General features: G+C 66.2%; 45 protein-coding genes (2 of these 45 cut by a window edge). 19 read left to right on the top strand and 26 right to left on the bottom strand.

All coding sequences use genetic code 11. From position 1 onward, the window contains the following. On the top strand, window positions 1-17,315 hold the 3' portion of the coding sequence (locus tag KB874_RS23155; RefSeq protein WP_283054479.1) for a tandem-95 repeat protein. 12,886 nt of this gene lie to the left of the window's left edge; only the last 17,315 of its 30,201 coding nucleotides appear in the window; the start codon falls outside the window, past its left edge; the stop codon is at window positions 17,313-17,315. Here the strand turns inward: KB874_RS23155 and KB874_RS11195 are convergent, their stop codons facing one another. Then, the gene (locus KB874_RS11195; protein WP_212536668.1) at window positions 17,316-18,026 is read right to left on the bottom strand and encodes a DUF6445 family protein; all 711 of its coding nucleotides are present in this window, start codon (window positions 18,024-18,026) and stop codon (window positions 17,316-17,318) included. Window positions 18,027-18,121: 95 nt separating this feature from the next. On the opposite strand from KB874_RS11195, the gene KB874_RS11190 reads away from it, so the two are divergent. After that, complete coding sequence (locus tag KB874_RS11190) at window positions 18,122-19,606, top strand: tryptophan halogenase family protein (protein ID WP_212536667.1); 1,485 nt, start codon at window positions 18,122-18,124, stop codon at window positions 19,604-19,606. Here KB874_RS11190 and KB874_RS11185 read toward each other — a convergent pair. The 9 genes from KB874_RS11185 to KB874_RS11145 all read right to left on the bottom strand — a co-directional run bounded on the left by KB874_RS11185 (window position 19,597) and on the right by KB874_RS11145 (window position 28,971). Continuing rightward, the gene (locus KB874_RS11185; protein ID WP_212536666.1) at window positions 19,597-20,169 is read right to left on the bottom strand and encodes a toxin-activating lysine-acyltransferase; all 573 of its coding nucleotides are present in this window, start codon (window positions 20,167-20,169) and stop codon (window positions 19,597-19,599) included. The genes KB874_RS11190 and KB874_RS11185 overlap by 10 nt on opposite strands. A 136-nt stretch (window positions 20,170-20,305) precedes the next feature. Further along, complete coding sequence (locus KB874_RS11180; RefSeq protein ID WP_212536665.1) at window positions 20,306-20,674, bottom strand: DUF5368 domain-containing protein; 369 nt, start codon at window positions 20,672-20,674, stop codon at window positions 20,306-20,308. 12 nt (window positions 20,675-20,686) lie between these two features. Further along, window positions 20,687-22,009, bottom strand: a complete 1,323-nt coding sequence (locus tag KB874_RS11175; RefSeq protein ID WP_212536664.1) for an NAD(P)/FAD-dependent oxidoreductase — start codon at window positions 22,007-22,009, stop codon at window positions 20,687-20,689. 76 nt (window positions 22,010-22,085) lie between these two features. Then, window positions 22,086-22,520 (bottom strand): DsrE family protein, encoded by a 435-nt coding sequence (locus KB874_RS11170; protein ID WP_212536663.1) that lies wholly within the window; start codon window positions 22,518-22,520, stop codon window positions 22,086-22,088. Window positions 22,521-22,629: 109 nt separating this feature from the next. Then, window positions 22,630-22,767 carry a cytochrome bd-I oxidase subunit CydX gene (gene cydX / locus KB874_RS11165; RefSeq protein WP_212536662.1) on the bottom strand — a complete coding sequence of 46 codons (138 nt, stop codon included), beginning with the start codon at window positions 22,765-22,767 and terminating at the stop codon, window positions 22,630-22,632. 15 nt (window positions 22,768-22,782) lie between these two features. Continuing rightward, the gene (gene cydB / locus KB874_RS11160; RefSeq protein ID WP_212536661.1) at window positions 22,783-23,946 is read right to left on the bottom strand and encodes a cytochrome d ubiquinol oxidase subunit II; all 1,164 of its coding nucleotides are present in this window, start codon (window positions 23,944-23,946) and stop codon (window positions 22,783-22,785) included. Between the two features lie 5 nt (window positions 23,947-23,951). Next, window positions 23,952-25,559, bottom strand: a complete 1,608-nt coding sequence (locus tag KB874_RS11155) for a cytochrome ubiquinol oxidase subunit I (protein WP_212536660.1) — start codon at window positions 25,557-25,559, stop codon at window positions 23,952-23,954. Window positions 25,560-25,660: 101 nt separating this feature from the next. Next, window positions 25,661-27,340: an amino acid ABC transporter ATP-binding/permease protein gene (locus tag KB874_RS11150; RefSeq protein WP_212536659.1), complete on the bottom strand. Its 1,680-nt coding sequence runs from the start codon at window positions 27,338-27,340 to the stop codon at window positions 25,661-25,663. Further along, window positions 27,337-28,971 (bottom strand): ABC transporter ATP-binding protein/permease, encoded by a 1,635-nt coding sequence (locus KB874_RS11145; RefSeq protein ID WP_212536658.1) that lies wholly within the window; start codon window positions 28,969-28,971, stop codon window positions 27,337-27,339. The genes KB874_RS11150 and KB874_RS11145 overlap by 4 nt, the downstream gene beginning before the upstream one ends. Window positions 28,972-29,091: 120 nt before the next feature. On the opposite strand from KB874_RS11145, the gene KB874_RS11140 reads away from it, so the two are divergent. Beyond that, entirely contained in the window at window positions 29,092-29,568 is a 477-nt protein-coding gene (locus KB874_RS11140) for an RrF2 family transcriptional regulator (RefSeq protein ID WP_212536657.1), read from the top strand. 62 nt (window positions 29,569-29,630) lie between these two features. Here KB874_RS11140 and lpdA read toward each other — a convergent pair whose 3' ends face one another. The 9 genes from lpdA to sucC form a co-directional block, all read right to left on the bottom strand. Continuing rightward, complete coding sequence (gene lpdA, locus KB874_RS11135) at window positions 29,631-31,025, bottom strand: dihydrolipoyl dehydrogenase (protein WP_212536656.1); 1,395 nt, start codon at window positions 31,023-31,025, stop codon at window positions 29,631-29,633. Between the two features lie 92 nt (window positions 31,026-31,117). Continuing rightward, entirely contained in the window at window positions 31,118-31,507 is a 390-nt protein-coding gene (locus tag KB874_RS11130) for an MAPEG family protein (protein ID WP_212536655.1), read from the bottom strand. 1 nt (window position 31,508) lies between these two features. After that, entirely contained in the window at window positions 31,509-31,874 is a 366-nt protein-coding gene (locus KB874_RS11125; protein WP_212536654.1) for a hypothetical protein, read from the bottom strand. A gap of 72 nt (window positions 31,875-31,946) precedes the next feature. Next, window positions 31,947-33,452 (bottom strand): 2-oxoglutarate dehydrogenase complex dihydrolipoyllysine-residue succinyltransferase, encoded by a 1,506-nt coding sequence (gene odhB / locus KB874_RS11120; RefSeq protein ID WP_212536653.1) that lies wholly within the window; start codon window positions 33,450-33,452, stop codon window positions 31,947-31,949. A gap of 48 nt (window positions 33,453-33,500) precedes the next feature. Further along, window positions 33,501-36,464, bottom strand: coding sequence for a 2-oxoglutarate dehydrogenase E1 component (locus KB874_RS11115; protein ID WP_212536652.1), 2,964 nt, complete (start codon window positions 36,462-36,464; stop codon window positions 33,501-33,503). 98 nt (window positions 36,465-36,562) lie between these two features. Continuing rightward, window positions 36,563-36,979 carry a hypothetical protein gene (locus tag KB874_RS11110; RefSeq protein WP_212536651.1) on the bottom strand — a complete coding sequence of 139 codons (417 nt, stop codon included), beginning with the start codon at window positions 36,977-36,979 and terminating at the stop codon, window positions 36,563-36,565. Between the two features lie 3 nt (window positions 36,980-36,982). Continuing rightward, window positions 36,983-37,870 carry a succinate--CoA ligase subunit alpha gene (sucD, locus tag KB874_RS11105; RefSeq protein ID WP_212536650.1) on the bottom strand — a complete coding sequence of 296 codons (888 nt, stop codon included), beginning with the start codon at window positions 37,868-37,870 and terminating at the stop codon, window positions 36,983-36,985. Window positions 37,871-37,882: 12 nt separating this feature from the next. Continuing rightward, on the bottom strand, window positions 37,883-38,443 hold the full coding sequence (locus KB874_RS11100) for a hypothetical protein (protein ID WP_212536649.1): 561 nt from the start codon (window positions 38,441-38,443) through the stop codon (window positions 37,883-37,885). Window positions 38,444-38,446: 3 nt separating this feature from the next. Continuing rightward, a complete protein-coding gene (sucC, locus tag KB874_RS11095; RefSeq protein ID WP_212536648.1) occupies window positions 38,447-39,640 on the bottom strand; it encodes an ADP-forming succinate--CoA ligase subunit beta in 1,194 nt (397 codons plus the stop codon). Window positions 39,641-39,854: 214 nt separating this feature from the next. On the opposite strand from sucC, the gene KB874_RS11090 reads away from it, so the two are divergent. Continuing rightward, window positions 39,855-40,826, top strand: a complete 972-nt coding sequence (locus KB874_RS11090) for a glycosyltransferase family 2 protein (protein ID WP_212536647.1) — start codon at window positions 39,855-39,857, stop codon at window positions 40,824-40,826. Window positions 40,827-40,829: 3 nt separating this feature from the next. Here the strand turns inward: KB874_RS11090 and KB874_RS11085 are convergent, their stop codons facing one another. Together KB874_RS11085 and mdh are read right to left on the bottom strand one after the other, a co-directional pair. Continuing rightward, window positions 40,830-41,642 (bottom strand): glycosyltransferase family protein, encoded by an 813-nt coding sequence (locus KB874_RS11085; protein ID WP_212536646.1) that lies wholly within the window; start codon window positions 41,640-41,642, stop codon window positions 40,830-40,832. A gap of 23 nt (window positions 41,643-41,665) precedes the next feature. Further along, the gene (gene mdh, locus KB874_RS11080) at window positions 41,666-42,628 is read right to left on the bottom strand and encodes a malate dehydrogenase (RefSeq protein WP_212536645.1); all 963 of its coding nucleotides are present in this window, start codon (window positions 42,626-42,628) and stop codon (window positions 41,666-41,668) included. A 166-nt stretch (window positions 42,629-42,794) separates the two neighbouring features. Between mdh and KB874_RS11075 the strand changes: the two genes are divergently transcribed. Next, window positions 42,795-43,547 (top strand): sulfite exporter TauE/SafE family protein, encoded by a 753-nt coding sequence (locus KB874_RS11075; RefSeq protein ID WP_346346538.1) that lies wholly within the window; start codon window positions 42,795-42,797, stop codon window positions 43,545-43,547. Window positions 43,548-43,568: 21 nt separating this feature from the next. Here KB874_RS11075 and KB874_RS11070 read toward each other — a convergent pair whose 3' ends face one another. Continuing rightward, window positions 43,569-43,883 (bottom strand): hypothetical protein, encoded by a 315-nt coding sequence (locus KB874_RS11070; RefSeq protein ID WP_428849242.1) that lies wholly within the window; start codon window positions 43,881-43,883, stop codon window positions 43,569-43,571. Between the two features lie 287 nt (window positions 43,884-44,170). Between KB874_RS11070 and KB874_RS11065 the strand changes: the two genes are divergently transcribed. The 13 genes from KB874_RS11065 to KB874_RS11005 all read left to right on the top strand — a co-directional run bounded on the left by KB874_RS11065 (window position 44,171) and on the right by KB874_RS11005 (window position 52,678). Next, window positions 44,171-45,022 carry an HpcH/HpaI aldolase/citrate lyase family protein gene (locus KB874_RS11065; RefSeq protein WP_212536644.1) on the top strand — a complete coding sequence of 284 codons (852 nt, stop codon included), beginning with the start codon at window positions 44,171-44,173 and terminating at the stop codon, window positions 45,020-45,022. A 4-nt stretch (window positions 45,023-45,026) separates the two neighbouring features. Continuing rightward, window positions 45,027-45,575, top strand: a complete 549-nt coding sequence (locus KB874_RS11060) for an NnrU family protein (RefSeq protein ID WP_212536643.1) — start codon at window positions 45,027-45,029, stop codon at window positions 45,573-45,575. Between the two features lie 4 nt (window positions 45,576-45,579). Beyond that, complete coding sequence (locus KB874_RS11055) at window positions 45,580-45,783, top strand: DUF1737 domain-containing protein (RefSeq protein ID WP_212536642.1); 204 nt, start codon at window positions 45,580-45,582, stop codon at window positions 45,781-45,783. 41 nt (window positions 45,784-45,824) lie between these two features. Next, window positions 45,825-46,850, top strand: coding sequence for a MaoC family dehydratase (locus KB874_RS11050; protein ID WP_212536641.1), 1,026 nt, complete (start codon window positions 45,825-45,827; stop codon window positions 46,848-46,850). A gap of 157 nt (window positions 46,851-47,007) precedes the next feature. Further along, entirely contained in the window at window positions 47,008-47,151 is a 144-nt protein-coding gene (locus KB874_RS11045; protein WP_212536640.1) for a hypothetical protein, read from the top strand. A gap of 174 nt (window positions 47,152-47,325) precedes the next feature. After that, on the top strand, window positions 47,326-47,715 hold the full coding sequence (gene sdhC / locus KB874_RS11040; protein WP_212536639.1) for a succinate dehydrogenase, cytochrome b556 subunit: 390 nt from the start codon (window positions 47,326-47,328) through the stop codon (window positions 47,713-47,715). Between the two features lie 10 nt (window positions 47,716-47,725). After that, window positions 47,726-48,097, top strand: a complete 372-nt coding sequence (gene sdhD / locus KB874_RS11035) for a succinate dehydrogenase, hydrophobic membrane anchor protein (protein ID WP_212536638.1) — start codon at window positions 47,726-47,728, stop codon at window positions 48,095-48,097. 66 nt (window positions 48,098-48,163) lie between these two features. Next, window positions 48,164-49,966, top strand: coding sequence for a succinate dehydrogenase flavoprotein subunit (gene sdhA / locus KB874_RS11030; protein WP_212536637.1), 1,803 nt, complete (start codon window positions 48,164-48,166; stop codon window positions 49,964-49,966). Next, the gene (locus KB874_RS11025; RefSeq protein WP_212536636.1) at window positions 49,966-50,274 is read left to right on the top strand and encodes a hypothetical protein; all 309 of its coding nucleotides are present in this window, start codon (window positions 49,966-49,968) and stop codon (window positions 50,272-50,274) included. Before sdhA ends, KB874_RS11025 begins: the two co-directional genes overlap by 1 nt. A 10-nt stretch (window positions 50,275-50,284) precedes the next feature. Then, window positions 50,285-51,064 carry a succinate dehydrogenase iron-sulfur subunit gene (locus KB874_RS11020; RefSeq protein WP_212536635.1) on the top strand — a complete coding sequence of 260 codons (780 nt, stop codon included), beginning with the start codon at window positions 50,285-50,287 and terminating at the stop codon, window positions 51,062-51,064. Between the two features lie 120 nt (window positions 51,065-51,184). Continuing rightward, window positions 51,185-51,385 carry a hypothetical protein gene (locus KB874_RS11015; RefSeq protein ID WP_212536634.1) on the top strand — a complete coding sequence of 67 codons (201 nt, stop codon included), beginning with the start codon at window positions 51,185-51,187 and terminating at the stop codon, window positions 51,383-51,385. 80 nt (window positions 51,386-51,465) lie between these two features. Further along, window positions 51,466-51,636 carry a hypothetical protein gene (locus KB874_RS11010; RefSeq protein ID WP_212536633.1) on the top strand — a complete coding sequence of 57 codons (171 nt, stop codon included), beginning with the start codon at window positions 51,466-51,468 and terminating at the stop codon, window positions 51,634-51,636. 190 nt (window positions 51,637-51,826) lie between these two features. Then, entirely contained in the window at window positions 51,827-52,678 is an 852-nt protein-coding gene (locus tag KB874_RS11005; RefSeq protein WP_212536632.1) for an urea carboxylase-associated family protein, read from the top strand. A 14-nt stretch (window positions 52,679-52,692) separates the two neighbouring features. Here the strand turns inward: KB874_RS11005 and KB874_RS11000 are convergent, their stop codons facing one another. The 4 genes from KB874_RS11000 to KB874_RS10985 all read right to left on the bottom strand — a co-directional run bounded on the left by KB874_RS11000 (window position 52,693) and on the right by KB874_RS10985 (window position 57,248). After that, the gene (locus KB874_RS11000; RefSeq protein ID WP_212536631.1) at window positions 52,693-54,021 is read right to left on the bottom strand and encodes a serine hydroxymethyltransferase; all 1,329 of its coding nucleotides are present in this window, start codon (window positions 54,019-54,021) and stop codon (window positions 52,693-52,695) included. Window positions 54,022-54,080: 59 nt separating this feature from the next. Then, window positions 54,081-54,785: a purine-nucleoside phosphorylase gene (deoD, locus tag KB874_RS10995; protein WP_212536630.1), complete on the bottom strand. Its 705-nt coding sequence runs from the start codon at window positions 54,783-54,785 to the stop codon at window positions 54,081-54,083. Between the two features lie 16 nt (window positions 54,786-54,801). After that, entirely contained in the window at window positions 54,802-55,110 is a 309-nt protein-coding gene (locus tag KB874_RS10990) for an H-NS histone family protein (RefSeq protein ID WP_212536629.1), read from the bottom strand. Window positions 55,111-55,280: 170 nt separating this feature from the next. After that, a complete protein-coding gene (locus KB874_RS10985; protein ID WP_212536628.1) occupies window positions 55,281-57,248 on the bottom strand; it encodes a protein meaA in 1,968 nt (655 codons plus the stop codon). Window positions 57,249-57,442: 194 nt separating this feature from the next. Here KB874_RS10985 and KB874_RS10980 point away from each other — a divergent pair, with 194 nt between their 5' ends. Continuing rightward, window positions 57,443-57,671 carry the beginning of a 1-acyl-sn-glycerol-3-phosphate acyltransferase gene (locus KB874_RS10980; RefSeq protein ID WP_212536627.1) on the top strand. It continues 1,118 nt past the right edge of the window, so the window shows 229 of its 1,347 coding nt (coding positions 1-229); the start codon lies at window positions 57,443-57,445; the stop codon falls past the right edge of the window.

The raw sequence follows: 57,671 nt of genomic DNA, 5'->3' as shown, positions 1-57,671 counted from the left end.
CGGGCATCGGCGGCGAGGGTGGCCCGGCGGGTGGGTCCGTGGACGAGGTGCGATTCCTCGGTGACGGCACCACGCTGACGCTGGACGACCTGATCGCCATGGCCATGCCGCTGCCGCGCGCCGCGCTGATCGGTGACGCGGTCGCCGACACGCTGACCGGCAGCGCGAATGACGACTGGCTGCTGGGCCTTGGTGGGGATGACCTGCTGGAAGGGCTGGGCGGCAATGACACGCTCGAAGGCGGCTGGGGCGACGACACGCTGATCGCGGGCTCCGGGCGCGACAGCCTCGACGGCCAGCAGGGCGACGACCTGTATCAAGTGACCGGTGCGTTCGACCGCGTCTGGATCGCCGAACAAAGCTATGTCGATCCCGCCGAGTTCGACGTGCTGGACCTGCTGTCGCTGAACGCGGCGGATGTGATCGTTGACTACGATTACTACTACTATCCTCAGATCTCGCTGGCCGCCGGTGGCGAGGGGCGCATCGTCTTCGACTACTACTCCGTGGCCGAGGTTCAACTGGCCGATGCCACCTGGAGTTTCGACGACCTTCTGACGATGGCCGACACGACCGGGCGTCGCGGGCTGGATGTCTATGCAAGCTCGGGCCAGGTGACGGTCGACGGCTCGGCGCTGGATGACTATGTCGGCGGCCGCGCGGGCGACCAGCTGCTGCGCGGCTTCGCCGGGTCGGACGCGCTGTATGGATCTTCGGGCAACGACACGCTGGATGGCGGCGCGGGCCATGATGAGCTGGAAGGCGGGTCGGGCGACGACCTTTACCTGTTCTCGACCGGGTTCGGCCATGACCGTGTGATCCTCGACTATGACGAGGCCGCGCTGGACGTGATCGAGTTCGACGCCACCATCCTGCCCGCCGATGTCACGGTCTACGACAGTTTCGGCGAATACCTGCTGGTGGCCGATGGCGGGGCCAGTTCGATCCGGCTGGTCGACTACGGCAGTAACGCGCCGATCTCGGAAATCCGGTTCTCGGACGGCACAGTCTGGACCCAGGCGACGCTTGCCGCAGATGCCATCGTGTTGTCAGGCCTGATGCTGGGGTCCCCCGGTGCCGACAGCCTGACCGGCGGCGCGACCTTTGACATGCTGGAAGGCGGGTTGCTGGACGACACGCTGGCGGGCGGCGCCGGCAATGACACGATCGAGGGCGGCAGCGGGTTCGACCTGATCACCGGCGGCACCGGAAACGACGACCTCAGCGACGAGGATGGCGGGGCGGACTATTTCTTCTCGGCCGGGTTCGGTCAGGACTATGTCAGCCACCGGCTGGACCCCGCGTCGCCTTCTGCCATCGTCTTCGATGCAAGCATCGCGCCGGGCGATCTGGTGGTCGAACGGTCCGGCCCGACGGGTCCGATCACGCTGCGCATCCCGGGCACCAACGACCGCCTGACGATCAACGCCTCGTCCAGCGGCCTTTACGGCATCGACGAAGTGCGCTTCGACGATGGCACGGTCTGGACCTTTGCCGATGTCGAGGCGGCGGCGGTGCCGGTCTCGACCACCTATCTCGAGGGTGACAACCCGCCGATCCCCGAGGGCGGGGATTTCGACGATTCCATCACTGGCAACGACCGGGACAACCTGCTGGTGGGCAACGGCGGCGACGACACGCTGACCGGTGGCGACGGCGACGACACGCTGTCGGGCGGTGCGGGCAACGACAGCCAAGTGGGGGGCTACGGCGACGACACATATCTGTTCGGCGCGGGGTTCGGCCAGGATTTCATCGATTACAGCGGATGGTCCTCGGACAATGACGTGATCGCCTTCGGGCCGGGCGTCGATCCGGCAACGATCCTGGTCGAGATCGCGGCGGATGGTTCGAACGACCTGATCCTGCACATGATCGGTACCGAGAACCGCCTGCGCATCGAGGACGGTCTGACGCTGGGCTATATCGACCGCGTCGAGTTCGACGATGGCACGGTCTGGACGCGCGACGACCTGCTGGCGCGCGCCCTGCCGGGACTGGGCGAGACGGTCAGCAGTTCGGACAGCGACGACACGGTGACGGGCACCGCGCAGGATGACCGGCTGGACGGCATGGGCGGGGCGGACTCCATCGAGGGCCTCGCCGGGCGCGACACGCTGATTGGCGGCGCGGGCGACGACACGCTGGTGGGTGGCGCGGGCGACGACGTCCTGACGGACGATGGCGGAGACGATCTCTATCGCTTCGACCTGGGCGACGGATTCGACCGGATCACCGATCTGGACGGCACCGACCGGCTGGAACTGGGCGCGGGCATCGCGCCTTCCGACGTGACCGTGACCCAGCAGAACGGCGCCGACCTGATGATGCGGATCGACGGCGGCGACCGGATCGTGCTGGCAGGGGCGCTGTCGACCCCCGAAAATGCGGTCGAGACGGTGGTTTTCGCCGATGGCACGACTTGGACCCATGCCGACATGTTGGCCTTTGCCACCGCTGGAACGGATGCGGCGCAACATATCATCGGGACGTCGCTTGCCGACACGGTGGACGGCTCCGGCGGCGACGACACGGTCGAGGGCCGCGCCGGCGACGACAGCCTGCTGGGCGGTGCGGGATCGGATAGTCTGCTGGGCGGTGATGGCGCCGACACGCTTTCGGGCGGCATGGGCGGCGACGCGCTTCAGGGTGGTGCGGGGGATGATGTTTATCGCTTCGCCGCAGGTGGCGGATCGGACACGATCACCGACAGCGCCGGCACCGACGCGATCGAGATGGCCGCGGGCCTGACGCCCGGCAACATCGCGGTCAACATCGCGGGCGGCGTGGACCTGATCCTGCGCGTCACCGGAACCGAGGACCGGCTTACGCTGGCGGGTTCGGTCGGCAGCGCTTCGGCGGTCGTCGAGGAGGTGCGCTTTGCCGATGGCACAATCTGGACCCATGCCGACATGCTGGCGCTGGCCGCGGCGCAGGCGGGCGATGACCAGGGTCTGACCGGCACGACTGCCGCCGACAGCATTGATGGCGGAATCGGTGACGACACCATCGACGGTGGCGATGGCGACGACACGCTTTTGGGCGGTACAGGAGAGGACAGCCTGACCGGCGGCACCGGCAACGACGACCTCATCGGCGGGCGGGGCGACGACACGCTGGCGGATAGCTCGGGTGACGAGGTTTATCGCTTTGGCCTGGGCGACGGGCAGGACACGATCACCGACACGGATGGCACCGACGCGATCCAACTGGGCGCGGGCATCTACGAGGCCGACGTCTCGATCACGCAGCCGAACGGCTCGGACCTGCTGATCCGCATCACCGGCACCGAGGATCGCATCCTTCTGTCCGGCGCGCTGGATACGCCTGCCAACGCCATCGAGGAGTTGCGCTTTGACGACGGCACGGTCTGGACCTTTGCCCAGATGCTGGCGCTGTCGCAGACGGCAACGGACGGGCGCGACGTGCTGTATGGCACGACGGCGGACGATACCCTGAATGGCGGCGATGGTGACGACGCGCTGGACGGGCGCGCGGGCGACGACGACCTGCGCGGTGGCACCGGGGCGGATTCCCTTTCGGGTGGCGACGGGGCCGACACGCTGAGCGGCGGCACCGGGCCCGACACGCTGGCGGGCGGCGCGGGCGACGACACCTATCGCTACAATCCGGGTGACGGGCAGACCACCATCGACGACAACGCCGGGCTGGACCGGATCGAATTCGGGGCGGGCATCGCGGCGGCCGATATCTCGGTCGCCAAGACGGCGACGGGTCTGGTGCTGCGTCTTGCCGGGTCCGAGGACCGGATCACGCTGGAAAACGCGCTGGCCGCGGGCGTGATCGAGACGGTCGTCTTTTCTGACGGCACGCAATGGGACGCGGCGGAGTTGTTGCGCCGCTCGACCGCCGGCACGGCGGGCGACGATTCCTATCTCGGCTCGGCCGGGCCGGACACGCTGGTGGGGCTGGGTGGCGATGACACGCTGTCGGGTCTGGCGGGCGACGACCTGCTGCAAGGCGGCGCCGGAGATGACAGCCTGGATGGCGGCACAGGGGCTGACACGCTGGCGGGCGGTACGGGCCGTGATACGCTGACCGGGGGCCTTGGTGACGACACCTACCTGTTCACGGCGGGCGACGGCGAGGACACGATTTCTGACGCGGGCGACAGCACGGGCGATGCGCTGCGCATCGAAGGCTATGCGCTGGCCGACCTGCGTTTCTCGAAAACCGGGCCGGATGGTGGCGATCTGACGATCCGCTTTGCCGGCAGCACCGACCGGATCGTGGTTTCGGGTGCCTTTGCCGCGGGCGGTGCGGGCGCGGTCGAGACGGTGGTCCTGACCGACGATCTGACGACCCTGACGCTGGCCGAGATCGAGGCGCGGGTGCAGCCCGATTTCGGAACGGACGGCGACGCGATCTATGGCGACGACACCGACAACACGCTGACCGGCACGGCGCTGGGCGACTATATCGAGGGCGGCGCGGGCGCCGACACGATCGACGGCGGCGACGGCGACGATATCTTCGGCGACATTGTCTCGGATACATCGGTGGATGAACTGACCGGCGGCGCCGGGCGGGACGCCTATCGCTACCTGCCGAGCTTTGCCATCGACGCCTCCATCGCCGAGGACGTGATTACCGATTTCACGCCGGGCGACGCGGGCGACATCATCCGCCTGACCTCGAGCACGCCCAACCCCTTCGCCAACGGGCGTCTGCAGATCATCCAGGACGGCGCGGATACGACGATCCAGCTGACGGCCGACGACGGCTCGACCCGGTCCGTGCTGCGTCTGACGGGCGTGGATTCGACACAATTGACGCCGGCGAACTTCGGAGGCGTGGAACTGGAGCGCGATATCTCGGGCATCAGCGACGGCGAGGACGGCACCGAGATCGGCGGCGGCCCGCTGGGTGACCTGGTGTTCGGCAATGGCGGTGCGGATACGCTGAACGGCTTTGGCGGCAATGACACGCTGGCCGGGGGCGCGGATGGCGACGTGCTGTCGGGCGGCTTCGGCAACGACTGGCTGGCGGGCGAGGCCGGACATGACGAGGTCAGTGGCGGCGCGGGGGACGACACGCTGTCGGGCGGTTCGGGCGACGACACGTTGATCGGCGGCGACGACGACGCGGAATTCGCCGGGAACGACGTGTTCCACGGCGGCGCGGGCGACGACGACCTGTCGGGTGGGGCCGAGAACGACATCTACATCTTTGGCGCGGATGACGGCCACGACACGCTGCGCGACGAGGGCGGCACCGACGTGATCGAGTTCGACGCAAGCGTGGCCCCGGCGGATATCGCTGTGATCGCGCTGGGTGACCACCTCGAACTGCGCGTGATTGGGGGCAGCACCCGCATCCGCATCGAGAACGCGCTGACCGATCCCGTCGGCACCGATATCGAAAGTGTCATCTTCGACAACGGCACGATCTGGACGCGCGCCGACCTGCTGTCTCGGGCGATGGAGGCCACGGCGGGCGACGACGACCTGCGCGTGCTCAGCGGCGCCACGCTGGACGGGCTTGGCGGCAATGACACGCTGACAGGCAGCGACGGAGACGACACTCTGACCGGCGGCGCGGGCGACGACCTGCTGCGCGGCGGGGTGGCGAACGACACCTACGTCTTCGGCACGGGCGACGGGCAGGACGTGATCGACGATCCGTTCGGCGACAACGTGATCCAGCTGGGCGCCGGCATTGCCACAGCCGACGTGCAGGTGGTGCGCGGCAAGGAAACCGTGGTGCTGGAGATCATCGGCACGGGTGATCGGATCGATCTTGGCCAGATGGCCGACCCGGCGATGACAATCCGCGAGGTTCGCTTCGACGGCGGCGACGTCTGGACGGCGCAGATGCTGGTCGACATGGCGTTGGGGGCGACGGCTGGCGATGACGTGATCTTCGGCTCGGACACGGGCGAGACGCTGACCGGCCTTGCGGGCGATGACCGGCTTGTGGCCAAGGGCGGCGCCGACGACCTGTCGGGAGGCGCGGGCGTCGACCTGCTCGAGGGCGGGACGGGCGACGACACCTATCGCTTTGGCCTGGGCGACGATCAGGACCGGATCGTGGATGCCGGCGGCACCGATGTGCTGATCCTTGGCACGGGCATCACCGAGGCCGACGTGCGCGTCGCGCAGAGCAGCGACGGCTCGGCCATCATCCTCGCCATCGGCACGGATGGCGACCGCATTCGCATCGACGACGCGATGGGCGCGGGCAAGGTGGAAACCGTCCGGTTCGAGGACGGCACGGAATGGACCGTGGCCGACATGATCGCCCGCGTGGCGACGCCGCTGGACGACTTCCTGTTCGGGGATGAGGCCGATAACACGCTGGCCGGTGGTCTTGGCGACGACCGGATCAGCGGCGGCGCCGGCAACGACACCTACCGCTTCGCCGCAGGCGACGGGCGCGACATCATCCGCGACGCGGCGACCTCTGCCGCCGATACGCTTGTGATCTCGGGTTATGCGCCGGGCGACGTGCGCTTCGTGCGTCTTGGCACCGACAGCGCCGATATCGCGATCCAGTTCCCCGGCACCGATGACCAGATCCTCGTGGCCGACGGGCTGACCGTGGGCGCCGGGATCGAGAGCGTCGTGCTGGAGGATGACGGCACAACCTATACCATCGCGCAGATCGTGGCGCTGCTGGTCGACCGGCAGGCGAGCGACGGCGACGACACGATCTTCGGGAGTACGGGCGCGGATTCCCTCGCCGGTGGCAGGGGCAACGACCTGATCGTCGGGCTGTCGGGCAACGACACCTACAGCTACGCCAGCGGCGACGGGGACGACCGGATCGACGCGCTGACCGGCGGGGTGAACCAACTTCACCTAACCGACTACAACGCCGCCAACCTGACCAGCGCCCTGCGCGCGGGGCCCGACAGCACCGACCTCGTCCTGACCTTCGACACGGCGGGCGACCGGATTGTCCTTGTCGGTGCGCTGGGCACCGCGAATGCCGCCAACGCTTTGACCATCCATTTCGCCGACGGCACGATCTGGGGCCGCGCCGAGATGCGGGCGCAGTCCGTCATCGACGTGCAGGGGGATGGGGACGATTCCATCTGGGGCTTCGACGGCGCAGACCTGATCGACCTGGGTCTTGGCGACGATTTCGCCGCCGGGCGCGAAGGTGCGGATACCTATGTCTATAGCCTCGGCGACGGCAACGACCGGATCGAGGACAGCGACCTGAACGGGGCCGAGTTCGACCGGCTGGAACTGGTGGGCTTCGACGCGGACGAGGTGACGGTCAGCCGCCTGTTCCGGGGCAGCGACAGCGTGCTGATCCGCTTTGCCGGAAACGACACCGACAGCCTGACGGTCTTCGACGCGCTGGCCGACGATGCCCGCAGCATCGAGGAATACCAATTCGATGACGGCACGATCTGGACCCGCGCGACTCTGCTGACGCTGCTCGACAACGCGGCACCCGTCGCCAATGACGATGGCTTCTTTGCCGTTACCACGGGTGAGGAACTGGTCATCCGGCTGTCGGACATACTCGGCAACGATTTCGACGCCGATGATGACCCGATCCGCATCGTTTCCGTCGATGCCAGCCCGAACGGCACCGCCGCGTTGGACGTGGACGGCAACCTGCGTTTCAATTCCGTAGCGGGATTTACCGGGGCCACGACCGTCGCCTACCGCATCACCGACGACCGCAACGCCTTTGCCGAGGCGGTGATCAACGTCAACGTCCGGCCCATCGCCGAGGCGCTGGACGACACCGGTTTCGTCGTGAATGAGGACGATTTCCTGAACATTCGGGTGGAACGCCTGCTGTCCAACGACATCGACGGCGACCGGATGATCGTGGGGCAGGTGCTCGATCCGGTGAATGGCACGGTGTCGCTGTCGAGCGACGGCAATATCGGTTTCACGCCCACCGCCAACTACCATGGCCCGGCGCAGTTCACTTATGTCGCCAACACGCCCGAAGGCGGGCGGGCCGAGGCCACGGTGTTCATCACCGTCAACCCGGTCAACGACGATCCCGACGCGCGCAATGACAGCGGCTTCAGCGTGGACGAGGGATCGTCCCTCGTCATAACCGCGGCGACGCTGCTGGCCAACGACATCGACATTGACGGCGACGTGCTGTCGCTTGGATCGGTCACGTCCTCCGCCAACCTGATCGTGTCGATCAACGCGCAGGGCAATGTCGTCGTGACGCCGGTCGACGATTTCTTTGGCGCGGGCTCCTTTACCTACACCGCGACCGATCCCGGCGGTCTGACCGACACGGCGACGGTCAGCGTCACCGTGATCCCGGGCAACCAGCCCCCGGTGGCCAATGACGACCGGTTCGAGACGACCGAGGCGGGTGACCCGATCCTCGAGGACAACCCGATCATCCTCAGCCTCGCGCGGCTGACGGCCAACGACGTCGACCAGGACGGCGATCCGCTGACCCTGACCGGAGTCAGCGCGGCCTTCGGCGGGCAGGCGACGCTGCTGGACAACCAGACCGTCCTGTTCGAGCCCAACGCCAATTTCAACGGCGAGGCGCGCTTTACCTACACCATCGACGATGGCGAGGGCGGGCAGGACGGCGCCGTGGCGACAATCGTCTACCAGGCGGTGAATGACCGCCCGGTGGCGCGCAACGACAGCTACACCTCCAGTGCGCTTTACATGCTGATCGGCACCGAGGACGTGCCGCTGAGCATCCCGATCCTTGAACTGCTGAAGAACGACTACGACGTCGAGGGCTTTGCCGTCACCTTCGAGAACGCGACCGGCGCGGTGAATGGCGACCTCGTGGTGGATGGCGACAATATCATCTTCACCCCGGACGAGAATTACTGGGGCGAGGCGACATTCGGCTATTCCATCACCGACCCCGAGGGGCTGGTCGATGGCGGCCTTGTCACGCTGTATTTCGAGGCGGTGGGTGATGCCCCGCCGGAACCGGAATCCGACCAGATCCTGATCCCCGAGGACATTCCGACCACGATCCGGCTGGACACGCTGCTGGCCAACGATTTCGACGTCGATGGCGATACGCTGGAAATCATCGGCTGGCGGCCGCTGAACGGCATTGGCGACATCCTGAAATTCGGCGCGGCGGCGGCAGGCGACCTGAACGGCACCATCGAGACCGATGCCGACGGAAACTGGCTGTTCACGCCCTTCATCGACGCGGAACGCTCGGGCGGCTTCGTCTACATCGTCACCGACAATGCCCAGGGGACCTCCGAGGGTTTCGTCGATATCGAGATCATTCCCTCGAACGACGACCCCACGGTCGAGGAAGACCCCGGTTTCGTCACGCCTTTGGACATTCCGCTGGTCATCCGTGCGGCGGACCTGCTGTTCAACGACTGGGACATCGAGCAGGCCGACCACGACAAGGACGGCACGCGCGACGACGATCTCGACGACCCCGACCGCGACCGCCCGACCTTTGTCGGTGTCGATTTCGTGCTGGACCCAGTGGAACTGGCGCAGGGACGCCGGGTTCAGGTGGGCGAGGTCGAACTGGTCGATTTCCGCGGCGAGACCTTTGTCGTCGTGCATTTCGATGCCGGATTTACCGGGCCGGTGACCATCGAGTACCGGATCGCGGACGAATTCGGGCTCGAGGATACCGGCTTTGCCTATGCCAACGTGGCCGACTTCTATGGCGGCACTTTGTCGGGCTCGCCGTTGGTCGACTATATCGAGGGGAACACGCTCTCCGAGGTGATCCGCGGCTATCGGCGCGACGACTATGTCGTGGCGCTGGCGGGCAACGATACGATCGAAACCGGCGAGGGCAACGACCTGATCTTCGCCGGCAATGGCGACGACCTGATCGACGCGGGCGACGGCGCGGACGACATCCGCGGCGGGCTGGGCTATGACACGGTCGTTTTCACCGGGTCCAACGTGGGCGTCCGCGCCGACCTGGAATCGCTGGTGGGGCAGGGCGGTTATGCCCAAGGCGATCTCTATGTCAGCATCGAGGCCTTCGAGGGCAGCAGCTACAACGACACGCTGGGCGGCACCTGGAGCGCGAACACCCTGCGCGGCATGGACGGCAACGACCTGCTGGAAGGGCGCGGCGGGCGCGACTCTCTGTTTGGCGGACTGGGCGACGACACGCTGGACGGCGGCGCGGCAGTCGACCGGCTGAACGGCGGCGGGGGCAGCGACACCGTCACCTATTTCTTTTCGAACGGGGCGGTTCAGGTCTCTCTCGTCGGCAAGACGGCGACCGGCGGCTGGGCCGGGGGCGACCGGCTTGAAGGGGTCGAGAACCTCGCCGGGTCGGAATTCTCCGACAACCTCGCGGGCGACACCAATGCCAACTACCTCTATGGCGACCGGGGTAACGACACGCTGTCGGGATTTGCAGGCGACGACACGCTGAGCGGCGGGCGTGGGGCCGACCGGCTGTTTGGCGGCCAGGGCATCGACACCGCCGACTATACGCTGTCCTTCACCGGCATCGTGATCGACCTCGCCGCCGGCACCGCCTCGGGCGGCGACGCCAATGGCGACATCCTGGGCAGCATCGAGATCATCAACGCCAGCTATCACGACGATGAGTTGCGCGGCGACGACAAGGACAACACGTTCCGCGGCAGCCGGGGCGCCGACATTCTCGACGGGCGCGACGGCTTCGACACGGCCGATTACACCCGCGCCGAAGAGGCGGTGCGCGTCGACCTGTCCATCGGGCAGGGCCTGGCGGGCGAGGCGCTGGGCGACACGCTGTTCTCGATCGAACAGCTTGTCGGCTCGGTTCATGACGACACCTTTGTGGGCAGCGCCGGGACGGACGTGTTTGACGGACGGTACGGCAACGACCTGTTGCAGGGTGGGGCAGGCTCTGACGACTACCTGTTCGGGTTGGACAGCGCGCAGGACACGATCGCGGAACAGGGTGTTGCGGGCGACACAGACCGGCTGGTGCTGGGCGCCGATTTCGCGCCCAAGGACGTCTCGGTCATCCGCACCGGCGACGATCTGCTGGTCGAGTTCGAGCGCGACGACGGCTTCCTGATCGACACCGTCACCGTCACCGGGCATTTCCTTGGAGAGGAAACCGGCATCGAGCAGATCGTCTTTGCCGACGGCACGATCTGGGATCGCACCACGATCGAGGACCGCCTGCGCGAGGGCCGGTTCAACGCGGCCGACGACATCTTCCGCTTCGGCATCGAAGACGAGGTTGCGCTGATCGACCCGGCCAGCCTGATCGCCAACGACGCCGAGGCCGGGATCGAGGACCTGGTCCTTGTCTCGGTGCAAAAGCCGCAATTCGGCACGGTCAGCATCAACGCCGACGGGATGATCGAATTCCTCGGCGCGCAGGACCACAATGGCGACGCCTTCTTTGCCTACACGGTGCGCGACCCCTCGGGCCGCGAGTCGACCGCGCGGGTTGAGGTGAACATCGCCGCCGTGAACGACGCACCCGTCGCAAATGATGACCCGCTGGTCTACGGGGTCGAGGACGTGCCGCTGCGCATCCGCATCGAGAACCTGCTGGCCAACGATTACGACGTTGACGGCGATGCCGAGCAGGAGGGCCTGCGCATCGTCCGGCTGGAGCCGCTGACCGATGCCGACGGCGATTTCCTGCGCCCCTACAAGAACAACGACTATGACGGTGAGGCCACCGACGCGACGTGGAAGATCGACGGCCAGTATATCGAGTTGCTCAGCCGTCCCGATCACTTCGGCTTTGCCGGCTTCCGCTATGTGCTGGCCGACAATGACGGGGCCGAGGACACGGCAGACGTGGAAATCTACTTTGCCCCGGTGAACGACGCCCCGCGCATCCGCGACAGTGCGGAGTCGGCCAAGCTGGAAGAGACCACGGTCTTCACCGTCGATCAGCTCATGTCCAAGGTCTACGACATCGAGCGCGACAGCTTCACCTTCGTCGGCCTGCATATCGGCGCGGACGGCAATGCCTCGACCAACGGGGTCGAGGTGTTCGACGATACGACCGGCGAGATCGCCTTTACCCCCGAGGCGCTGGGCCCGGCCTCGATCGCCTTCGACGTGATCGACGCGCGCGGCGCCGAGGCGGTGCTGGAGTTCAACATCCTCGTCCGTCCGCAGAACCTGCCGCCGGATGCCCGCGACGATTACGGCCTGCGCGCACTGGAGGACGAGGTCATCGTCATCGACCCGGCGGTGCTGCTGGCCAACGACACCGACCCGGACAACGACACGCTGGTCTTCGTCGACGTCTACCGTTTTGCCGTGAACGGCAAGGTTCTGGTGAACGCCGACGGCATGATCGAGTTCGCCACGCGGGCCAATTACAACGGCCCGGCCAGCTTTGAATACACGGTCAGCGACGGGCGCGGCGGGTTCGACAGCGCCACGGCGCATATCACGATCCTGCCGTTCAACAACGGGCCGGAGCTGCGCAACGACATCGTCACGGGGCTGGAAGACGGTCCGCAATACGTCATCCCGGCCGAAGCCTTCGGCAATGACCGCGACCTGGACGGCGACGTGCTGTTCTTCCAGGACACGCAACTGCTCGGCAATTTCGCCTATCGCTTCCTGTCGCCCGACTACACGGTGGATGCGAACTCGGCCAACAACACCGATCTGCCCGACTGGTTGAGTTTCGATGATGCGACCCTGACCTTCACCGGCACCTTCCCCGAGGGGAGCGACCCGGTCGAGGTGGCGGTCTTCGTCACCGATCCGTCGAACGGGGCGGTGCATGCCTTCCGCTTTGCCTTTGACGAGGGCGACACGGACGCGCTGGCCGCGGGCCTCAGCGTCGAGGGCAGCGTGCTGGACGGGTTCGAGATCCGCGAGGCGTTCGACTGGTCGGTCGAGGGCGCGAACGATGTCGCCACCTTCGACATCTCGGCGGGCAGCTTCTCGGCCTCGGTCATCGGCGGGCGGCCCCTGCCCGAGTGGCTGGAATACGACGCGGCCACGCGCAGCCTGTCGCTGACCGGCTTCGATCCCGACGAGGGCGAGGGGCTGGCGCGGGTGCAGATCGTCTTCACCCCTGATCCGCTGCCCGACCTGGCCGAGAACGAGTATTACTCGACCGAGCGCGGCTTCACGCTGGAATTCGTGATCGACCCGACGGCGCCCGACCTGGCCGCGATCAACGCGATCCTTGCAAACGACCCGGCGCTGGAGGCATCGGGCCTGTTCGGCGTCGACCTGTCCGGCGCGGCGGGCCTCAGCGCCGCCCGCGAAAGCGGCGCGCCGCTGGACAGCTGGCTGTCCTTCGATGCCGAAACGCTGGGCTTCTCCGGCATGCCGCCCTCGCGCTATGTCGGCGCGGTGCCGGTGCGGATCGACGTGACCGGCGCGGGTGCGCTGCCCGACATGGCGATCATCACCGAGGCGGTGGTGGACCGGACCTTCACCGTCGATCCCGACGACAGCGACGGCATCCGCGTCACCGACGCGCCCGAGCGCATCACCCTGACCACGCCGGAGGATTACAACGGCTCGGTCGCCTTCTTCTACGACGCCAATGACGAGAAGGGTGGAGAGAGCGCGGAACCGGCGATCATCGTCTTCAACGTCACGCCCACGCGCGAGTTGCCTCTGGCGAACGGCGACCGCGTGGACCTGTTCGAGAACGGCACCGTCACCTTTGCCGTGACCGATCTGCTGGTGAACGACCGCGACGACGACGGCGATGCGCTGCGCATCACCGGTTTCGGCACCACGGCGAATGGCATCGTCACCGTCACGCCCGGAACGCTGTCGGTCGACATGACCACGGCCCTCGCGCCGCTGCCGGGCGGCACGTGGTCGGCCACGCTTGAGGATGGCTCGGCCCTGCCGGGCTGGATCGGCATCGACGCGGCCACCGGCCAGCTGACGGCAACCGTGCCGCTGGATGTGCTGGCCGACTACCGCATCCGCGTGACCAATTCGGACGGGAGCGATACGAACAGCATCGTCTCGCAGATCCGCATGGACGGCAACGCGGGCGCGACCGTCACCTATACGCCGACGCCGGGCTTTGCCGGCGAGGATGCGCTGACCTACACCCTGACCGACGATGCCGAGGGTGCGGTCACGGGCACGGTCGTGATGGACGTGGCCTCGCTGCTGGACCCGCCGGTGGCGGTCAAGGACCAGCTGACCATGCTCGAGGATGGCGTCCTGACAATCGACCCGGCGACGCTGCTGGCCAACGACTATGACGTGGATGGCGATGCGATCCGCTTCCTCGGGGTGCAGGACCCCGAGAACGGCACGCTGTCTTTCGACGGCACATCGATCACCTTCACGCCGACGGTCAACTTCACCGGCAAGGCGCGGTTCGTCTACAGCGTGACAGACGACCGGCATGGCGACAGCCTGGGCACGGTCGAGGTGACGGTGCTGAACACCAATGTCGCGCCCGAGGCGGTGACGGATGTCTTCGCCACGGTCGAGGACGTGCCGTTCGAGTTCACCATCGCCGACCTGCTGGCCAACGACAGCGACCCGGACGGCGATACGGTCAGTTTCGTCTCGCTTCAGGACAATACCCTGAACGGCCGGATTCTCGAGCTACCGGATGGCCGCTACCAGTTCGTGCCGAACGAGAACGTCAACGGGCCGGTCAGCTTTTTCTACACGATCAGCGACGGGCGGCGGAACGACACGGGCACGATCACCTTCGACATCGAGGCGGTCAACGACGCGCCCATTGCCAACCAGGACGGGCATTTCTTCGGCCAGCAGGATACCGAGTTCGCCATCGACTTCGCCGACCTGCTGTTCAACGACCGGGATGTCGAGGGCGACGCCTTCCAGATCGTCGAGATCTTCGACGCCGACAACGGCACCGTCCGGCAGGAGGGCGATCAGGCGGTCTTCCTCGGTCGTGCGGGCTATTTCGGCGACGGCGGTTTCCATTACCGCGTGACGGACGAACACGGCGCGACCAGCGTCGGCTATGCGACCGTGCTGGTGATGCCGCTCTTCGACGTGCCGGTGGCGGTCTCCGACCACGGGATCGAGATGCTCGAGGACAGCTTCATCGATCTGGACCCGGCGGTGTTGATGGCCAACGACCAGATCCCGCTTGGATCGACCGTCACCTTCCTGGGCCTGACGACAGGGTTCGGCACGCCCGCCACGGTCGAGGAACTGGACAACGGCCTGTGGCGCGTCACGCCGGACGAGGATTTCTTCGGCACGTTGCGCCTGCGCTATGCGCTGACCAACGAGACCGGCTTCGAGGTGCCGACCATTGTCGAGATCGAGGTGTTGCCAGTGTCGGACGGCCCGGTGGCAGTGGACGACACGCTGGCGATGGTCGAGGATCAGCCTCTGGAACTGTTCGTCACGGCGCTGACCGCCAACGACTTCGACGTCGACCGGCAGGCGATCCAGCTGACCCGCATCCTGGATGCGCAGGGAGTCAGCGTGGAACTGACGGGCGACGGGCGGATCATCGTTACGCCGGATGCCGATTTCTCCGGCACGGCGGGCTTCGATTATGAACTCCGCGACTCGGGCGGCGCGACCGATACGGCGCATGTGACGCTGACCATCGCGGCCCGCAACGATGCGCCGGTAATCGGCGACCTGCCGTCGCTGACCGGGATCGAGGATACGGCCTTCCGCGCAGTCTTGCCTGCCGGGATCGTCAGCGATGCCGATGGCGACGTGCTGCTGCTGGAACTGCGCGGGGCGGGCGGCACGGCGCTGCCCGACTGGCTGGAGTTCGACGCCGAGACGCTGGCCCTCTCGGGCATGCCGCCGCAGGATCTGAGCGGCACGCTGGCGCTGGAACTCGCGGCGTCGGATGGCTTCGTCGAGACCGTGCGTGCGGTCACGCTGCGCCTCAGCCCGGTCGAAGACGTGCCGGTCTTCGATGCTACCCTTGGCACGATCACGATGTTCGAGACCTTTACCGCCGTCGCGACCGTCGGCGCCAGCGATGGCGACGGCGACGCGCTGACCTACACGCTGGCGGGCGGGGCCGATGCCGCGCGTTTCGCCATCGACGGGGCGACTGGCGCGCTGGCCTTTGCCGTGGCGCCCGATTTCGAGGCTCCCGCCGATGCCAATGGCGACAACCGTTACGAGGTGACGGTCTCTGTCACCGACGGCAAGGCGACGATCCAGCAGGCCGTGACCGTGGCCGTGGCCGACCTGCCCGAGGGGCTTTCGGGCGTCGCGATCCTGGGCACCGAGGGCGCGGACGCGATCACGCCCTTCGCCGTTCCCGCGGGCCAGCCGCTGCCCACCACGGTGGCCGACCTGCTATTGGGCCTTGGCGGCGACGACACGCTGAACGGCGGCGATGGCGCCGACGAGATGCATGGCGGGCCGGGCAACGACCTGTTCCAGATTACCGAGGCTGGCGACACCGTGATCGAGAAGGCGGGCGAGGGCATCGACACGATGCAGTCCTGGCAGACCGACCTGATCCTTGCACCGCAGGTGGAAACCGGCCGCCTCACCGGCGTGCAGGGCCACGGCATCACCGGCAATGCACTGGGCAACTTGCTGGAGGGCAATGACGGCGCCAACCGTCTGGACGGCGCGGGTGGGGCCGACACGTTGCTGGGCGGCCTGGGCGCCGACACGCTGCGCGGCGGGGCCGGGAACGACTATTATGCGGCGGTCGAGGCGGCGGACGTAATCGAGGAACTTGCTGGCGGCGGCAATGACACGGTCGAGACCGGGGCTTTCGACCTCGTGCTTGGGGCCAATGTCGAGGCCGGCGTGCTGACCGGTACGCTGAACCTGCGCCTCGACGGCAACGCTCTGGACAACGCGCTGACCGGCAATGCCGGGGCGAACGTGATCTACGGCTACGACGGGGCCGACACGATCTTCTCCTTCGGAGGCGACGACACGCTCTATGGCGGATCGGGCAACGATCGGATGGGCGGTGGCGACGGGGCGGACGCGGTCTATGGCGCGGACGGGTCCGACACGCTCTACGGTGGGACGGGTGCCGACACGATGTATGGTGGCGCGGGTGCGGACGAACTGTATGGCGGCGACGGTGACGACGGGCTCTATGGCGCGAACGGGGCCGACCTGCTGTTCGGGGGCCTCGGCGCGGACGTGTTCCAGTTCAACGACCTGGCCGTGGTGGATGGTCCGGCGGTGGCCGACAGGATCGTGGATTTCACCCGCGCCGACGGCGACGTGATCGACCTTGCGCCCATCGATGCCGACGGCGCGGCCTGGAACGGCGACAGCGCCTTCGACTTCATCGGCACGGCGGCCTTCAGTTCGACCAAGCGCGAGCTGCGTTATGAGATAGGAACCGAGGACACAACCGTTCTTGCCGATCTCGACGGTGACGGGGCGGCAGACCTGACGATCACGCTGACCGGGCTGCACGCGCTGACGGCAGGGGATTTCGACCTGTAATCAGGTCTCTCCCTCGGCATAATCGACGAAGAAATTCGCCGTTAGCCGCCCGGTCGCGGGGTCGTCCGTCAGGATCGCGGGATCCTCGACAATGCCGCTGTGCAGCGTGAAACTGCGATAGGCGACGAGCCGGTTGAACCGCGCCTCGGTGAACCCCGTGCGCTCGTATCCCGGCGTGTCGGCGTCGGGATAGCGATTGTCGGGGCCCAGCGCCTCCAGCCCCTGTGCGCGTGCTGCGAGGTAGCGGGGCTTCTCTGCCGGACGGATCTGTTCCAGCCCTGTCGCGTCCTGCCGGAAGAACGCCGTGCCACCGAATTGCGGACCGCAGAGGTAGTGCAGGATGGCGACCCGACCGGCATTGGCGACGTCGATATGCGGAACCCGCTGCAACGGGGCCAGGTCTGCGGGCGCGCGCGTGACCATGGAAAAGGAACAGTCGAACGTATCCAGCCTTGAGGGCCGCCGCAGCAGCGTCTTGCGGATCGGTCCATCCAGCCTTTGCAGCACGCAGCGCACGTAATCGCGCGGCAGGCCAGCCCGCCGCCCCGGATAGCCGCCCGGCGGCAACTCGCGCCAGTCGCTTGCGCGGGCGGCAGCGACCAGCGCCTGCGGGTCGGCGAGGAAATCGTCGATCACCATCACCGGCTCGGCCAACCGCCCCATCGGGACGACCGTGATCTTCAGCGCACGATTCGCGGCGAACCTCTCCATAACCGCAGTCTGGCACATCGCCCGGCGCGGCGAAGACTGGATTTGCCCGGCGCCCGTGTTAGCCTGCGCTGATGGAGACCTTGCACAAAGACCCCATGCGCGTTGTCATCCTCGGCGGCGGCACCGCCGGCTGGATGGCCGCCGCCGCGCTGTCGGAATACTTCGGTCGGACACTGGCGATCACCCTTATCGAATCCGGCGCCATCGGCACGGTTGGCGTGGGCGAGGCGACGATCCCGCAGATCCGCCTGTTCAACAGCGGGTTGAAGATCGACGAGCGCGATTTCCTGAGCGCCACACGCGGCACGATCAAGCTGGGGATCGAGTTCATCGGCTGGCAGCGCGCCGGCACACGCTATTTCCACGGTTTCGGAGACGTGGGCCGGCAGATCGGTCTGGTGCCCTTCCACCATTACTGGCTGCGCCATCATGCGCAGGGCGGCGCGCCGGACATCGAGGAATTCAGTCCCAACGCTCTCGCCGCGCGCGAGGGGCGCTATGGCGCAGCAGCGGGCAAACCCGCGCGCCTGCCCGCCTCGGCCTATCATTTCGACGCGGCACTCTATGCCGGTTTCCTGCGAAGCTATGCCGAGGCGCGCGGCGTTGCGCGGCTGGACGCGACCGTTCAAGGCTGGCGCCTGCACCCCGAAACCGGGTTCGTGACGGCGTTGGAGATGGAGGGCGGCACAGCGGTCGAGGGCGACCTGTTCGTTGATTGCTCGGGCTTTCGCGGTGTCCTGACCGAGCAAGCGCTGGAAACCGGCTACGAGGACTGGTCGCACTGGCTGCCCTGCGACCGGGCGATGGCGCTGCCCTCCGAGGGGCGGGGACGGCTGGACCCGTTCACGCGTTCGACTGCCCGCGAGGCAGGCTGGCAATGGGAAATCCCCCTGCAGCACCGCACGGGCAACGGCCATGTCTATGCCAGCGGCTTCACCGACGACGAGGCGGCGCTGCGAACCTTGCGCGCCAACCTGCCGGGCAAGCCGCTGGGCGATCCGCGCCCGCTGCGTTTCCTCACCGGCAAGCGTCGGCGCATCTGGAACCGCAACGTCATCGCCCTGGGACTGGCGAGCGGCTTCCTCGAACCGCTGGAATCCACCTCGATCCACCTGATACAGGCGGGGATCGCGCGGCTTCTGGCACTGTTTCCCGACCGGCGCTGCGACCCGACGCTGGTCGACGAGTTCAACCGCCAGATGGATTTCGAGTTCACCGCGATTCGCGATTTCCTGATCCTGCACTACCATTTGACCGAGCGTGATGAGTCAGAGTTCTGGCGCTATTGCCGGGCCATGAGCATCCCCGACAGCCTGCGCGACAAGATGGACCTGTTCCGCGCTACGGGCCGCATCGTGCGTTTCAACACCGAGCTGTTCGACGTTCCGAGTTGGTTGCAGGTCATGCTGGGGCAGGGGCTGCGGCCCGGATCCTGGCACCCGATGGTCGATGCGGCGTCAGAGGTAGACCTGCACCGGTTCATCGCGACCACGGCGCAGGAAACGCGGGCGCAGGTCGACACCCTGGACAGCCACGACGCCTGGATCGCGCGGGTCGGCCGTCAACCCGCTCAGGCCTGAGGCGCCTCGGCCTGCGCCGTTTCCGAGGGGCTCTTGCGGGCGCCCATCTTTTTCAGCGTCTCGGCATCGACCAGCCGCGCGATAAGCGGGTGCAGGCGCAATTCGCCCTGTTTCGCCACCTGCCGGAAATTGGCGATGACCGAACCCACGGTCGCGCGATCCGGCGCGATCACGTCAAGCAGCCAGTTGATCTGGCCGCTCGTCCAGTCCTCGGGCTTGAGGCGGATGGGAAAGACACCCGCCGCGATCTGCTCGCGGATCTGCTTGTCGACCTCGTCGGACACGCTGGCCCAGATGGCGAAACCGGCCAGGTCGCTCATGGGTTTCTGCTCGGTCTTGCCGGGATAGGCGAAGGCGAGGCGATCCTTCAGCATCGGGTCGAGCACGAGGTGCTGCAGGTCGCGCAGCATCTGGTTGCTGTAGCGCGGCAGCATCATCATCGCCATGACGGCCGTGCCGAAATTCTCGCGCAGGGTCGAACGCAACTGCGCCAGCTTGCGCACAACCTCGGGGTCCATCTGCTGGCTGTCCGGAGTCGCGCTGTCGGGGGTCTCGTCGGTCATAATGGCATCTCGTTGAAATGGATTGACGGGTTCGGAAACTAGAGACGCTGGGTCGCGGGGTGTCAAGGCAGGCACCGCGCAGATCCGGGCCCGGCGCGTGGCGGCGCCGGGCCCGATCCTGCGAAATGCGATGGGCTCAGTCCCGGGCGCGCTCGTCCGAACGCATCGGCCAGAGCAGGGACTGCGCGGTATAGACGAGGATCGCGATCCCCACCGCCCCCGCCGCCGCGACGGCCAGCAGCACGATCACGTCCACCGGCCCGCCGATGTTCGACAGTCTGGAATGGGTCATCATCATGACGAACCACACCGCCGCCACGGCCCCCACCGGCATCGACACCTGTGCCAGCAGGAACTTGCGCCAGCTGATGCTGTGGTCGCGGATCAGGATATAGAGATAGGCCAGCGTCACCACGGCCGCCGCCGCGACCATGCCCCAGAACAGCCAGCGGCCGAAGATTTCCTCGAACACGGCGAGGATGGTGCCAAATGTCAGGTCCTTCATGTCTTGTCCTCCTCAGGCCCGGCCGCGCAGCATGGCGTTGTAGGTGGCCTTCAGCGCCACTTCCTTCATCAACCAGCTGATCCACAACTCCTCCAGCGGCGCGATCACGCCGGGGAAGGAGGGCACGAGATTGTTGTTGTAGTCGAACTCGACCAGCATGGCGCGGCCGACACGGGTGATCATCGGGCAGGAGGTGTAGCCGTTGTAGGATTCCCGCACCTCGCGCCCCTCGATGGCGGCGAGGATGCCGTCTTCGACCACCGGCACCTGCCATTTCACGGATGCTGCGGTCTTTCCCTTGGGCACGCCCGCCACGTCGCCCAAGGCCCAGATCGTGTCGTAGCGCAGATGGCGCAGCGTGGCCTTGTCGCATTCGACCCAGCCCTGGTCCGTCCACTTGTCGGCCCAGCTGAGGCCGGATTGCCGGATCACCTCGGGGGCACGCTGCGGCGGGATGACGTGGATGTAGTCGTAGTCGCGTTCAACGGGGCCCTCGGGCGAGGTGAAGGTTGCAACCTTGCGGCCCGGATCGATGGCGGTCAGCACGTGCGAATAGCAGGGCGCGATGCCCCGGTCGCCGAACAGCATCCGCACCTTTTCCGACACGATGGGCACGCCGAAGAGGCTGTCGTTGTTCGCCATGTAGGAAATGTCCATCCTGCCGCGCGTTCCGGCCTCGCGGGCGAGGTCCTCGATCAGGAAGGTGTGCTTGAGCGGGGCGCCCGCGCATTTCATCTCGGTCGCGGGGCGGGTGAACAGGCCCACACCGCCTTTCTCGATGAAACCCTGCGCGGCCTGCCAGGTTGCGGCGGCGTATTGCGGCCCGGCGTAAAGCGCGCCGATCCCGTCCTTGCCCACCATGTCGAGCGAGAAGCCCTGGATCGCGTCATGGTCAAGGATCAGGCCGGGGGCCAGCACGAGAAAATCGTATTCCAGCGTCTGGCCACCCGCGGTCGAGACTGTCCTTGCCTCGGGGTCGATGGCAGCGGCGGCCTCCTGGATCAGGGTCACGCCGCGCGGCAGCCAGTCGGTCGTCTGCGAGACGACGTAATCCTGCGGTTTCAGCCCTGCGGCGACCAGCGACAAGCCGGGCTGATACAGGTGTTCCTTGCGCGGGTCGATCAGGGTGATCGCAGCACCGTCAAGCCGCCGCACGAGGCGGTTGGCCAAGGCGGTCCCACCGGCGCCCGCGCCGATGATGACGATGCGGGCGCGGGTCTCTGTCTGCGCCTGCGCCGGGCGCAACTGCGCGCCGGTTGCCAGCGCCGCACCACCCGCGGCGAGGGTCAGGAACTGCCGCCGGGTCGCGGCTGTCTTTGGGGTCTGTGTCGTCATGGTCTCCTCCGCGAGGTGCCGGTGCGGCGTTGGCGTCTGATGCCCGCGCAAGTCTCGGCCTGCGCGGGTCTTGCGGTCAGTAACTGGCGATCCGTGCGCCGGGTGCGATCATCGCCGCGGCCATGTCGGCCGGCTTGGCGACGGTCACGCCGTCCAGCAGGATCGACGGCTGGGCACCCCGGCCGGGCAGGTAGATGGCGCACACCTCGACCCGCGCGCCCGGGATCTCCATGATTTTCATCAGCAGACCCTGCGGGCTCATGCCCATGGGCGGCTGCGGCGCGGTGGCCGAGGCGGGCGCCTCTTTCAGCGCGAGGTCGCCCGCGGGGCCGCAAAGCAGGATATGCGGCGTGGCGCCTTGCTGGGCGGCCTGCGAGGCGAGGACCATCGCCATCAGCTGGGTCTGCGCCTCGGGCGCGGTCAGAATGGTGACCAGCGTGTCCGGGGCTTCGGCCAGGGCGGGGCTGGCCAGGGCGAGGGCCGTGAGGACGGCTGCGATCGTGCGTTTCATCGGTGTTCTCCGTTTCGGGAATTCAGGGAACCGGGGCGGGCGGGAGGGGGATGCCCGCCCCGGCGGGGAAGACCGGCCGCCGGGACGATGGGCGGCGCGGCCTGTCTCGTCAGTGATGATGCTCGCCCACCGGGCAGTCGCCCTCGTCGGCGAAGCAGGCATCGGTGCGCAGTTCCAGCCAGATGGCGTTCAGCACGGCCAGGAGCGCGGCAAGCGGGAGGCCGAGAAGCCAGGCGAAATACCACATGTTTTCGGTCCTTTCTCAGTAGACGGTGTGGGGGTTTTCGGTGACGTCGGCCTCGGTGACCTTGCCCCAGAGCACTGTGTAGACCCACGAGGTGTAGGCGAGTATCAGGGGCATGAAGATCAGCGTGACGACCAGCATGATGAACAGCGTCTGGTGCGAACTGGAGGCATCCCAGACCGTCAGCGAGCTGTCCGGATCAACGGTCGAGGGCAGGATGAAGGGGAACATCGTCAGCCCCACGCTCGAGATGATCCCGAGGATGCCCATCTTGGACCACAGCAGGGTCGAGACCTCGCGCCCGGCCTTGAGACCGCGCACCGCCATCAGGATGCCCGCGAAACCCATCAGCGGGGCGATCGCGATCCAGGGCCGCGCGGCATAGGCCGACAGCCAGCTGCCGCCATGCGTCACGGGGTTGTAAAGCGGGTTGGACGGCCCGTTCGCGGCGACCTCTCCGGCCAGCGAGAACCCGTCGATCCCCAGCGCCAGCCAGACACCCGCCAGCGCATAGGCGGCGGCCGCGACCAGACCTGCCGTGGCGCCGATGGCGCGGGCGCGCTCGGCGACCTTGCCTTCGGATTTCAGGCTCAGCCAGGCCGCGCCGTGCATGAGCAGCATCGAGAAGGACACGACACCGGCCAGCAGGGCGAAGGGGCGCAGGAGGCCGACGAACTTGGTCAGGAACGACCCGTCATACATCGGCATCAGGTCGTCCGTCAGGTGGAAGGGAACACCCAGCAGGACATTGCCTACCGCCACGCCGAACAGCAGCGCCGGCACCGCGCCGCCCGCGAACAGCGCCCAGTCCCAGCCTGTGCGCCACGCCGCGCCATCGCGCTTGGAGCGATACTTGAACGCCACCGGGCGGACGATGAAGGCCGCAAGGACCACGAACATCGCCAGGTAAAAGCCCGAGAAGCTGACCGCATACAGCGGCGGCCAAGCGGCAAAGATCGCGCCGCCGCCGAGGATGAACCACACCTGGTTGCCTTCCCAGACCGGCCCCACCGTGTTGATGGCGACGCGGCGCTCCACGTCGGTCCTGGCGACGAAGGGCAGCAGCGCGCCCACGCCCATGTCGAACCCGTCGGTCAGCGCAAAGCCGATCAGCAGGATGCCCAGCAGCGCCCACCAGATGACACGGAGCGTGTCGTAGTCGATCAGTTCGTAAAGGATCATCTCATTCACTCCGCAAGGGTTGCGATGGGGGCGCCGGTGTCGCCGCGCAGGCGGCCTTCGTGGCGGGCCTGCCAGTCCTGCGTCTCGGCCACGTCGAGGAAGGGGCCCTTGCGGATGTATTTCACCATCAGGCTCATCTCGATCACGAACAGGACCGAGTAGAAGGTGACGAAGCCCGCCAGCGTGATCAGCAGGTCCGCGATGCTGAGATGCGAGGCCGACAGCGCGGTGGGCAGGACGCCATCCACGGTCCAGGGCTGGCGGCCGAACTCGGCCACGAACCAGCCCAGCTCTGCGGCAAGCCAGGGCGTCGGGATGATCGCCACGGCAGCGTAAAGCGACCAGCGAGGGAACTGCATGTTTCGAAAATTGGCCCGCCAGAAGAAATACAGCATGACTGCGATAAAGCTGAAGCCCAGCCCGACCATGACCCGGAAGGCCCAGAACAGAGGCGCCACGCCGGGAACCGTATCGTCGGCCGCCATGGCGATCTGGGTGTCCGTGGCGTCGCGCGGATCGTCCACGTAGCGCTTCAGCAGGAAGGCATAGCCCAGCGCGTCGGAATGCGCCTCGAAGGTCGCGCGGACCTCGGGTGGGGTCGCGTCGCGCTGCTCACGGATCGTCATCAGCGCGTCATAGGCGATCAGGCCCTCGCGGATCAGGTCCTCTGCCTCGGCGACCAGGTCATTGATGCCGGGAACCTCATGAGTCAGAGAGCGGGTGCCGATCAGGCCCATGACCCAGGGAATTTCCACCGCGTAATGCGTCTCGCGCGCCTCCTGGTCGGGAAAGCCGATGGCGGTGAATGGCGCCGGGGCGGGGTGGGTCTCCCACATGGCCTCGATCGCGGCCAGCTTCATCTTTTGCGTGTGGCTGGCGGAATAGCCCGACTCGTCGCCCAGCACGACCACCGACAGCGCCGAGGCGAGGCCAAAGGCCGATGCGACGGCGATGGAGCGGCGGGCGAGGTCCTTGTGCCGGTCCTGCAGCAGATACAGCGCCGAAACGCCGAGCACGAACACCGAGGCCGTGACATAGCCTGCCGAGACTGTGTGCACGAACTTCGCCTGCGCCACCTCGTTGAAGACCACGTCGAAGAACGAGGTCATTTCCATCCGCATCGTGTCGGGGTTGAACTCCGCACCAACCGGGTTCTGCATCCAGCCGTTGGCGATAAGGATCCACAGCGCCGAAAAGTTCGAGCCGATGGCCACCAGCCAGGCGACGACGGCGTGCTGCACCTTGGTCAGCTTGTCCCAGCCGAAGAAGAACAGGCCGACAAAGGTCGCCTCGAGAAAGAAGGCCATCAGCCCTTCGATCGCCAGCGGCGCACCGAAGATGTCGCCGACATAGTGGCTGTAGTAGCTCCAGTTCATGCCGAACTGGAACTCCATCGTGATGCCCGTGGCGACGCCCAGGACAAAGTTGATGCCGAACAGCGTGCCCCAGAACTTGGTCATCTGGCGCCAGATGGGGCGGTTCGTCATGACATAGACGGTCTCCATGATCGCGACGAGGATCGACAGGCCCAGCGTCAGCGGCACAAAGAGAAAGTGATACATGGCGGTCATCGCGAATTGCATGCGCGACAGCTCGACCAGTCCGATCTCCATTTTCGCCTCCTTGGTCAGAGAATATTCCGCATCTAGGATGTGGATTTCTGGCTTTTATATTCGAGATTCGGAAGGTGTTGTTGATCTGAATCAAACCCGCATCATGGATGCGAATTATTTTTGTCGGGCCCTGCAACGGGCCGCAGGCTCAGGCTGCGGTCGGCAAGGGCGATCTCTTCGGGGCGGTGCGCGGCCATCAGGATCGCGGCGCCGGGCAGGGCGGCGCGTAGCCCGTGCAGGACCTGTGTGGCCGTGGGGCCATCAAGACCCTCGGTCGGTTCGTCCAGCAGCAGGAGGTCCGGCTTGCACAGCAGCGCACGCGCCAGCGCCAGACGCCGCCCCTCGCCGCCCGACAGGCCCGTGCCGCGAAAGCCAAGCCGCAGGGAAAGCCCGCCGCGCGCTGTTATCGTGTCGGCCAGTTGGACAGCCCGCAGCGCCTGCCAGAGCGTCGTTTCGTCCGCCCCCGGCGCGGCAAGGCGCAGGTTCTCGGCCACGCTGCCCGCGATCAGCGCTTGGCGCTGCGGCACCATCGCGACGTGGTCGCGCAGCCAGTCGGGTGAGACATCGGCCAGAAGCATGCCACCCAGCGTCACGCGACCAGTGGCCGGCGTCAGCAGGCCGCGCGCAACCAGCAGAAGCGTGCTCTTGCCGCTGCCGCTGGGTCCGGTCAGGGCCACGGTCTCGCCCGGTGCGACGTCCAGGCTCAGCGGGTCGAACAGCGGTCGTTCGGCGCCGTCACGCACGACGGTCACGCCCTCCAGCCGCAGGAGCAGGCTTGCCGTCGGCGCGCGGCCGGTGGCGGGGGCCGTGACGGCTGTCACGGCCGGGGTGATGCGGCTGGCGGCCTGCACCATGCGGCCGATCTCGGGCAGGGCGCGGCGGATCGGGGCGGTCGCCTCTCCTAGGGCCAGCGAGGCGAAGATGCCGATGGCGGCCTGCGCGGGCGTGATCGCGCCCGCCTGCGCGAGGCTTCCGCCGATGGCCAGCGCCAGCGCGGTGACGGCGGTTCCTGTCAGGTCCAGTGCAAACCCGGTGCGCCGCTCGATCTGGTCCAGCCCGGCGCGGGCCATGCCGTGGCGTATCGCGGCATCGTTGACATGGAAGATGGCGGCGGGCAACTGGCCGAACATGGCGAGGTCGGACCGCGCGGCGATAAGGTCGATGAGGCGGCTGCGCAGCGCCTGCATGGCCGCCTCGGCCCGGCGCGACACAGGCCTTGCCCGCCCTTGCCCGATCAGGAACAGCAGAGTCGGCAGAACGCCCTGGCCCAGGGCCACGACCAGCCCCACCGCCGGGTGCACCAGCAGCGCCAGCGCCAGTGCGGTCAGCCCGACCACCGCCAGGCCCGCCAGACCCGGCAGGATCAGCCGCAGCAGCACGCCGTCCAGCGCCTCGACATCAGCCGTCACGCGGTTGAGGAAGGCATTGGCGCGCAGGCGTTCCAGCTGGCGATAGGGCGCGCGCAGCAGACCCTCCAGCAGCCGGACGCGCAGCCGCGACAGCGCCCGCAGCGTCGCGTCATGGGTCGAGATCCGTTCGCCATAGCGCGCGGCAGTGCGGCCCAGCGCCAGCAAGCGGACCAGCGCCGACGGCACGAAGACGTTGAACAGAATGCCGAGCCCGGTCAGCCCTGCCGCCGCCGCTGCGGTGATGAACCAGCCCGACAGGCCCAGCAGCGCGGCGCCCATGACGAGCACGGTCAGCGTCAGGGCAAGGCCGGTGACAAAGGCACGGCGCTCGCCTGCCAGCAGCAGCGTGGCGATGGACACAAGCGGCCTCATACGGTGTCCTCCTGCGCGGGGACAAGGCGCAACGCGCGGTCCAACCGGGCGATCAGGCGGGGATCGTGCGTGGCGGCGATCAGCGTGCCGCCCGAGGCGGCAAAGCCCATCAGCCCGTCGATCACCGCCTCGGCCGTGGTGGCGTCCAGATCGGCGGTCGGCTCGTCCGCCAGCAGCACCGAGGGGCCGCCATGCAGGGCGCGGGCCAGTGACACGCGCCGCGACTCGCCGCCGGACAGGCCCGCCCCGCGCTCGCCCAGCGTGGTCAGGTCGCCCTGCGGCAGCGTGGCCAGAACAGGCGCAAGCCTCGCTTGCTCCAGCACCTCGGACCGCAGCGGCGCGCCGAACCCGACATTGTGCCGCAGCGAGCGATTCAGGAACCAGGGCGCCTGGGGCATCCAGCCAATCCCGGCGCGCCAGGCGTCGACGGTGCCCTCGTCCAGCGGCGTCTCACCCAGCAAGACGCCGCCAGCCGCAGGGCGTTCCAGCCCTGCGATCACGCGCAGCAGCGTGGTCTTGCCGACACCGCTGGGCCCGGTCAGTGCCAGCGTCTCGCCCGGGGCGATGTCGATATCGGGCAGACGCGGGCCGCGGGGCAGGGTCAGGCCACGAAGGCGGATCGTCGTCGTCGGCATCGGCATGGCGGGCAGCCCTTGTCCGGGCAGGGTCGGGCGATCTTCGTCCCGCCATGCGTCGAGTTCGGCCTGCACGGCATCGGCCCCGGCCCGGTCATGCCAGGCGGCGGCCACGTCCCGCAATGGCTGGAAGAAATCGGGCGCAAGCAGCAGCAGGTAGAGCCCGGCGAAGGGCGTCAGGGGCGCGCCCCAACTGCCCCAGCCGATCGCTCCGAGCAGTGAAAAGCCGACCCAGACCGCCACCATCGCCACGCCCAGCGCCGCGAAAAGCTCCAGCACGGTCGAGGACAGGAAAGCGATCCGCAACACGGCCATCGTGCGCTGCCGCAGGCTGTCCGACGCTTCGGCAAAGCCGTTGATCACTGGCCCGCCGGCGCCGATCAGCGTCAGGTCGGAGAGGGCGGCCAGCCGGTCGGCAAGGATATCGCTGAACTGTCCGATCTCGCCCAGTTGCCGTTCGCTGGCCTCGCGCGCCGCCCAGCCGACAAGCGCCATGAACAGCGGGATCAGCGGACCGGCCAGCAGCAGCACCAGCGCGACTGCCCAGCTGAACCAGGCCGAGAGGGCGAGAATGACCAGCGGCATCACCGTTGCGCGCAAGCGCGCCGGGCGATAGCGCTGGATCGCGGCGCGTAGTATTTCGAGCTTGTCGGAAGCCAGCGCCGCCATCGCGCCCGCCCCGCCGAGGGCAGAGGGCGTGGCGGCGCGCGCCTCGACCGTCACGAACTCGTCGCGCAGCGCCGCGATCTGCGCCTCGGCGCAGGCGGAGAGCAGGCGCTGCGCGGCGCTGCCGAGCGCCGTCCGCAGCGCGCCCAGCGCGAAGAAGGCCACCGCCGCCGACAGGATCGGTGCTGGTGCCTGCCCGGCCAGCAGGTCCGACAGGACCAGCGCCACCGGCACCGCCTGAAGCGGCCAGACAAGGGCTGCCGCCAGCGACAGGGCGGACCCGATCCGACAGGCGCGGGCGTTCGAGGGGATGGGCGATGCGTCGGGCATGTCGGATTATCCTTCATTCGACATGCAGATTTAGCGATATGACTCGCCTTCCGACCTGATCTGGATCAAGGTATTCTGCATCCCTTATGCGGAATAAGAGCCAATCGGAAAGGAAGCATCATGCGGCTGACGACACGAACCAACCTGGCGGCGCGGGTGCTGATGTTCTGCGCGGTCAACGATGGCAAGCTGGTGCGCACACAGGATGTCGCCGAGGCTTGCAACGCCTCGGTCAACCATGTCGCGCGCGTGGTGCAGAGCCTGCAGGCCGAGGGATATCTTGAAACCTTGCGGGGTCGTTTCGGCGGCCTGCGGCTGGCACGGCCGGCGAACCGAATCTCGATCGGGGCGGTTTTCCGCGTGTTCGAGGCGGACATCCCCTTTGCCGAATGTTTCGACCCCGAGACGAACACCTGCCCACTGGCGAGTGTTTGCCGGTTGCGCGGTTTCGTGGTCCGGGCGCTGGACGCCTTCTATCATGAACTGGACATGGTCACGCTGGACGACCTGGCGCGGGGCAATTGCGGCTTGCAGGACCTGCTGTCCATGAAGGAGGCGTTGAGCGCGGGCTGTTCACGGCAGGGCGAGGGGGGCTGAAGCGGCTGCAAACGGAAACGGGCCGCCCCAAAGGGCGGCCCGTTCCGGGGTGGTCATGGTCGTCAGGCGTGGATCGCGCCGTCGCCGCAAGCCAGTGCCGCCTCGCGCACCGCTTCGGAATAGGTCGGGTGGGCGTGGCAGGTCAGCGCCAGGTCCTCGGCCGAGGCGCCGAACTCCATCGCGACGCAGATCTCGTGGATCAGGTCGCCCGCCGCCGGGCCGATGATGTGGGCACCAAGGATGCGGTCGGTGGCCTTGTCGGCGAGGATCTTGACGAATCCGTCGCCGGCGAAGTTGGCCTTGGCGCGGCCGTTACCCATGAAGGCGAACTTGCCCACCTTGTAGGCTTGGCCTGCCTCTTTCAGCTGTTCCTCGGTGGCGCCGACGCTGGCGACCTCGGGCCAGGTGTAGACGACCGAGGGGATCACGCCGTAGTTCACGTGGCCGTGCTTGCCCGCAATCACCTCGGCGGCGGCCATGCCCTCGTCCTCGGCCTTGTGGGCCAGCATCGGGCCGGCGATGACGTCGCCGATGGCGTAAATGCCTTTCACCTTGGTCTGCCAATGGGCGTCGGTGACGATCTGGCCGCCCTTGCTTAGCTCGATGCCCAGAGCGTCGAGGCCGAGACCGTTGGTGTAGGGCCGCCGACCCGTTGCCACCAGCACCACGTCGGCATCGACCGTGTGTTCGCTGTTGTCCTTGCGCAGGGTATAGGTGACCTTGGCCTTGGTCTTGAGCGTCTCGACCTTCGAGACCGCCGCGCCGAGGGTGAAATCCAGCCCCTGCTTGCCCAGGATGCGCTGGAAGTTGCGCGACACCTCGTTGTCCATCGTCGGCGTGATCTTGTCGAGATACTCGATCACCTGCACCTCGGACCCGAGGCGGCGATAGACCGAGCCCAGTTCCAGCCCGATCACGCCCGCGCCGATCACCACCATCTTCTTGGGGATCTTCGGCAGGGTCAGCGCGCCGGTGGAGGTGACGACGATCTTTTCGTCGATCGTCACGTCCGCGCCGGGGACCGAGGCGGCCTCGGAGCCGGAGGCGATGAGGATGTTCTTCGTGTCGTAGGTCGTGTCTCCCACGGTGACCTTGCCGGCGGCGGGGATGGTCGCCCAGCCCTTGATCCAGTCGACCTTGTTCTTCTTGAACAGGAACTCGATGCCCTTGGTGTTCTGGCCGATCACGTCGTCCTTGTAGGTCAGCATCTGTTTCCAGTCGACCTTGGGCGTGGCGCCCTTGAGGCCCATCGTCTCGAAATTGTGCTCGGCCTCGTGCAGCTGGTGGGAGGCGTGCAGCAGCGCCTTGGAGGGGATGCAGCCGACGTTCAGGCAGGTGCCGCCCAGCGTGTCGCGGCCCTCGACGCAGGCGGTCTTGAGGCCCAGTTGCGCGGCGCGGATGGCGGCGACATACCCGCCGGGGCCGGCGCCGATGACGATGAGATCGTATTGGGACATGGGTTCGGTCCTTTCGTTTGGGCGGGGGAGGGGCTCTGCCCCTCTGCCCCTGCGGGGCATTCACCCCGGAGTTTATCGGGCAAGATGAAGGCCTAGAAGAGCGCCTTCAGCAGCATGAGAACAGTCGCGAGAAGGCCCACGCCCCAGATCACGGAGCGCCACGGGTTGAGACCCATCAGGTAGGCAGGCAGGTAGAGGATGCGGGCGGCGAGGTAGGCCAGGCTCAGCGCAGCAGTGATCTCGTCGGCCTTGTCCGAGAAGGTCAGCACGAGGGCGGCGATGGCGAAGAGAATGAGCCCTTCGAAATGGTTGTTCATCGCCCGCTGGGCGCGGCCTGCGAAGCCGGTCAGTTGCCGAGGCTCATCCCGGGCGGAGAGGGCATATTTCGTGCCGACCTGTTTCTGGGCGCTGATCGAGTAGATCGTGAAATGCACGACCTGCCAGAGCGCGGCGAGGGTGAGGGCGGTGAGTTCGGGAGTCATGTCAAGCCTTGTCATCCTTCGCGTGTTTGTCGAGCGAGACGACCCCGCGCAGCAGGATGATCGCGAGCGGGAGCCAGCCGACAAAGGTCCAAACCAATCCCATCAGCGCCAGGGAAGGCCCCTTGACTCCAGAGTGGGTCGCGGTTGGAACCGAAAAGCCGAAAGCGCCCGAGAGGAAGACGGCGATCAGGTACAAAGCGAGCCAGCCCACGAAGTTTCTCACGGTCGGTCGCAGCACGTCGGCAAGCGACCGGCGTGGCCTTCGGGGCTGGCCCGCCTTGTCTCCAGAATGGGGCACGGTTGGAACCGGAGGGCCGAAAGCGCCCGAGAGGAAGACGACGATCGGGTACACGGCGAGCCAGCCCACGAAGTTTCTCACGGTCGGTCGCAGCATGTCGGCAAGCGACCGGCGCGGCCTTGGGGGCTGGCCCGTCATGGCTCAGAGATCCATCAGCAGGCGGCGCGGATCCTCGAGCGCTTCCTTGACGCGCACGAGGAAGGTCACCGCGCCCTTGCCGTCGACGATGCGGTGATCGTAGCTGAGTGCGAGATACATCATCGGGCGGATGACGATCTGGCCACCGACGACCATCGGACGGTCCTGGATCTTGTGCATGCCGAGGATGCCCGATTGCGGCGGGTTCAGGATCGGCGAGGACATCAGCGAGCCGTAGACGCCGCCGTTCGAGATGGTGAATGTGCCGCCCTGCATTTCCGCCATCGACAGCTTGCCGTCGCGGGCGCGGCGGCCCTTTTCGGCGATGGCCTTTTCGATGTCGGCAAAGCTCATGGAATCCGCGTCGCGGATGACCGGCACGACGAGGCCCTGCGGGGTGCCCGCCGCGATGCCCATGTGGACGAAGTTCTTGTAGACGATGTCGGTGCCGTCGATCTCGGCGTTGACCTCGGGGACTTCCTTCAGCGCGTGGCAGCAGGCCTTGGTGAAGAAAGACATGAAGCCCAGCTTGACGCCATGCTTCTTCTCGAACAGGTCCTTGTATTCGTTGCGCAGGGCCATGACCTCGGTCATGTCCACCTCGTTGTAGGTGGTCAGGATCGCGGCGGTGTTCTGCGCGTCCTTGAGGCGGCGGGCGATGGTCTGGCGCAGGCGGGTCATCTTGACCCGTTCCTCGCGGGCGGCGTCCTCGGCAGCGACGGGAGCGCGGGGCGCGGCGGCCGGGGCCGCGGGCTGCGGCGCGGTCGCGGCGGCGGCCACGGCAGCGGCGACATCGGCCTTGGTGGCGCGGCCGTCGCGGCCCGAACCGGTCACCTTGTCGCGGCTGATGCCGGCCTCGGCCATGGCCTTTTCGGCGGCGGGGCCATCCTTGATGTCCTTGCCCGGGCCGGCATTGCCGGCGGGGGGCGTGTCATACTGGGTTTGAGCCGGGGCAGCGGCCGCGGTTGCGCCTTCGCCCACTGCGATCACCGCCAGCTTTCCGCCGGCCTGAACCGTGGCTCCCTCGGGGGCGAGGATCTCGCCCAGGGTTCCGGCGGCCGGTGCGGGCACCTCGACCGAGACCTTGTCGGTCTCGAGTTCGCAGAGCATCTCGTCCTGCGCGACGGCATCGCCGGTCTTCTTGAACCAGGTGCTGACCGTCGCCTCGGTCACGCTTTCGCCCAGTGTCGGCACCATCACGTCGACCGACCCAGCGCCCGAGGCAGGGGCCGCCGCGGCGGGTGCGGCGGCTTTCGGAGCGGCTTCGGCGGCGGCACCTTCGGCGATGTTGGCAAGCAGGGCGTCGACGCCCACCGTGTCACCCTCTGCCGCGACGATGTCGGATAGGGTGCCGGCGACGGGCGAGGGCACCTCGACCGTCACCTTGTCGGTTTCCAGCTCACACAGCATCTCGTCGACGGCCACGGCATCGCCCGGTTTCTTGAACCAGGTGGCGACGGTGGCTTCGGTCACCGATTCCCCCAGCGTGGGGACGCGTACTTCGGTCATGGTCTCACTTCCCTTTCGTTAACCCAGCGCCTCGCGGCATGCGGGTTGTCAGATCGTCAGCGCTTCGTCGACGAGCGCCTGCTGTTGTGCCTTGTGGCTGGAGGCCAGGCCCGTTGCGGGCGAGGCGGAGGTGGCGCGGCCCACGTAGCGCGGGCGCGGATGCTTGGCCTTGATGCGGCCCAAAACCCATTCGATGTTGGGTTCGATGAAGCTCCAGGCGCCCTGGTTCTTGGGTTCTTCCTGGCACCAGATCATCTCGGCCTGCGGGAAGCGTTCCAGTTCCCGCACGAGGCTGATCGCCGGGAACGGATAGAACTGTTCGATCCGCAGAAGGTAGACATCGTCCAGCCCGCGGGCATCGCGTTCCTCGAGCAGATCGAAGTAGACCTTGCCCGAGCACATCACGACGCGCTTGATCTCGGCATCGGGCTTGAGCGTCAGGTCCGAATGACCCTTTTCGGCGTCGTCCCACAGCACCCGGTGAAAGCTGCTGCCTTCGGTGAAATCCGCGGCGTCCGAGATGCACAGCTTGTGCCGCAGCAGCGACTTGGGGGTCATCAGCATCAGCGGCTTGCGGAAGCTGCGGTGCAGCTGGCGGCGCAGGATGTGGAAGTAGTTGGCCGGTGTCGAGCAGTTCGCCACGATCCAGTTGTCCTGGCCGCAGAGTTGAAGAAAGCGTTCCAGGCGCGCCGACGAGTGTTCCGGGCCCTGGCCCTCGAAGCCGTGCGGCATCAGGCAGACAAGACCCGACATGCGCAGCCACTTGCTTTCGCCGGACGAGATGAACTGGTCGAACATGATCTGCGCGCCGTTGGCGAAATCGCCGAATTGAGCCTCCCACAGGGTCAGGGCGTTGGGTTCGGCCAGCGAAAAGCCGTATTCAAACCCGAGCACCGCATATTCCGACAGCGCCGAGTCGATCACTTCGAACCGGGCCTGGCCCTCGCGGATGTGGTTCAGCGGGTAATACCGTTCCTCGGTTTCCTGGTCGATGAAGGCGCTGTGGCGCTGGCTGAACGTGCCACGGGCGCTGTCCTGGCCAGACAGGCGCACCGGGAAGCCCTCGGTCAGGAGAGAGCCAAAGGCCAGTGCCTCTGCCGTGGCCCAGTCAAAGCCCTGGCCGGTCTCAAACATCTGTGCGCGCGTCTCGACAAGGCGGCCCACCGTCTTGTGCAGCGGGAAGCCGTCGGGCACGCGGGTCATCGCCGCGCCCACGGCCTTCAGCGTCTCGGTCTTGATCGCGGTCTTGCCGCGCTGATACTTGCCCTGCTTCTGCCGGTCGAGGTGCGACCAGCGACCATCCAGCCAGTCGGCCTTGTTCGGCTTGTAGGTCTTGCCGGCCTCGAAATCCTCGTTCAGCTGGGCCTGGAAGGCGGCCTTCATGTCCTCGATCTCGCCCTCGGGGATCAGGCCATCCTTGACCAGCCGTTCCGTGTACAGGGTCAGCGTCGTCTTCTGCTTCTTGATCTTGTTGTACATCACCGGGTTGGTGAACATTGGCTCGTCGCCTTCGTTGTGACCGAAGCGGCGATAGCAGAAGATGTCGATGACCGCGTCCTTGCCGAATTTCTGGCGGAACTCGGTGGCGACCTTGGCAGCGTGGACCACGGCCTCGGGGTCGTCGCCGTTGACGTGGAAGATCGGAGCCTCGACCACCAGCGCGTTATCCGTAGGATAAGGCGACGAGCGCGAAAAGTGCGGCGCGGTGGTAAAGCCGATCTGGTTATTCACGACGATATGGATCGTGCCGCCGGTCTTGTGCCCGCGCAGGCCCGAGAGCGCGAAGCATTCCGCGACGACGCCCTGGCCGGCAAAGGCCGCGTCGCCGTGCAGCAGCACCGGTAGGACGGTGGTGCGACGCGCGTCGTTAAGCTGGTCCTGCTTGGCGCGGACCTTGCCCAGTACGACCGGGTTAACCGCCTCGAGATGCGAGGGGTTCGCGGTCAGCGACAGGTGCACGGTGTTGCCGTCGAACTCGCGGTCCGACGAGGCGCCGAGGTGGTATTTCACGTCGCCCGACCCGTCCACATCTTCGGGCTTGTAGCTGCCGCCCTGGAATTCGTTGAAGATCGCGCGATAAGGCTTGCCCATCACGTTGGCCAGCACGTTCAGGCGGCCGCGATGCGGCATGCCGATGACGATTTCCTTGACCCCCAGCGCACCGCCGCGCTTGATGATCTGCTCCATCGCGGGGATCAGGGATTCACCGCCGTCGAGGCCAAAGCGCTTGGTTCCCATATATTTCACATGCAGGAACTTTTCGAAGCCCTCGGCCTCGACCATCTTGTTCAGGATCGCCTTGCGGCCCTCGCGGGTGAACGCGACTTCCTTGCCGTAGCCCTCGATCCGTTCCTTCAGCCAGGCGGATTGCTCGGGGTCGGAAATGTGCATGTATTGCATCGCGAAAGTGCCGCAATAGGTGCGCTTCACGATGTCGAGGATCTGCCGGAGCGAGGCAATCTGAAGACCCAGGACGTTGTCGATGAAGATCGGCCGGTCCATGTCGGCCTCGGCAAAGCCGTAGGATTTCGGGTCGAGCTCGGGGTGATTGCTGTTGTCGCGGATGCCCAGCGGGTCGAGATCGGCGGCCAGGTGGCCACGGATCCGGTAGGCGCGGATCAGCATCAGCGCGCGGATGCTGTCGAGGACAGCGCGCTGGATGGCGGCGTCAGAGGGCGTGACGCCGGTTTCGGCGGCCTTTTCCCGGATCTTCTTCGCGGCGCCCTTTGCCTCGGCCGGCCCCGTCGGCATCGGCCATTCGCCGGTCAGCGCGGCGGTCAGGTCGTCATTCGGCGTGGGCGGCCAGTCGGTGCGCGCCCAGCTGGGTCCGCTCGCCTCTTTCTTGACGTCCAGGTCGGCGTCGCCCAGCTGGCGGAAGAACTCGCGCCAAGCCTCGTCGACCGCGTTCGGGTCGCTGGCGTATCGCGCATACATCTGTTCCAGGTATTCCGCGTTCGCCCCCTGCATGAAGGATGAGGCGTGGAACAGGTCGTTCGGGCTCTGGTCGGTCATCGTTGGTCCTCCCAACCGGTCGGTGAAGCTTCAGGAGAGAGGCCCGGCAGGGGCCTCCGTCATGCCGCTTCAGGCATCAGGAAACGCGGGGGCGGTCATCAGGCCACCCCCGGAAACAGTTTGTCGTGGCAGGACCGCAGATCCTGCCACGCGCGGTCGATATAGGCATCGCCATCCGCCGCAACAGAGGCGTCGCGGGCGGTTTCGGCCTCTGCGATGACCGGCCGCACAAGGATGTTGTGTCGGTCGTCGCGGCGCCGCAGCCCCTCGAGATAATCCTGCAAGCGATCCTGCCGCGCCTCGAAAGCGGCAAGAAAGGCTGGGTCGAGGGACTGTCCGGCCTCTTGCCGGGTGAACAGGAACTGGCCCAGCGCGACGGCCACGGCGGCGCACTGGATATGCTCCATCACCACCGGGTCGGGCGCCCGCTGCGGCAGCAGGTCGGGCACGAAGATCAACGCGGCAAAAACCGCCGCGAAGATCACCCATGCCCACCTCTGCCACAGCTTGCGCATGGATCAGCCGTTCTTGATCGCGGCCAGCACCGCCTCGCCCAGCGTGGCGGGGCTGTCGGCAACCACGATCCCGGCGGCCTTCATCGCCTCGATCTTGGACTCGGCATCGCCCTTGCCGCCAGCGACGATGGCGCCGGCGTGGCCCATGCGGCGGCCCGGAGGGGCGGTGCGGCCGGCGATGAAACCTGCGGTCGGTTTCCAGCGGCCCTTCTTCTTTTCGTCGGCGAGGAACTGCGCCGCCTCTTCCTCGGCAGAGCCGCCGATCTCGCCGATCATGATGATCGAGGTCGTCTCGGGGTCGGCCAGGAACATCTCGAGCACGTCGATATGCTCGGTCCCCTTGATCGGGTCGCCGCCGATGCCCACGGCAGAGGACTGCCCCAGGCCCATGTCGGTGGTCTGCTTGACCGCCTCGTAGGTCAACGTGCCCGAGCGCGACACCACGCCGACGCTGCCGCGCTTGTGGATATGGCCGGGCATGATGCCGATCTTGCAGGCGCCGGGGGTGATCACACCGGGGCAATTCGGCCCGATCAGGCGCGATTTCGACCCTTCCAGCGCGCGCTTGACCTTCATCATGTCGAGCACGGGGATGCCCTCGGTGATGCAGACGATCAGCTCCATCTCGGCATCGATCGCCTCGAGGATCGAGTCCGCGGCAAAGGGCGGCGGGACGTAGATCACCGAGGCGTTGGCCTCGGTCTTTGCCTTGGCTTCGTGCACGCTGTCGAAGACCGGCAGGTTCAGGTGGGTCTGCCCGCCCTTGCCGGGCGTGACGCCGCCGACCATCTTGGTGCCATAGGCGATGGCCTGTTCCGAGTGGAAGGTGCCTTGGCTTCCGGTGAAACCCTGGCAGATGACTTTGGTGTTTTCGTCGACGAGGACGGCCATGTTAGTTGGCTCCTATTCGTATTGTTTCGGTGCGGATACACTGAGAGTAACGCCCTCAGCGCCCATTCCAGCTATGTCGGAACTTGCCAAAAATGCTCCGGCAAGTAACGCGGATGCGTCCCAAGTGCGAATTCTCTGGCCCGCGATACTTTCGTCAGTAATTGGGGTGCCCAGAGGGACGAATTTTTTAACCTCCTCCAGCGCCCTTTCGGCGCCCATAAAGGGATTTGAGACAGCACAGATTTGGTATGTTTTTCCAAACATAGGTGCTTCAGAAATCCCTAGAAGGAGCGGTGTTCCTTCTCCGTCCGTCGCAAACCAACTGTGGTAGGGAATGTTTGGATCCTGCGGCGCAAGCATTGTCCAGAATGGCTCAGGTGTCGTTGCCCATTCCATTGCTGTTGCGATGCTGCCAACTTTATCTAGACGACCGGGGTTTTGCGCGCACAGACCAATAAAGGCGTTTGCAAAGTCTGATGGTTCCACGTCTCTAAATGCGTCGCCGACCGTCCGTTGTTGTGCAACAACGCAAGGCGGCCATAGCATCAAGATGAGTGAAGCAATCAGACGCATGCTTTAGCCTTTGACCGCCTTCACGATTTTCTGCGCGCCGTCCTTGAGGTCGTCGGCGGCGATCACGTCGAGGCCGGAGTTCGAGATGATCTCCTTGCCCTTCTCGACGTTGGTGCCTTCGAGGCGCACCACCAGCGGAACCTTCAGGCCGACTTCCTTGACCGCGGCGATCACGCCTTCGGCGATGACGTCGCAGCGCATGATGCCGCCGAAGATGTTGACCAGGATGCCCTTCACGTTCGGGTCCGAAGTGATGATCTTGAACGCCTCGGTCACCTTTTCCTTGGTCGCGGCACCGCCCACGTCGAGGAAGTTGGCCGGTTCCGCGCCATACAGCTTGATGATGTCCATCGTCGCCATGGCCAGGCCCGCGCCGTTCACCATGCAGCCGATCTCACCATCCAGTGCGATGTAGTTCAGGTCATACTTGGAGGCCTCCAGCTCCTTGGGTTCCTCCTCGGTGGTGTCGCGCAACTCGGCGATGTCCGGGTGGCGGTAGATCGCGTTGCCGTCAAAGCCCATCTTGGCGTCGAGGCATTTCAGATCGCCGCTGTCGGTGACGATCAGCGGGTTGATCTCGAGCATCTCCATGTCTTTCTCGGTGAACAGCTTGTAGAGAATGCCCATCAGCGCCACGCATTGCTTCACCTGCTTGCCTTCAAGGCCGAGGTTGAAGGCGATGCGGCGACCGTGGAAGGCCTGGTAGCCGGTGGCCGGGTCGACGGAGAAGGACAGGATCTTTTCCGGGGTCTTTTCGGCCACTTCCTCGATGTCCATGCCGCCCTCGGTCGAGGCGACGAAGGACACGCGGCTGGTCTGCCGGTCCACCAGAAGGGCGAGATACATCTCGGTCTGGATGCCCGAGCCGTCCTCGATATAGATGCGGTTGACCTGCTTGCCGGCTGGGCCGGTCTGCTTGGTCACCAGGGTGCGGCCCAGCATGCGCTTGGCCTCCATCTCGGCCTCTTCGACCGACTTGGCGAGGCGCACACCGCCCTTTTCGCCGGCGTCAGGCTCCTTGAAGCTGCCCTTGCCGCGACCGCCGGCGTGGATCTGCGCCTTGACCACCCAAAGGGGGCCGTCCAGCGCGCCTGCGGCGGTCTTTGACTCTTCGGCCTTTAGCACGACACGGCCGTCGCTGACCGGGGCGCCATAGCTGCGCAGAAGCGCCTTGGCCTGATACTCGTGGATATTCATGGGTCGACTGTCCCCGTCTTGCTGCGATTTCGGGCTTTCTGACGCGGATATCGGCCATTGTTAAAGGAAACTTTGACGCAGGGCCGGTTTTGGGCCGAATTTCCGACATTTGTGATCACAGCTTTAAAAAGTGTGATCACACAAGGCCCGGTCTGTGTCGCTTGGCATGGAATCACGACAGCGCTATCGTTCGCTGGGCAAGGCGGAGAGCAGGATGCGCTGGGCTGTGGCAATGACGGTGCGCGAACCGGCGGCGCTGGTTCTGGCGAACGTGGGCTGGCATCTGGGCACGGGTGCTGCCGAGGTGCATGTCTATTTCGACGATCCGTCAGACCCTGCCTTTTCCGACGTGGCGGCCATCCCCGGCGTGCAGGTCACGCGCTGCGACGCGGTGCATTGGCGGGCGACAGGGCCGCGCGGGGCGCGGCCGGAGTCAGTCACGGAACGGCAGTCGCTGAACGCGAACCATGCCCGCGCCCTGTCGCGGGCGGACTGGATCGTGCACCTGGATGCCGACGAGTTCCTAGTGCAGGAGCGCCCCCTGGTCGAGGAACTGGCGGCGGTGGCACAGCTCGACGCCGAGCTGCATTTCCCGGTCGCAGAACGCGCCTTTGTCGCGGGCGCGCCGATGCGCAGCCTGTTCGAGGGCGTGTTCCGCCTGTCGACCCGCGGCCAGAACCGGCGCAAGGATGGCGGCAGTTTCGACGAGGCGATCTTTGGCGAGCAGGCGCCGGTGCTGATCCATGGCGTGCTGGGCCATTCCGGCGGGAAATCCGCTGTGCCTGTCAGCGGCGATTTCCGCATTGGCATCCACTGGGCCTATCGCGGAGCGGGGCGCGACCGCGCCGAACGCTGGCGTTCCACCACGACGCGGCTCTTGCATTTCGACGGGCTGACGCGGGCGCACTGGATGCACAAGATGCGCCGCTACTTGGCCATGCCGCAGGACAGCCTCAAGATGTCGGCGCATCGCCGCGCGCAACTGGAGCTGTTCGCCGAGATGGAGGAGGACCGCCACGCCCTGTTCGACGCGCTGTATGTGCTGGACGAGGCGCGGCTGGCCCGGCTGCGGGGCTTCGGCTTGCTGGCCGAGACCCGCTTTGACCCGCAGGAGACCATCGGCCGGGTGCTTGGTCAGGTGCCGGACCTGTCGCCGGCGGCCTTTGACCGGGCGCTGACAGGCTGACGATCAGTCGAACAGTCGCCGCCGCATCACCCTTAGCAAGCGGTGCAGCCGGTTGCGCGGGGGGTTGCGCGGCCCGCCATACAGTTCGTATTGCGCCTCGGCCGCCAGCAGCTCGTCGATCATCTCCGCGAGTTTCGGTGGCAGTTCCTCGTGGTAGTCCAGCGGCTTTTCGGGATCGCCCGGCGGCTGGCGGTGCAGCTTGCGCATGTGCAGCAGGCGCGGCGCACCCATGTGCGGTTGCCAGACCTGCAACATCTTGATGTGAATGAGATTGTATTCCGGCGGCACGATGCCCACCGGCAAGCTCAGATCCCAGGCCAGCCGCCGCAGGCTGGGCTGGTCGAACTCCAGCTGGCCTTCGTCCATCATGCGCTGCCAGCTTCGGGCCAGTTGCCGACTGCGCCGACCCCGGCGGAACACCATCAGGCCGGCGTTGAAGGTCGGGAACCAGCGCGGAATGTCGCGCTGCGTGCCATAGAGATGCGAGGCGCGGGCCACGCAAAAGGCCGCCGAGAGCGGAAAGCGCCGCGTCATCGAGAACAGTTCGGAAATGTCGGTGACGACGATCGTGTCGGAATCGAGCAGGATCGTCGATCCGAAGCGCGAACGTCCCATCGCCTCCATCTTGGGGCGGTGGGTCGAGCGGTTAAGGCGGTGGATATGGTCAAAGACCGGGTCCTCGACCTCCTGGTCGGTGAACAGGTCTATGGGAATGTCCGGGCAAACCTGCCGCATCCGTCGCGCAGCGCGACGGGCGGTGATGGTATAGGCCTCGCCCGTTGTCGCGTAGACAAAGCCGCGAGGGAGGCGGGCCAAACGGCCCGCCTCCGAGGTGTTGGTCACGCCAGCGAGGGATCGATCGCCTTGCAGGCCTCGACAAGGCCCTTCACCGCCTTGACCGAAGTGTCGAACATCTCCTGTTCTTCCTTGGTCAGCTTGATGTTCACGACCTTCTCGATGCCGCCGGCGCCGATCACGGTGGGCACACCCACATACATGCCGTTCAGGCCGAATTCGCCGTCGCAATAGGCGGCGCAGGGCAGGACGCGCTTCTGGTCCTTCAGGTAGGCCTCGGCCATCTCGATCGCCGAGGTTGCGGGGGCATAGTAGGCCGATCCGGTCTTGAGTAGGCCGACGATCTCGGCGCCGCCGTCACGGGTGCGCTGCACGATCGCGTCCAGCTTTTCCTTGGTGGTCCAGCCCATCTCGATCAGGTCGGGCAGCGGGATGCCGGCGACGGTGGAATAGCGCACCGACGGCACCATCGTGTCGCCATGGCCGCCGAGCACGAAGGCGGTGACGTCCTTCATCGACACGTCGAATTCGAGGCTGAGGAAGTGGCGGAAGCGGGCCGAGTCGAGCACGCCGGCCATGCCGCAGACCTTGTTCGCTGGCAGGCCCGAGAACTGCTGAAGCGCCCAGACCATCGCGTCCAGCGGGTTGGTGATGCAGATCACGAAAGCGTCCGGCGCGTTGTCGCGGATGCCTTCGCCGACCGATTTCATCACCTTCAGGTTGATGCCCAGCAGGTCGTCGCGGCTCATGCCCGGCTTGCGCGGGACGCCGGCGGTGACGATGCAGACATCGGCGCCTGCGATGTCGGCGTAATCCTGCGTGCCCTTCAGGCGGGCGTCGAACCCTTCGGAGGGGCCGGATTCCGCGAGGTCGAGCGCCTTGCCCTGCGGCACGCCTTCGGCGATGTCGAACAGGACGACGTCGCCCAGTTCCTTCATTGCTGCGAGATGGGCGAGCGTGCCGCCGATCTGTCCGGCGCCGATAAGGGCGATCTTGGGTCGTGCCATGGAGTGTCTCCGGTCCGTGGTTCCAGATGAATTTCCGGCGTTGCGTAGTGCGTTGCGGGCCGTCACGCAAGAGTGCTGCACTGCGGCGCGTCGGCGCGGCGGCTCTGTCCTTTGCCGTCGGGGCAGGCTAAGTCCACGGGAAACCGAGTGTTCCCGGAGGCGTCGCGTGGAAGTTCTGGGGCTTACCTTTTTCGCCGTCATGGTGCCGGCCGTGATCTTTGCCGGCGTGTCCAAGGGGGGGTTCGGCTCTGGCGCGGCCTTTGCCAGCTCCTCGATTCTGGCGCTGGTGATGGACCCGGGGATGGCGCTGGGCATCATGCTGCCGTTGCTCATGCTGATCGATGTCAGCAGCTTGCCGGCCTACTGGAAGAAGTGGGATTGGCCAACGGCGCGGGTGCTGCTGCTGGGAGGCGTGCCGGGAACCATCCTCGGCGCGCTGTTCTATGCCTGGTCGAACCCGGATGCGATCCGGCTGATCATCGGCCTGATCTCGGTCCTGTTCGTGGCCTGGCAACTGGCGCGCGCGGTGGGGCTGATCCGGCTTGGTGTCCGGTTCGGGCCGAAGACCGGCTTGACGGCCGGAGTTGTCGTGGGGTTCACCAGTTTCGTCAGCCATGCGGGCGGCCCCGCGGCGGCGGTCTACATGCTGGGTCAGGGCCTGTCCAAGACGGCCTACCAGGCAACGACGGTGCTGGTGTTCTGGGCGATCAACCTGTTCAAGTCCGGCTTCTACGCCGGCATGGGCATCTTCACCTGGGAGACGCTGACGCTGGACCTGTGGCTTGCGCCTTTTGCGGTGCTGGGAACCTGGATCGGGATCAAGGCGCACCGCATGGTGCCCGAGCGCGTCTTCTTCGGGCTGACCTATGCCTTGCTGACGATCACCGGCAGCAAGCTTATCTGGGACGCGCTGACCTGACGGCGCGGCGCGTCCCCGCTGTCAGGCATCCTCGCCCTTGGGCGGCAGGGTGTCGGCCAGTTCCTCGAACGCCTGGCCCGAGGCCATCAGGCAGGTCATCCCGTCGACCGTGGTCGCGGTGATCGTCCAGGTTCCGGTTTCGAGCGAGGCGAACACCTCGATCACCGCGTTGTTCGCGCCCAGCCCGATGCTCTGCCGCGATTCGCCGTACTTCGCCGCCAGCCGTTCGATCACCTGGTCGCGCGGGGCGCAGGCGCTTTGCGCCTGGACCAGAGAGGCGGCGCCCAGCATCGTGCCGGCCGCCAGAAGCATTGTCATCGCCTTCGTCTTGCTCATCGCATACCCTTTCGGCTGCGCGCCGGTCGGCTGCGGCTTTGCCGCACGGGCCGGCAGTTGAGTCCCCTCGTTTCCGGCCGCGCCCCTAATTCGCGGCCCTTTTGCATTCCGTGGGGTCAGCATCGAGGCAGATCCGCCAAGAAATGGTTAACGGCCCGCACGTTGCAGAGAATCCGCGACAAACGCGGCGGTGCAGTGCCTGTTTTCTGCGCTGCGGCACATTTGCGCTTGAACTTTCCGGCAAAAAACCGCACCCATCGCGCAAGAATATTTCGCTGGAGGTCTTCATGGACATGCGCGTGCGGCCCTATCGCTCGGTTCTCTACATCCCCGGCTCGAAAGAGCGGGCGCTGGAAAAGGCGCGCACGCTGCCCGTCGACGCCATCATCTTCGACCTCGAGGACGCGGTGGCACCGGCGGAAAAGGTTGCCGCGCGCGACACGCTGCGCGCCGCGCTGGCGCAGGGCTATGGCAAGCGCACCACGCTGGTGAGGATCAACGGGCTGGAGACCGAGTGGGGCGCAGACGACCTGGCGGCAGCGGCGCAGATGGACTGTGACGCGATCCTGCTGCCCAAGGTCGAGAGCACCGCGCAACTGGATGCCGCCGCCGCCGTCACCGACAAGCCCCTTTGGGCGATGATGGAGACGCCGCGCGCTATGCTGAACGCCGCCGCGATCGCCGCGCATCCGCGCCTTGCCGGCATGGTCATGGGCACCAACGATCTCGCCAAGGAGCTGCAAAGCCGCTTTCGCACCGACCGCCTGCCGATGCTGACGGGCATCGGCCTGTGCCTGCTGGCGGCCAAGGCCGAGGGTGTGGTGATCGTCGATGGCGTCTACAATGCCTTCAAGGATGATGATGGGCTGCGCGCCGAATGCGAACAGGGCCGCGACATGGGCATGGACGGCAAGACGCTGATCCATCCCGCTCAGGTCGATATCGCCAACGCGGCCTTTGCCCCGTCCGAGGTCGAGATCGACCTCGCCCGCCGCCAGATCGCGGCCTTCGAGGAGGCTGCGGCGCAAGGGCAGGGCGTGGCGGTTGTCGACGGCAAGATCGTGGAAAACCTGCACGTTGCCACGGCACGGGAAATACTGGCAAAAGCGGAGGCAATTGAAACCCTCGCAGCGGAGTGAACCCATGTTCGCCATCCTGATCGCCGGCATCGCCCTCTGGGTCGGTGCGCATTTCTTCAAGCGGCTCGCACCCGACATGCGCGCCAACATGGGCAATGCCGGCAAGGGCGTTGTCGCCGTCGGCATCCTTGCGGGCCTTGTCCTGATGATCTGGGGCTATCGCGGGGCCGAGTTCATCCATGTCTGGGCGCCTCCGACCTTCATGGTCCACATAAACAACCTGCTGATGCTGATCGCGGTCTTTCTCTACGGCATGTCGGCCACCACCGGTCGCCTGCGCGGCAAGATGCGCCACCCGCAGCTGACGGCGGTCAAGGTCTGGGCCGTGGCACACCTGCTGGTGAACGGCGACCTGGCCTCGATCCTGCTGTTCGGCTCGATGCTGGTCTGGGCGGGCGCCGAGGTGGCGATGATCAACCGCGCTGAGGAATGGAAGCGCCCCGCGCCCGGCGACAAGAAGAAGGATGTCCTTCTGGTCGTCATCACGCTGGTGGTGTTCGCAATCATGACCGCCATCCACGCCTGGCTGGGCGTCTGGCCGTTCCCGGGGTAATGCCATGAAACTCTATCGTTTCCTGACCGAGGACGATACCTCGGCCTTCTGCCACAAGGTGACTGCCGCGCTGAACGCCGGCTGGGCGCTGCATGGCGACCCGACCTATGCCTTCGATGCGGCCAACGGCGTGATGCGCTGCGGGCAGGCCGTGGTGAAGGAGGTCGAGGGCACCTATTCACCCGAGATCAAGCTGAGCGAGCACTAGCGTTCCGGTAGCAGGGCGGCAGTGCGACAAAGGAGAGTGCAATGAAGACCAATCCGGGTCGCTTTTTCGAGGATTACCGGCTGGGCCAGGTGATCGAACACGCGGTGCCCCGGACGGTCTCGGGCGGCGAGCGGGCGCTGTATCACGCGCTCTATCCCGCCCGCCACGCGCTCTGTTCCTCGGACCAGTTCGCGCAATCCTGCGGGCTGTCCGCCTCGCCCATCGACGATCTGGCGGCTTTCCATGTGGTCTTCGGCAAGACGGTGCCGGACATCTCGCTGAACGCCGTGGCGAACCTGGGCTATGCCGAGGGGCGCTTTCTGACGCCGGTCTTTCCGGGCGACACGCTGCGCTCCACCTCCGAGGTGATCGGGCTCAAGGAGAACTCGAACGGCAAGACCGGGGTGGTTTATGTCCGGTCGCGCGGCATCAACCAGCGCGACGAGGTCGTGATGGAGTATGTCCGCTGGGTCATGGTGCGCAAGCGCGACCTGTCGGCCGCCGCGCCCGAAACCGTGGTGCCGGATCTGAAACCGGCGCTGACGGTGGACGATCTGCATATTCCCGAGGGGCTGGATTTCACCAACTACGATTTCACCCTGGCCGGTGAGCCGCATCGCTGGGGCGACTATGCCATAAGCGAAACCATCGACCACGTGGACGGCGTCACGATCGAGGAAGCCGAGCACATGATGGCGACGCGGCTCTGGCAGAACACGGCCAAGGTGCATTTCGACCTGACCTTCCGCCCCGAGGGCCGGCTGATCTATGGCGGTCACGTGATCTCGTTGGCGCGCGCCCTGTCCTTCAACGGGCTGGCGAATGCGCAGATGATCGCAGGCATCAACGCGGGGGCCCATGCCAATCCCTGTTTCGCGGGCGACACGGTCAAGGCCTGGTCCGAGGTGCTGGACAAGGCGCAGACCGATGCGCCCGGCGTTGGCGCCATCCGCCTGCGGTTGGTGGCGACGAAGGGCGGCGCGCCCTTCGCGCTCAAGGGCGAGGATGGCCGCTACCTGCCGCATGTGCTGCTGGATCTCGATTACTGGGCGCTGATCCCGATGTGACCGCCGCCCCCGGCATGTTGCAAAGACGCTTCGTCCCGTCGGACCGGGCTGCTAGTCTGAGGTGACAGGGGGATTCGCAAGAAGGACCGGGGCTGCCATGCCGGATCGGAAATTGCCCGCACGTAGTGCGGACGTCGTTGCGCTCCCCGAAGGGGCCGTGCCGGACATGATGCGCACCATGCTGCGCCAGCGCCGATTGACCGCCTTGATGCAGTCGATCCATGCTGACATGCGATCCGAAGAGCCCTCGATCCGGATGGCGGCGCGACTCGCCCTCGACCGGATGGGGTTCATCGACTAAGGTCCGCCGGGCTGGGCACGGATTTTTGTGATCACACTTTTCGGCGCGTGATCACAAATCGGCACTTTCCTCGCAGATTGCGCCAAAAAACCGCGCCCCTGCGCGGCCTTGACCCGTGACATGCGGCACAAAACCGTTACAACCCGGCTCAAGGGAACCGAAAGGACATCGCCAATGGCCGACGTGAACCGGGGCAAGCGCCCGCTCTCTCCTTTTATGATCGGGCCGTATTACCGCCCGCAGTTGAACTCGATCACCTCGATCCTTACCCGGATCACGGGCAACGCCCTGCTGATCGGGTCGCTGATGATCGTCTGGTGGCTTCTGGCCGCCGCGACCTCCGAGGCCTACTTCGCGGTCGCAAACGCCGTTCTTACCTCGTGGTTCGGCGACCTGGTGATGTTCGGCTCGGTCTGGGCGCTGTGGTATCACACGCTGGCCGGAGTCCGGCACATGATCTGGGACGAGGGCAAGATGCTCGACGTCGAAAGCGCCGACATGCTCAGCTGGGCCATCGTCATCGGCTCGGTCATCCTGACCATCTTCACCGCAATCTTTGTCTGAGGGGGCCGACATGGCGTATCTGACCGACCGCAAGCGGGCCGTGGGCTGGGGCGCGTCCAAGACCGGGACGCAACATCACTGGTCGATGAAGAAAAGCAGCGTCGCGCTGCTGATCCTGGTGCCGCTGTTCGTCTTCACCTTCGGCAACGCTCTGGGCGGCACCTATGAAGAGGTGCTGGCCTATTACAGCCGTCCGTTCCCGGCCATCGTCGCCGCACTGACCATCGCCGTGGGCTTCAAGCACTTCAACGACGGTGTGCAGGTTCTGATCGAGGACTATGTGCATGGTCCGATGGAAAAGGTGCTGATCCTGGCGATGACCTGCGTCAGCTATGGCGCGGCGGGCGTGGGCCTGTTCGCCATCGCGCGCCTCGCGCTCTGATCCAGAAAACGACACGCGCCGCAGCGCGCGCCTTGCGCCGCGCGGCCCCGAATATCGAGACGAGACATGGCTGCATACGAATACGAAACGCATGATTACGACGTCGTGGTGGTCGGTGCCGGGGGTGCCGGTCTGCGCGCGACGCTGGGCATGGCCGAGCAGGGGCTGCGCACGGCTTGCGTGACCAAGGTCTTCCCGACCCGTTCGCACACCGTGGCCGCACAGGGCGGCATCGCCGCGTCGCTCGGCAACATGGGCCCGGACAGCTGGCAGTGGCACATGTATGACACAGTCAAGGGGTCCGACTGGCTGGGCGATACCGATGCGATGGAGTACCTCGCCCGCGAGGCGCCCAAGGCGGTTTACGAGCTGGAACACTATGGCGTGCCGTTCAGCCGCACCGAACAGGGCAAGATCTACCAGCGTCCCTTCGGCGGCCACACGACCGAGTTCGGCGAGGGCCCGCCGGTTCAGCGCACCTGTGCCGCCGCAGACCGCACCGGCCACGCCATCCTGCACACGCTGTATGGCCAGAGCCTCAAGAACAACGCCGAGTTCTACATCGAGTATTTCGCCATCGACCTGCTGATGGAAGACGGCCAGTGCAAGGGCGTGCTCTGCTGGAAGCTGGATGACGGCACCTTCCACGTCTTCAACGCGAAGATGACCGTGCTGGCCACGGGCGGCTATGGCCGTGCTTATTTCTCCGCCACGAGCGCCCACACCTGCACCGGTGACGGCGGCGGCATGGTGGCCCGCGCGGGCCTCGCGCTTCAGGACATGGAATTCGTGCAGTTCCACCCGACCGGCATCTACGGCTCGGGCTGCCTGATTACCGAAGGCGCGCGGGGCGAGGGCGGTTATCTGACCAACTCCGAAGGCGAGCGGTTCATGGAGCGCTATGCGCCCAACTACAAGGACCTCGCGCCGCGCGACTATGTCAGCCGCTGCATGACGATGGAGATCCGCGAAGGCCGCGGCGTGGGCGAGGGCAAGGATCACATCCACCTGAACCTCAGCCACCTGCCGAAAGAGGCACTGGCGGAACGCCTGCCGGGCATCTCGGAATCGGCCAAGATCTTTGCCGGCGTCGACGTGACCAAGGAACCGATCCCCGTCCTGCCGACCGTGCACTACAACATGGGCGGCATCCCGACGAACTACTGGGGCGAGGTTCTGAACCCGACCAAGGATGACCCCAACGCCATCGTGCCTGGCCTGATGGCCGTGGGAGAGGCGGGATGCGCCTCGGTGCACGGGGCGAACCGGCTGGGCTCCAACTCGTTGATCGACCTCGTCGTGTTCGGCCGCGCTGCAGCGATCCGTGCCGGTCAGATCGTGGATGCGGGAACTGCCGTGCCGGTCGCGCCGCAATCCGAGATCGACAAGGCCTTCGACCGGTTCGACGGCCTGCGCCACGCCGACGGCGCCATGCCGACCGCCGAGTTGCGGCTGGAGATGCAGAAGACCATGCAGGCCGACGCAGCCGTGTTCCGTACCGACAAGACGCTGGCTGAAGGCGTCGAGAAGATGACAACCATCGCCGGCAAGATGGGCGACATCAATGTCACCGACCGCAGCCTCGTCTGGAACTCGGACCTGATGGAAACGCTCGAGCTGACCAACCTGATGCCGAACGCGTTGGCCACCATCGTCGCCGCCGAGGCGCGCAAGGAAAGCCGCGGCGCGCATGCGACCGAGGATCACACGACGCGCAACGACGACAAGTGGCGTGTCCACTCCGTCGCGCGCGTCGATGGGCCGACCGTCGCCCTGTCGTTCCGACCTGTGATCACCGATCCGCTGACGACCGAAGAGGAAGGCGGTATCTCGCTCAAGCGGATCGCGCCCAAGGCGCGGACGTTCTGATGCGTGTCGGCCTCGCCCTTATGCTGTTGCTTGCAGCCTGCACCCCGCAGGCGCAGGACCAACTGGCGCGCGAGGCTGCCCGCTCTGCGATCACTCCGATCGTCGCGCAGCGTTTCCCGGGCATCCCCGTGCAACCGGCGATCGACTGCATCATCGACAATGCCAGCGCGCCGCAGATCAGCGCGCTGGCCGCCGACAGCGTCCTTGGCCCGAACGAGAACACGGCGCGGATCGTGTCCGACATCGTCTCGCAACCCGGGACACTCACCTGCCTGGGCACGCAAGGCCTGCCCGCATTGCTTCGATAAGGAGAGAGAGATGGTTCAATTCACTCTGCCGAAGAACTCCACCATACGCACGGGCAAGACCTGGCCCAAGCCGGCGGATGCCAAGAACGTCCGAAAGTTCCAGATCTACCGCTGGAACCCGGATGACGGTCAGAATCCCCGCGTCGACACCTATTTCATCGATATGGACAAGTGCGGTCCGATGGTCCTGGACGCGCTGATCAAGATCAAGACCGAGATCGACCCCACGCTGACCTTCCGCCGGTCCTGCCGCGAAGGCATCTGCGGCTCCTGCGCGATGAACATCGACGGGATCAACACGCTGGCCTGCATCTACGGTCTCGACGAGATCAAGGGCGACGTGAAGATCTACCCGCTGCCGCATATGCCGGTCATCAAGGACCTGATCCCGGACCTGACCCATTTCTACGCCCAGCACGCCAGCATCATGCCCTGGCTGGAAACCAAGACGAACCGTCCTGCGAAGGAGTGGAAGCAGTCGATCGAGGACCGCAAGAAGCTGGATGGGCTCTATGAATGCGTGATGTGCGCGTCGTGCAGCACGTCCTGCCCGTCCTACTGGTGGAACGGCGACCGCTATCTCGGCCCGGCGGCGCTGCTGCATGCCTATCGCTGGATCATCGATTCGCGCGACGAGGCGACGGGCGAGCGGCTGGATCAGCTCGAGGATCCGTTCAAGCTGTATCGCTGCCACACGATCATGAACTGCGCCAAGACCTGCCCCAAGGGTCTGAACCCGGCCAAGGCCATCGCCGAGATCAAGAAGATGATGGTCGAACGGGTGGTCTGAACCGCCTCGCGATGCTGGATCGAGGCCGGGCCATGCGCCCGGCCTTGCCGTTTCCGGTTGGCCGTGGGGCGCGGCCGCCGGGGGATTGGTTGTGTCCCGCGCAGGGGATAGGGTGCCGCCATGCATATCCTCCTGGGTCTCATCCTTGCCTTCGTGCTGATCGCGGTCTTTGCCAACCGACGGACCCGCTCCTGCCGGTGGCGCGAGTTTCCGCAAGGCGATGTCAGCCGCTGGCGCTGCATCCAGTGCGGCGCCGAAACCACCGGGCCGAAGGGAAGAAAGCCGGAATCGTGTCACCGCGACGGCATCCTGGACGACTAGAAGGCTGGATTGGATCGCGCATGTCCCGGCTTGATCGACCCGGTGAAATGTACTGTCTGGGTTGTCCCGAATGTCTGCACATGGCCACTGTCGAGGCGGCAGATATCCCCGCGCTCTGGGGCAACGGCGCCGTCCAAGGTTGCTGTGGTCCGGCTTACGGGCTGGTGATCCGCAACGGCGACGTCTATAGAGTGCCCAACGCCTCGATTGGCTTCAACGGCTTGCCGCCGCTGGACGCCGTGCTTCGTTGACAGGAGGCCTTGCGCCGAACCGGGTCCGCGCCTTTGGGAGGAGGGGTGAGGCCTGACAGCCGGGACCAGCGGTCCGTGGCAGTGGGTGGCGCACCTGAAAGGGTGCGCCATCGGCTTTTTCAGGCAGCCGCTTCGTTCCTCTGGACATGCTCGCACGACCGGAGTCACGCTGCGCCCAAAGGAGCCGCCCATGACCCAACCCGCCGACGCCGCCGCCCGACGCGCCATCGCCCCCGTGATCTGCTATCCCAACGACACGCTGCCGAAACCCGATCTGGCGCTCTATCGCCGGGCGTTGGACGGGGTGCAGGTGACCTCGGTGGTGGTGGCGGCACCGCGCGAGGCCTGCGCCTTTCGCGTGCCTGCGGGATCGTTCTTTCGCATCGTCAGCGTCGAGGGGCCGCAGGTGGGCGACCTGAACCTGTGGAACGCGAACGATCTGTCCGAACGCTTTTACTCCGGCAAGACGCGCGCCCTGCACGGAACCCACCTGACCACCGGAGAGCGGATGTGGAGCAATTTTCCGTTCCTGCGGCCCATGGCGACCATCGTCGAGGACACGCTCGACTGGTATGGCTTCGACGTCTACGGCGGCTCGGTACATGACGTGATCGGCACGCGCTGCGATCCCTATACCGGCAACCTGCTGGCGGGCACGCAGTATCACCATTGCTGCCATTCCAACCTGACCCGCGCGCTGGCGGATGCGACGGGCCTGCCGCTGGCGCAGGCCGAGGCGCAGGTGCATGACGTGCTGAACGTGTTCATGTGCACGGGGTTCACCCGCGATACCGGCCAGTATTTCATGAAGGCAAGCCCTGTGCGCCCGGGCGATCATCTGACCTTCTTCGCCGAGATCGATCTGCTGGGGGCGCTCAGCGCCTGTCCCGGCGGCGATTGCGGATCGGCGCACAGTTCGGATGCGGCGCGCTGCCATCCGCTGCGGGTCGAGATCCTGACGCCACAACAAAGGGCCCTGGACGGTTGGTCCAGTCCGCCGGTCAATGCCTATGACCGCAGCCACGGGGTGACGGCCGGGTAAACCCCGCCCGACGCTCAGGCGTGGACGAAATGCACGCGGTCAAAGCGGCGCCGCCAGGTTGCGACCTCGTCCGCCAGCGCCTCGGGATCGTTGCGGCGCAGCGCATCGGCCAGAAGGGCCGCAAGGCGCGGCATGTCGCCGACCGTCATGCCCCAGCGCACGATCTCGGGTGTGCCCAGCCGCAGGCCGTTCAGGTCGCCCGGAACCGGATCCAGCGGCAGGCCTATTCCGCAGGCCAGGAACCCGGCCCGGCGCAGACGCTGCGACGCCGCCTGGCCGCCGCCGAGCGAGGACGCCTCCAGCGCGAACTGGTGCGAGGCGGTATGGCCCCGGTGCGCGCCGAACACCGTCAGCCCCTCCGCCTCCAGTGCCTGTGCCAGAGCCTGCGCGGTCTCGACCATCGCCGTCGCATAGGCCGGGCCATGATCGCGCCAGTCCAGCAGCGTGACCGCCAGCGCCGCGCTTTTCGCCGCGTCGAAATTCGCCGTCATGCCGGGATAGGCGATGGCCTCCAGCCGTTCGGCCAGATCAGCCTCGTTGGTGACGATCAGGCCCGCAGGCGGGCCGCCGAGGGACTTGTAGGTGCTCATCGTCATCAGATGCGCGCCCTGCGCCAGCGGATTGGGCCAGGCACCCCCGGCGATCATCCCGCATTGATGCGCCGCGTCGAACAGCACGCGGGCGCCAACATGGTCGGCGATCTCGCGGATCCTCGTCACGTCATGCGGCCAGAGGTTCAGCGACCCGCCCACGGTGATGACCTTGGGGAACAGATCCTCGGCAAGGTCCGCCAGCCCCGACAGGTCCAGTGTGTAGCCATCCGCATCCACCGGCGCCTCGACCACCCGAAGGCCGTAAAGCCCCGCACAGCCCGCCAGGTGATGCGTCACATGGCCGCCAATCGTCGCGGGCGGGGCGATGATCGTGTCGCCGGGCCGGGTCAGCGCCATGAAGGCATAAAGGTTCGCCATCGCGCCAGAGGCGACGCGGATCTCGGCAAAGCGCGCGTGGAACACCTCGGCGGCCAGTTCGGCGGCAATGACCTCGACCTCTTCGATGGCCTCGAGCCCGGTCTCATACTTGTCGCCCGGATAGCCCAGCGACGGCCGCACGCCCATGCCCGAGGACAGCAGCGCCTCGGCCCGCGGGTTCATCACGTTGGTCGCCGGGTTCAGGTTGAAACAGTCGCGTTCATGGATCTCACGCGAGCGGGTGGCCAGCGCCTCGATCCGGTCCGTCAGGCTGGCGGCATCCGTGTCGGGCACGCGCGCCGCGTGGCGGTCTGTCACCGTCTGCACGGCCGGAGACAGCCAAGGGCGTTGGGCGAGGGCGGGCTTGGTCATGGTGGCACTCCGTCAGGGGTGCCGCCAGTCAAGCGCGCCCGTCGCCGGGGTGCAAGGGATCAGGCGAAGGCCGCGGTCAGCGCGATCTCGACCATGTCGCCAAAACTGCTCTCGCGATCGGCCGAGGGCAGCGCCTCATGCGTCAGCAGGTGATCCGAGACGGTCAGCACCGCCAGCGCGCGGACACCATACCGCGCGGCGAGGTTGTACAGTTCGGCCGCTTCCATCTCGACGCCGAGGATGCCGTGACGGATCATCATCTCGTTCAGGTCGGGCCGTTCGTCATAGAACACGTCCGATGAATAGATGCCGCCCACATGGACGGAAACGCCCCGCGCCTGTGCCGCATCGGCAGCGGCGCGCAGCAAGCCGTAATTGGCACAGGGTGCGAAATTCAATTCGCGGAAGATTCCACGCGACGGGGTCGATAGGCTCGAGGCCGTCATCGCCAGGATCACGTCGCGGATCGCAACGTGTTCCTGCATCGCCCCGCAAGAGCCGATCCGGATCAGCGTTTTCACGCCATAGTCCCGGATCAGTTCATTGGCATAGATCGACAGGCTTGGCATTCCCATGCCGCTGCCGTGAATGGTGACGGGATGCCCTTTCCACGTGCCGGTGAAACCAAGCATGCCGCGCACGCGATTGACGCATTGCGCGTTGTCGAGAAAGGTCTTTGCCGCCCATTCCGCGCGCAGCGGATCGCCGGGCATCAGGACGGTCTCGGCGATATCGCCTGGTGCGGCGCCAATATGGATCGTCATGCGCTTGCGCCCCGGGTCAGAGCGCGAGATCGTCCAGCGACTTGCCGGCGGCCATCGCGTCCTTGACCCAGTTGGGCTGGCGGCCACGACCGGTCCAGGTCTGCGACGGATCCGCGGGATTGGCAAAGCGCGGCGCACCCTTGGAGCCCTTGGTTCCGGCGCCGATCACCTCGTCGAGTGTAAAGCCGTATTCTTTTGCGGCCAATTCCGCGGCCCTTTTCGCTGCGGCGCGGCGACGGGCATCGACGGATTTCAGGGCTTTTTGTGCGTCGTTGACGAGTTGTTTCAGTTCGTCGCGCGACAGGCTTTCGAGATCGATGGTCATGGTCTTTCCTCGTGTTTTCGCCGGAATTTCATTTCTGGTCATTCTAACACAAGACACTAATTCGTGTCAGGTCCACCTTTCGTAGCGGAAATGACAGAATTTTCGCAAAAAAGAAAACCGCCGGCGGAAATCCGCAGGCGGTTTTGAAGCGTTTCCGTATCAAAATGACGCTATTCCGCAGCACAGGCCTTGGGGTCGGCGAGGGTCACGATATCGCGCATGATGGCATTGAGTTCGAAATCCTTGGGCGTATAGACCCGGGCAACACCCATCGCCAGAAGGCGTTTTGCGTCGTCGTCGGGGATGATCCCGCCCACGACCACGGGCACATGACCCAGCCCCGCCTCGCGCATCCGCGTCATCAGGTCCTCGACGAGGGGGATGTGGCTGCCCGACAGGATCGACAGGCCGACCACGTGGGCGCCGTTCTGCGCCGCCTCGACGATCTGTTCCGGGGTCAGGCGAATACCTTCGTAGTCGATGTCCATGCCGCAATCGCGGGCGCGAAAGGCGATCTGCTCTGCACCGTTGGAATGGCCGTCGAGTCCCGGCTTGCCGACCAGAAAGCGCAGGCGGCGGCCCAGCCTGTCGCTGACCGTGTCGACGGCGGCGCGGATGTCATCCAGCCCCTCGGTCTTGTTGCTGATGGATTTCGATACGCCGGTGGGGGCGCGGTATTCGCCATGGATCGCGCGCATCTCGCCGGCCCATTCGCCGGTGGTCACGCCGGCCTTGGCGCAGACGATCGAGGCGGGCATCACGTTGCGCCCCTCTTTCGCGGCGGCGCGCAGGTCGGCCAGGGCGGCCTTGACCGTGGCCTCGTCGCGCTCGGCGCGCCAGGCCTTCAGGCGCGAGACCTGTTCCTGTTCGACACCCGGATCGACGACCATGATCCCGCCATCCTCGCCCATCAGCGGCGAGGGCTCGCTTTCGGTCCAGCGGTTCACGCCGACGACGACGGTTTCTTGCCGCTCGATCCGGTTCACGCGTTCGGCATTCGATTCGACCAGACGGCCTTTCATGTAGTCAATCGCGCCGATCGCGCCGCCCATGCCGTCGAGCGTCGCCAACTCGGCGCGTGCACCCGCTTTCAACGCCTCGACCTTGCGATCCACCGCCGGGTTGCCGTCGAACAGGTCGTCGAATTCCAGCAGGTCGGTTTCATAGGCCAGGATCTGCTGCATCCGCATCGACCATTGCTGGTCCCAAGGGCGGGGCAAGCCCAGCGCCTCGTTCCAGGCGGGCAGCTGCACGGCGCGGGCGCGGGCCTTTTTCGACAGGGTCACGGCCAGCATCTCGATCAGGATACGGTATACGTTGTTCTCGGGCTGCTGCTCGGTCAGACCGAGGCTGTTCACCTGCACGCCATAGCGGAAGCGGCGGAATTTCGAATCCTCGACGCCATAGCGGTCGCGCAGGATCTCGTCCCAGAGGTCGACAAAGGCGCGCATCTTGCACATCTCGGTAACGAAGCGGATGCCCGCGTTCACGAAGAAGCTGATCCGCCCGCAGAGCGCCGGGAAATCGGCGGGGTCGACGCGGGGTTTGAGCTCGTCCAGCACCGCGCAGGCGGTGGACAGCGCAAAGGCCAGTTCCTGTTCCGGCGTCGCGCCCGCCTCTTGCAGGTGATAGGAACACACGTTCATAGGGTTCCATTTCGGCACGTGGCGATAGCAGTATTCAGCCACGTCGCCGATCATCTTCAGCGAGGGTTGCGGCGGGCAGATATAGGTGCCGCGAGACAGATATTCCTTGATCAGGTCGTTCTGCACCGTGCCCTGCAACTGCGCGATGTCTGCGCCCTGTTCCTCGGCCACCGCGATATAGAGTGCCAGCAGCCACGGTGCTGTGGCGTTGATCGTCATCGAGGTGTTCATCTGGTCCAGCGGGATCTGGTCGAATAGCGAGCGCATGTCGCCCAGATGGCAGACCGGCACCCCAACCTTGCCGACCTCGCCGCGCGCCAGGATGTGATCGCTGTCGTAACCGGTCTGCGTTGGCAGGTCGAAGGCCACCGAAAGGCCCGTCTGCCCCTTTGCAAGGTTCCCGCGATAGAGCGCGTTGGACGCCGCGGCAGTCGAATGCCCGGCATAAGTGCGGATCAGCCAGGGCTTGTCGCGGGTCTGGGGTTCGCTCATTCGGGCCTCCGTCGGCTGTGGCGCTTTGGCAATCTTGTTGCGTCGGGGATGGTTTTGGAGAAATAAAGTGTCTCTGTCAATCCGCCGCGTTGCGGCAGAGCAGGTGCAGCATAGCCCGCTCGCCCGTCACTGTCCCGTGCCAAGGCGACGCGGGCGCTGGACGCAGCGCCGCTTCGCTGGCACGGTCTGCGACAATGACGACACCGGTAACGCTTCCGCTCTGGCTTTTCCTGCTGATCCTGCTGTTTGCGGCGGTCACCTTCGCATCACATTTCCTGTTCCCATCAGTGCGCTGGTTCCTGCGCCGCCGGATGGAGCGCGCGGTGTCGCGCCTGAACGAACGCCTCGTCCACCCGATCGAGCCCTTCCGCCTGCTGCGCCGTTACGACCTGATCCAGCGTCTGATCTACGACCCCGAGGTGA

Source organism: Thetidibacter halocola (genome assembly GCF_018224955.1).
GTDB classification, from domain to species: Bacteria; Pseudomonadota; Alphaproteobacteria; order Rhodobacterales; family Rhodobacteraceae; genus Thetidibacter; species Thetidibacter halocola.
This window is presented reverse-complemented; position numbering and strand designations above follow the sequence as displayed.

Bases quoted from the DNA above. Each gene is read 5' to 3' on its own strand.
- KB874_RS11025 (WP_212536636.1), top strand. From the start codon at position 49,966: ATGCGTGTCGGCCTCGCCCTTATGCTGTTGCTTGCAGCCTGCACCCCG.
- KB874_RS11145 (WP_212536658.1), bottom strand. From the start codon at position 28,971: ATGCCCGACGCATCGCCCATCCCCTCGAACGCCCGCGCCTGTCGGATC.
- KB874_RS11110 (WP_212536651.1), bottom strand. From the start codon at position 36,979: ATGCGCAAGCTGTGGCAGAGGTGGGCATGGGTGATCTTCGCGGCGGTT.
- sucC (WP_212536648.1), bottom strand. From the start codon at position 39,640: ATGAATATCCACGAGTATCAGGCCAAGGCGCTTCTGCGCAGCTATGGC.
- sdhD (WP_212536638.1), top strand. From the start codon at position 47,726: ATGGCGTATCTGACCGACCGCAAGCGGGCCGTGGGCTGGGGCGCGTCC.
- KB874_RS11180 (WP_212536665.1), bottom strand. From the start codon at position 20,674: ATGAAGGACCTGACATTTGGCACCATCCTCGCCGTGTTCGAGGAAATC.
- odhB (WP_212536653.1), bottom strand. From the start codon at position 33,452: ATGACCGAAGTACGCGTCCCCACGCTGGGGGAATCGGTGACCGAAGCC.
- KB874_RS11015 (WP_212536634.1), top strand. From the start codon at position 51,185: ATGCATATCCTCCTGGGTCTCATCCTTGCCTTCGTGCTGATCGCGGTC.
- deoD (WP_212536630.1), bottom strand. From the start codon at position 54,785: ATGACGATCCATATTGGCGCCGCACCAGGCGATATCGCCGAGACCGTC.
- KB874_RS11130 (WP_212536655.1), bottom strand. From the start codon at position 31,507: ATGACTCCCGAACTCACCGCCCTCACCCTCGCCGCGCTCTGGCAGGTC.
- KB874_RS10990 (WP_212536629.1), bottom strand. From the start codon at position 55,110: ATGACCATCGATCTCGAAAGCCTGTCGCGCGACGAACTGAAACAACTC.
- KB874_RS11190 (WP_212536667.1), top strand. From the start codon at position 18,122: ATGCGCGTTGTCATCCTCGGCGGCGGCACCGCCGGCTGGATGGCCGCC.
- KB874_RS11010 (WP_212536633.1), top strand. From the start codon at position 51,466: ATGGCCACTGTCGAGGCGGCAGATATCCCCGCGCTCTGGGGCAACGGC.
- KB874_RS11005 (WP_212536632.1), top strand. From the start codon at position 51,827: ATGACCCAACCCGCCGACGCCGCCGCCCGACGCGCCATCGCCCCCGTG.
- mdh (WP_212536645.1), bottom strand. From the start codon at position 42,628: ATGGCACGACCCAAGATCGCCCTTATCGGCGCCGGACAGATCGGCGGC.
- sdhA (WP_212536637.1), top strand. From the start codon at position 48,164: ATGGCTGCATACGAATACGAAACGCATGATTACGACGTCGTGGTGGTC.
- KB874_RS11195 (WP_212536668.1), bottom strand. From the start codon at position 18,026: ATGGAGAGGTTCGCCGCGAATCGTGCGCTGAAGATCACGGTCGTCCCG.
- KB874_RS11065 (WP_212536644.1), top strand. From the start codon at position 44,171: ATGGACATGCGCGTGCGGCCCTATCGCTCGGTTCTCTACATCCCCGGC.
- KB874_RS11150 (WP_212536659.1), bottom strand. From the start codon at position 27,340: ATGAGGCCGCTTGTGTCCATCGCCACGCTGCTGCTGGCAGGCGAGCGC.
- lpdA (WP_212536656.1), bottom strand. From the start codon at position 31,025: ATGTCCCAATACGATCTCATCGTCATCGGCGCCGGCCCCGGCGGGTAT.
- cydB (WP_212536661.1), bottom strand. From the start codon at position 23,946: ATGATCCTTTACGAACTGATCGACTACGACACGCTCCGTGTCATCTGG.
- sdhC (WP_212536639.1), top strand. From the start codon at position 47,326: ATGGCCGACGTGAACCGGGGCAAGCGCCCGCTCTCTCCTTTTATGATC.
- KB874_RS11050 (WP_212536641.1), top strand. From the start codon at position 45,825: ATGAAGACCAATCCGGGTCGCTTTTTCGAGGATTACCGGCTGGGCCAG.
- KB874_RS11115 (WP_212536652.1), bottom strand. From the start codon at position 36,464: ATGACCGACCAGAGCCCGAACGACCTGTTCCACGCCTCATCCTTCATG.
- KB874_RS11140 (WP_212536657.1), top strand. From the start codon at position 29,092: ATGCGGCTGACGACACGAACCAACCTGGCGGCGCGGGTGCTGATGTTC.
- cydX (WP_212536662.1), bottom strand. From the start codon at position 22,767: ATGTGGTATTTCGCCTGGCTTCTCGGCCTCCCGCTTGCCGCGCTCCTG.
- sucD (WP_212536650.1), bottom strand. From the start codon at position 37,870: ATGGCCGTCCTCGTCGACGAAAACACCAAAGTCATCTGCCAGGGTTTC.
- KB874_RS11090 (WP_212536647.1), top strand. From the start codon at position 39,855: ATGCGCTGGGCTGTGGCAATGACGGTGCGCGAACCGGCGGCGCTGGTT.
- KB874_RS11020 (WP_212536635.1), top strand. From the start codon at position 50,285: ATGGTTCAATTCACTCTGCCGAAGAACTCCACCATACGCACGGGCAAG.
- KB874_RS11175 (WP_212536664.1), bottom strand. From the start codon at position 22,009: ATGACGACACAGACCCCAAAGACAGCCGCGACCCGGCGGCAGTTCCTG.
- KB874_RS10985 (WP_212536628.1), bottom strand. From the start codon at position 57,248: ATGAGCGAACCCCAGACCCGCGACAAGCCCTGGCTGATCCGCACTTAT.
- KB874_RS11070 (WP_428849242.1), bottom strand. From the start codon at position 43,883: ATGAGCAAGACGAAGGCGATGACAATGCTTCTGGCGGCCGGCACGATG.
- KB874_RS11060 (WP_212536643.1), top strand. From the start codon at position 45,027: ATGTTCGCCATCCTGATCGCCGGCATCGCCCTCTGGGTCGGTGCGCAT.
- KB874_RS11100 (WP_212536649.1), bottom strand. From the start codon at position 38,443: ATGCGTCTGATTGCTTCACTCATCTTGATGCTATGGCCGCCTTGCGTT.
- KB874_RS11055 (WP_212536642.1), top strand. From the start codon at position 45,580: ATGAAACTCTATCGTTTCCTGACCGAGGACGATACCTCGGCCTTCTGC.
- KB874_RS11155 (WP_212536660.1), bottom strand. From the start codon at position 25,559: ATGGAGATCGGACTGGTCGAGCTGTCGCGCATGCAATTCGCGATGACC.
- KB874_RS11185 (WP_212536666.1), bottom strand. From the start codon at position 20,169: ATGACCGACGAGACCCCCGACAGCGCGACTCCGGACAGCCAGCAGATG.
- KB874_RS11000 (WP_212536631.1), bottom strand. From the start codon at position 54,021: ATGACCAAGCCCGCCCTCGCCCAACGCCCTTGGCTGTCTCCGGCCGTG.
- KB874_RS11170 (WP_212536663.1), bottom strand. From the start codon at position 22,520: ATGAAACGCACGATCGCAGCCGTCCTCACGGCCCTCGCCCTGGCCAGC.